The 54942-nt window shown below is 71.7% G+C and carries 58 protein-coding genes and 2 pseudogenes (2 of these 60 running past the window's edge); 24 read left to right on the top strand and 36 right to left on the bottom strand.

What is annotated here, in order from left to right:
• Both ACIRYZ_RS25415 and ACIRYZ_RS25410 read left to right on the top strand, forming a co-directional pair.
• Window positions 1-52: the 3' portion of a nitrous oxide reductase family maturation protein NosD gene (locus ACIRYZ_RS25415; RefSeq protein ID WP_402948020.1), read on the top strand. The gene continues 1310 nt to the left of window position 1, outside the view; 52 of the gene's 1362 nt are visible here — the last part of the coding sequence; its start codon lies beyond the left edge, outside the window; the stop codon is at window positions 50-52.
• Window positions 53-116: 64 nt separating this feature from the next.
• Entirely contained in the window at window positions 117-458 is a 342-nt protein-coding gene (locus ACIRYZ_RS25410; protein WP_402948136.1) for a hypothetical protein, read from the top strand.
• A gap of 55 nt (window positions 459-513) precedes the next feature.
• Here ACIRYZ_RS25410 and ACIRYZ_RS25405 read toward each other — a convergent pair.
• Window positions 514-630 (bottom strand): annotated as a pseudogene (locus ACIRYZ_RS25405) (helix-turn-helix domain-containing protein); the annotation flags it as partial.
• A 271-nt stretch (window positions 631-901) separates the two neighbouring features.
• Here ACIRYZ_RS25405 and ACIRYZ_RS25400 point away from each other — a divergent pair.
• From ACIRYZ_RS25400 to ACIRYZ_RS25370, 7 genes are all read left to right on the top strand, one after another.
• Window positions 902-2134 (top strand): MFS transporter, encoded by a 1233-nt coding sequence (locus ACIRYZ_RS25400; RefSeq protein WP_402948017.1) that lies wholly within the window; start codon window positions 902-904, stop codon window positions 2132-2134.
• A 123-nt stretch (window positions 2135-2257) separates the two neighbouring features.
• Window positions 2258-2905, top strand: a complete 648-nt coding sequence (locus ACIRYZ_RS25395; RefSeq protein WP_402948014.1) for a hypothetical protein — start codon at window positions 2258-2260, stop codon at window positions 2903-2905.
• The gene (locus ACIRYZ_RS25390) at window positions 2902-3255 is read left to right on the top strand and encodes an ArsR/SmtB family transcription factor (RefSeq protein ID WP_380613110.1); all 354 of its coding nucleotides are present in this window, start codon (window positions 2902-2904) and stop codon (window positions 3253-3255) included. The genes ACIRYZ_RS25395 and ACIRYZ_RS25390 overlap by 4 nt, the downstream gene beginning before the upstream one ends.
• A gap of 51 nt (window positions 3256-3306) precedes the next feature.
• Complete coding sequence (locus tag ACIRYZ_RS25385; RefSeq protein ID WP_402948133.1) at window positions 3307-3618, top strand: hypothetical protein; 312 nt, start codon at window positions 3307-3309, stop codon at window positions 3616-3618.
• A 233-nt stretch (window positions 3619-3851) separates the two neighbouring features.
• Window positions 3852-4226, top strand: coding sequence for a hypothetical protein (locus ACIRYZ_RS25380; protein WP_402948011.1), 375 nt, complete (start codon window positions 3852-3854; stop codon window positions 4224-4226).
• 264 nt (window positions 4227-4490) lie between these two features.
• Window positions 4491-5057, top strand: coding sequence for a hypothetical protein (locus ACIRYZ_RS25375; RefSeq protein ID WP_402948009.1), 567 nt, complete (start codon window positions 4491-4493; stop codon window positions 5055-5057).
• Window positions 5054-5704 carry a hypothetical protein gene (locus ACIRYZ_RS25370; protein WP_402948006.1) on the top strand — a complete coding sequence of 217 codons (651 nt, stop codon included), beginning with the start codon at window positions 5054-5056 and terminating at the stop codon, window positions 5702-5704. The genes ACIRYZ_RS25375 and ACIRYZ_RS25370 overlap by 4 nt, the downstream gene beginning before the upstream one ends.
• Before the next feature lie 404 nt (window positions 5705-6108).
• Here the strand turns inward: ACIRYZ_RS25370 and ACIRYZ_RS25365 are convergent.
• Window positions 6109-6433: pseudogene (locus tag ACIRYZ_RS25365) on the bottom strand (heavy metal translocating P-type ATPase); the annotation flags it as partial.
• Window positions 6434-6976: 543 nt separating this feature from the next.
• Between ACIRYZ_RS25365 and ACIRYZ_RS25360 the strand changes: the two are divergent.
• Window positions 6977-7516, top strand: coding sequence for an ArsR/SmtB family transcription factor (locus ACIRYZ_RS25360; protein WP_402948004.1), 540 nt, complete (start codon window positions 6977-6979; stop codon window positions 7514-7516).
• Entirely contained in the window at window positions 7513-8799 is a 1287-nt protein-coding gene (locus tag ACIRYZ_RS25355; protein ID WP_402948001.1) for an MFS transporter, read from the top strand. Before ACIRYZ_RS25360 ends, ACIRYZ_RS25355 begins: the two co-directional genes overlap by 4 nt.
• Window positions 8800-8937: 138 nt before the next feature.
• Here the strand turns inward: ACIRYZ_RS25355 and ACIRYZ_RS25350 are convergent, their stop codons facing one another.
• The 4 genes from ACIRYZ_RS25350 to ACIRYZ_RS25335 form a co-directional block, all read right to left on the bottom strand.
• Window positions 8938-9636 carry a DUF6000 family protein gene (locus ACIRYZ_RS25350; protein WP_402947998.1) on the bottom strand — a complete coding sequence of 233 codons (699 nt, stop codon included), beginning with the start codon at window positions 9634-9636 and terminating at the stop codon, window positions 8938-8940.
• Window positions 9637-9870: 234 nt separating this feature from the next.
• Entirely contained in the window at window positions 9871-10023 is a 153-nt protein-coding gene (locus ACIRYZ_RS25345) for a hypothetical protein (protein WP_402947995.1), read from the bottom strand.
• Window positions 10011-10283: a hypothetical protein gene (locus ACIRYZ_RS25340; protein WP_402947992.1), complete on the bottom strand. Its 273-nt coding sequence runs from the start codon at window positions 10281-10283 to the stop codon at window positions 10011-10013. Before ACIRYZ_RS25340 ends, ACIRYZ_RS25345 begins: the two co-directional genes overlap by 13 nt.
• A complete protein-coding gene (locus ACIRYZ_RS25335; protein WP_402947990.1) occupies window positions 10280-10636 on the bottom strand; it encodes an ATP-binding protein in 357 nt (118 codons plus the stop codon). The genes ACIRYZ_RS25340 and ACIRYZ_RS25335 overlap by 4 nt, the downstream gene beginning before the upstream one ends.
• Before the next feature lie 289 nt (window positions 10637-10925).
• Here ACIRYZ_RS25335 and ACIRYZ_RS25330 point away from each other — a divergent pair, with 289 nt between their 5' ends.
• The 4 genes from ACIRYZ_RS25330 to ACIRYZ_RS25315 all read left to right on the top strand — a co-directional run bounded on the left by ACIRYZ_RS25330 (window position 10926) and on the right by ACIRYZ_RS25315 (window position 14431).
• Window positions 10926-11774, top strand: coding sequence for a DUF5753 domain-containing protein (locus tag ACIRYZ_RS25330; RefSeq protein WP_402947988.1), 849 nt, complete (start codon window positions 10926-10928; stop codon window positions 11772-11774).
• A complete protein-coding gene (locus ACIRYZ_RS25325) occupies window positions 11771-11971 on the top strand; it encodes a DUF397 domain-containing protein (protein ID WP_402947986.1) in 201 nt (66 codons plus the stop codon). Before ACIRYZ_RS25330 ends, ACIRYZ_RS25325 begins: the two co-directional genes overlap by 4 nt.
• A 208-nt stretch (window positions 11972-12179) precedes the next feature.
• Window positions 12180-13367 (top strand): hypothetical protein, encoded by a 1188-nt coding sequence (locus ACIRYZ_RS25320; RefSeq protein WP_402947983.1) that lies wholly within the window; start codon window positions 12180-12182, stop codon window positions 13365-13367.
• Between the two features lie 176 nt (window positions 13368-13543).
• Complete coding sequence (locus tag ACIRYZ_RS25315) at window positions 13544-14431, top strand: LysR family transcriptional regulator (protein ID WP_402947981.1); 888 nt, start codon at window positions 13544-13546, stop codon at window positions 14429-14431.
• Between the two features lie 92 nt (window positions 14432-14523).
• Here the strand turns inward: ACIRYZ_RS25315 and ACIRYZ_RS25310 are convergent, their stop codons facing one another.
• Entirely contained in the window at window positions 14524-15168 is a 645-nt protein-coding gene (locus tag ACIRYZ_RS25310) for a hypothetical protein (protein ID WP_402947978.1), read from the bottom strand.
• 80 nt (window positions 15169-15248) lie between these two features.
• Window positions 15249-15845, bottom strand: coding sequence for a TetR family transcriptional regulator (locus ACIRYZ_RS25305; protein WP_402947975.1), 597 nt, complete (start codon window positions 15843-15845; stop codon window positions 15249-15251).
• Window positions 15846-15968: 123 nt separating this feature from the next.
• Between ACIRYZ_RS25305 and ACIRYZ_RS25300 the strand changes: the two genes are divergently transcribed.
• Entirely contained in the window at window positions 15969-16235 is a 267-nt protein-coding gene (locus ACIRYZ_RS25300; RefSeq protein WP_402947972.1) for a hypothetical protein, read from the top strand.
• Window positions 16236-16369: 134 nt separating this feature from the next.
• On the opposite strand, the gene ACIRYZ_RS25295 is transcribed toward ACIRYZ_RS25300, so the two are convergent.
• Together ACIRYZ_RS25295 and ACIRYZ_RS25290 are read right to left on the bottom strand one after the other, a co-directional pair.
• Window positions 16370-18922 carry an ABC transporter permease gene (locus ACIRYZ_RS25295; RefSeq protein WP_402947969.1) on the bottom strand — a complete coding sequence of 851 codons (2553 nt, stop codon included), beginning with the start codon at window positions 18920-18922 and terminating at the stop codon, window positions 16370-16372.
• A gap of 5 nt (window positions 18923-18927) precedes the next feature.
• A complete protein-coding gene (locus tag ACIRYZ_RS25290; RefSeq protein WP_402947966.1) occupies window positions 18928-19785 on the bottom strand; it encodes an ABC transporter ATP-binding protein in 858 nt (285 codons plus the stop codon).
• A 77-nt stretch (window positions 19786-19862) separates the two neighbouring features.
• Between ACIRYZ_RS25290 and ACIRYZ_RS25285 the strand changes: the two genes are divergently transcribed.
• The 3 genes from ACIRYZ_RS25285 (at window position 19863) to ACIRYZ_RS25275 (ending at window position 22021) form a co-directional block, all read left to right on the top strand.
• The gene (locus ACIRYZ_RS25285) at window positions 19863-20270 is read left to right on the top strand and encodes a BlaI/MecI/CopY family transcriptional regulator (RefSeq protein WP_402947963.1); all 408 of its coding nucleotides are present in this window, start codon (window positions 19863-19865) and stop codon (window positions 20268-20270) included.
• An 8-nt stretch (window positions 20271-20278) separates the two neighbouring features.
• Entirely contained in the window at window positions 20279-21235 is a 957-nt protein-coding gene (locus ACIRYZ_RS25280; RefSeq protein WP_402947960.1) for a M56 family metallopeptidase, read from the top strand.
• A gap of 177 nt (window positions 21236-21412) precedes the next feature.
• On the top strand, window positions 21413-22021 hold the full coding sequence (locus ACIRYZ_RS25275; protein WP_402947957.1) for a DNA-binding response regulator: 609 nt from the start codon (window positions 21413-21415) through the stop codon (window positions 22019-22021).
• Between the two features lie 9 nt (window positions 22022-22030).
• Here ACIRYZ_RS25275 and ACIRYZ_RS25270 read toward each other — a convergent pair whose 3' ends face one another.
• The 4 genes from ACIRYZ_RS25270 to ACIRYZ_RS25255 all read right to left on the bottom strand — a co-directional run bounded on the left by ACIRYZ_RS25270 (window position 22031) and on the right by ACIRYZ_RS25255 (window position 27428).
• Window positions 22031-23098: a sensor histidine kinase gene (locus ACIRYZ_RS25270; protein ID WP_402948127.1), complete on the bottom strand. Its 1068-nt coding sequence runs from the start codon at window positions 23096-23098 to the stop codon at window positions 22031-22033.
• A 166-nt stretch (window positions 23099-23264) separates the two neighbouring features.
• Window positions 23265-24893 (bottom strand): SagB family peptide dehydrogenase, encoded by a 1629-nt coding sequence (locus ACIRYZ_RS25265; RefSeq protein WP_402947954.1) that lies wholly within the window; start codon window positions 24891-24893, stop codon window positions 23265-23267.
• A 59-nt stretch (window positions 24894-24952) separates the two neighbouring features.
• Window positions 24953-27265, bottom strand: a complete 2313-nt coding sequence (locus tag ACIRYZ_RS25260) for a TOMM precursor leader peptide-binding protein (RefSeq protein ID WP_402947951.1) — start codon at window positions 27263-27265, stop codon at window positions 24953-24955.
• Between the two features lie 10 nt (window positions 27266-27275).
• Complete coding sequence (locus tag ACIRYZ_RS25255) at window positions 27276-27428, bottom strand: hypothetical protein (RefSeq protein WP_393035253.1); 153 nt, start codon at window positions 27426-27428, stop codon at window positions 27276-27278.
• 359 nt (window positions 27429-27787) lie between these two features.
• Here ACIRYZ_RS25255 and ACIRYZ_RS25250 point away from each other — a divergent pair, with 359 nt between their 5' ends.
• Complete coding sequence (locus tag ACIRYZ_RS25250; RefSeq protein ID WP_380613130.1) at window positions 27788-28591, top strand: BTAD domain-containing putative transcriptional regulator; 804 nt, start codon at window positions 27788-27790, stop codon at window positions 28589-28591.
• Between the two features lie 62 nt (window positions 28592-28653).
• On the opposite strand, the gene ACIRYZ_RS25245 is transcribed toward ACIRYZ_RS25250, so the two are convergent.
• The 10 genes from ACIRYZ_RS25245 to ACIRYZ_RS25200 all read right to left on the bottom strand — a co-directional run bounded on the left by ACIRYZ_RS25245 (window position 28654) and on the right by ACIRYZ_RS25200 (window position 38675).
• On the bottom strand, window positions 28654-30198 hold the full coding sequence (locus ACIRYZ_RS25245) for an acyl-CoA carboxylase subunit beta (protein ID WP_402948124.1): 1545 nt from the start codon (window positions 30196-30198) through the stop codon (window positions 28654-28656).
• Window positions 30199-30368: 170 nt separating this feature from the next.
• Window positions 30369-31562, bottom strand: a complete 1194-nt coding sequence (metK, locus tag ACIRYZ_RS25240; protein WP_402947947.1) for a methionine adenosyltransferase — start codon at window positions 31560-31562, stop codon at window positions 30369-30371.
• 116 nt (window positions 31563-31678) lie between these two features.
• Window positions 31679-32074, bottom strand: a complete 396-nt coding sequence (locus tag ACIRYZ_RS25235) for a hypothetical protein (protein WP_402947944.1) — start codon at window positions 32072-32074, stop codon at window positions 31679-31681.
• 71 nt (window positions 32075-32145) lie between these two features.
• Window positions 32146-33387: an NAD(P)/FAD-dependent oxidoreductase gene (locus ACIRYZ_RS25230; protein ID WP_402947942.1), complete on the bottom strand. Its 1242-nt coding sequence runs from the start codon at window positions 33385-33387 to the stop codon at window positions 32146-32148.
• The gene (locus ACIRYZ_RS25225) at window positions 33384-33938 is read right to left on the bottom strand and encodes an SRPBCC family protein (protein ID WP_402947939.1); all 555 of its coding nucleotides are present in this window, start codon (window positions 33936-33938) and stop codon (window positions 33384-33386) included. Before ACIRYZ_RS25225 ends, ACIRYZ_RS25230 begins: the two co-directional genes overlap by 4 nt.
• Window positions 33925-34392: an SRPBCC family protein gene (locus ACIRYZ_RS25220; protein ID WP_380613136.1), complete on the bottom strand. Its 468-nt coding sequence runs from the start codon at window positions 34390-34392 to the stop codon at window positions 33925-33927. Before ACIRYZ_RS25220 ends, ACIRYZ_RS25225 begins: the two co-directional genes overlap by 14 nt.
• Before the next feature lie 5 nt (window positions 34393-34397).
• On the bottom strand, window positions 34398-34937 hold the full coding sequence (locus ACIRYZ_RS25215) for an SRPBCC family protein (RefSeq protein WP_402947936.1): 540 nt from the start codon (window positions 34935-34937) through the stop codon (window positions 34398-34400).
• Between the two features lie 41 nt (window positions 34938-34978).
• Window positions 34979-36382 carry a coproporphyrinogen-III oxidase family protein gene (locus ACIRYZ_RS25210; protein ID WP_402947933.1) on the bottom strand — a complete coding sequence of 468 codons (1404 nt, stop codon included), beginning with the start codon at window positions 36380-36382 and terminating at the stop codon, window positions 34979-34981.
• A gap of 68 nt (window positions 36383-36450) precedes the next feature.
• The gene (locus ACIRYZ_RS25205; RefSeq protein WP_402947931.1) at window positions 36451-37860 is read right to left on the bottom strand and encodes a cytochrome P450; all 1410 of its coding nucleotides are present in this window, start codon (window positions 37858-37860) and stop codon (window positions 36451-36453) included.
• The gene (locus tag ACIRYZ_RS25200; protein WP_402947928.1) at window positions 37857-38675 is read right to left on the bottom strand and encodes a hypothetical protein; all 819 of its coding nucleotides are present in this window, start codon (window positions 38673-38675) and stop codon (window positions 37857-37859) included. The genes ACIRYZ_RS25205 and ACIRYZ_RS25200 overlap by 4 nt, the downstream gene beginning before the upstream one ends.
• A 350-nt stretch (window positions 38676-39025) precedes the next feature.
• Between ACIRYZ_RS25200 and ACIRYZ_RS25195 the strand changes: the two genes are divergently transcribed.
• Entirely contained in the window at window positions 39026-39442 is a 417-nt protein-coding gene (locus tag ACIRYZ_RS25195) for an SRPBCC family protein (RefSeq protein WP_380613141.1), read from the top strand.
• A gap of 40 nt (window positions 39443-39482) precedes the next feature.
• Window positions 39483-40952, top strand: coding sequence for an MFS transporter (locus ACIRYZ_RS25190; RefSeq protein WP_402947925.1), 1470 nt, complete (start codon window positions 39483-39485; stop codon window positions 40950-40952).
• Between the two features lie 134 nt (window positions 40953-41086).
• Here the strand turns inward: ACIRYZ_RS25190 and ACIRYZ_RS25185 are convergent, their stop codons facing one another.
• The 3 genes from ACIRYZ_RS25185 to ACIRYZ_RS25175 form a co-directional block, all read right to left on the bottom strand.
• Window positions 41087-42010: a DNA-3-methyladenine glycosylase family protein gene (locus ACIRYZ_RS25185; RefSeq protein ID WP_402947922.1), complete on the bottom strand. Its 924-nt coding sequence runs from the start codon at window positions 42008-42010 to the stop codon at window positions 41087-41089.
• Window positions 42011-42013: 3 nt separating this feature from the next.
• Window positions 42014-42541 carry a MarR family winged helix-turn-helix transcriptional regulator gene (locus ACIRYZ_RS25180; protein ID WP_402947919.1) on the bottom strand — a complete coding sequence of 176 codons (528 nt, stop codon included), beginning with the start codon at window positions 42539-42541 and terminating at the stop codon, window positions 42014-42016.
• Between the two features lie 132 nt (window positions 42542-42673).
• The gene (locus tag ACIRYZ_RS25175; protein ID WP_402947916.1) at window positions 42674-43723 is read right to left on the bottom strand and encodes an alpha/beta fold hydrolase; all 1050 of its coding nucleotides are present in this window, start codon (window positions 43721-43723) and stop codon (window positions 42674-42676) included.
• Between the two features lie 346 nt (window positions 43724-44069).
• Here ACIRYZ_RS25175 and tnpB point away from each other — a divergent pair, with 346 nt between their 5' ends.
• Together tnpB and ACIRYZ_RS25165 are read left to right on the top strand one after the other, a co-directional pair.
• Window positions 44070-45524, top strand: coding sequence for an IS607 family element RNA-guided endonuclease TnpB (gene tnpB, locus ACIRYZ_RS25170; RefSeq protein WP_402947913.1), 1455 nt, complete (start codon window positions 44070-44072; stop codon window positions 45522-45524).
• Window positions 45525-45606: 82 nt separating this feature from the next.
• Window positions 45607-46665, top strand: a complete 1059-nt coding sequence (locus ACIRYZ_RS25165) for a hypothetical protein (protein ID WP_402947910.1) — start codon at window positions 45607-45609, stop codon at window positions 46663-46665.
• Between the two features lie 54 nt (window positions 46666-46719).
• On the opposite strand, the gene ACIRYZ_RS25160 is transcribed toward ACIRYZ_RS25165, so the two are convergent.
• The 9 genes from ACIRYZ_RS25160 to ACIRYZ_RS25120 all read right to left on the bottom strand — a co-directional run.
• Window positions 46720-47160 (bottom strand): MarR family winged helix-turn-helix transcriptional regulator, encoded by a 441-nt coding sequence (locus ACIRYZ_RS25160; protein WP_402947907.1) that lies wholly within the window; start codon window positions 47158-47160, stop codon window positions 46720-46722.
• Window positions 47153-47932 carry a 4'-phosphopantetheinyl transferase superfamily protein gene (locus ACIRYZ_RS25155; protein WP_402947905.1) on the bottom strand — a complete coding sequence of 260 codons (780 nt, stop codon included), beginning with the start codon at window positions 47930-47932 and terminating at the stop codon, window positions 47153-47155. The genes ACIRYZ_RS25160 and ACIRYZ_RS25155 overlap by 8 nt, the downstream gene beginning before the upstream one ends.
• 3 nt (window positions 47933-47935) lie before the next feature.
• A complete protein-coding gene (locus ACIRYZ_RS25150; protein WP_402947902.1) occupies window positions 47936-48793 on the bottom strand; it encodes a cyclase family protein in 858 nt (285 codons plus the stop codon).
• A gap of 61 nt (window positions 48794-48854) precedes the next feature.
• Window positions 48855-49091, bottom strand: a complete 237-nt coding sequence (locus tag ACIRYZ_RS25145; RefSeq protein ID WP_350743348.1) for a phosphopantetheine-binding protein — start codon at window positions 49089-49091, stop codon at window positions 48855-48857.
• A gap of 66 nt (window positions 49092-49157) precedes the next feature.
• Window positions 49158-50387, bottom strand: a complete 1230-nt coding sequence (locus tag ACIRYZ_RS25140; protein ID WP_402947900.1) for a beta-ketoacyl-[acyl-carrier-protein] synthase family protein — start codon at window positions 50385-50387, stop codon at window positions 49158-49160.
• A 28-nt stretch (window positions 50388-50415) separates the two neighbouring features.
• A complete protein-coding gene (locus tag ACIRYZ_RS25135) occupies window positions 50416-51663 on the bottom strand; it encodes a beta-ketoacyl-[acyl-carrier-protein] synthase family protein (RefSeq protein WP_402947897.1) in 1248 nt (415 codons plus the stop codon).
• A 74-nt stretch (window positions 51664-51737) separates the two neighbouring features.
• Window positions 51738-52682, bottom strand: coding sequence for an ACP S-malonyltransferase (locus ACIRYZ_RS25130; protein WP_402947895.1), 945 nt, complete (start codon window positions 52680-52682; stop codon window positions 51738-51740).
• Window positions 52683-52925: 243 nt separating this feature from the next.
• On the bottom strand, window positions 52926-53894 hold the full coding sequence (locus ACIRYZ_RS25125; protein WP_402947892.1) for a Gfo/Idh/MocA family protein: 969 nt from the start codon (window positions 53892-53894) through the stop codon (window positions 52926-52928).
• A 52-nt stretch (window positions 53895-53946) separates the two neighbouring features.
• Window positions 53947-54942, bottom strand: the 3' end of a protein-coding gene (locus tag ACIRYZ_RS25120) for a tetratricopeptide repeat protein (protein WP_402947890.1). It continues 1641 nt past the right edge of the window; 996 of the gene's 2637 nt are visible here — the last part of the coding sequence; its start codon lies beyond the right edge, outside the window; the stop codon is at window positions 53947-53949.

The following is a 54942-nucleotide window of genomic DNA, read 5'->3' as shown; positions in this document are numbered from 1 at the left end:
CCCGGACGCCTACCCGCTCCCGACGAGTTCCGACGCGCTACCGAAGCCTTGACCGGGGGCCCGCGCTCCCCGGGCCGGCGGGCGGGGCATGCCCCCCGGCGACCCGGCCGTGGGGCATGATCGGTGCCGACCGACCGCCGACCAAGGACCGACCGCCGACCGACCGCCGACCGAGGAGCCCGGATGAACCGCCCCGCGCGTACCGCCGCCCTGGCGGCGCCGTCCTCGCCCGCCGCCGACGGCCGGCACTGATGGGCGGCTGGGTCGGCGAACTGGTGCTGGGCCTGGTCGTTTTGGTGGGCGCCTCCGTCCAGCGGCTGGCGGGCATCGGTTTCGCCCTGGTCGCGGCGCCCGTCCTGGTGCTGATGCTCGGCCCGAACGGCGGGGTGACGCTGGCCAACTTCGCCGCCGGGACGGCGCCAGCCACGCCCGCCCAGCGGTCTTCTTCGCCGCCGTGATCACCAGCTTCTGAAGATCAGTGCTCTTCGGGTACGGCAAGCCATCTTTCCGGGCGTCCTTCCTCGCCGCGAGGGCATCGTTGTACACCACCCGAGCACACCCCAACGTCCGGGCCAGCGCAGCCCGCTGACCTGCTGTGGGATAGATGCGGTAGGAGTACCGAAGGTGCACCGGATCAACCTGCCGAAGGCCACTGACAACAGCCCTCGCCCGAACCTCCGAAGATCACTCCGCCGCTTCGCGACTCCGGCCCAAGGCCCCTCCCCCACCCGCCGGGTGGGGGGACCCCCATCTCCCTTTGCTGAAGCCAGGGGCCCCCTGGGAGAAGAAGGTGAAGGGGCGGCCAAATCTGTAGCGGTCATGCCATACTGCGTCGGTGACCTCAGCCAGCCTAGCGGCACCCCCTCAGCGCAGCAGGCCCCAACTGGGCCGGAAATTCGCCATGCTGTGGTCGGCCTCCTCGATCTCAGCGGTGGGCGACGGCATGCGGGACTCATCGCTGCCGCTGCTCGCGCTGACGGTCTCGGACTCGCCGAAGGCCGTCTCCCTGGTCGCGGTGTCCGGTTCGCTGCCCTGGCTGCTGATGGCCCTGTTCGGCGGCGTCATCGCCGACCGCTTCGACCGCCGCCGGCTGATGTGGACGATCGACATCGGACGCGCCGTCATCGTGCTCGGCTTCGCGACCTGGGTCTTCGTCGCCACCCCGCCGCTGGCCGCGCTCGCCTTGCTCGCCTTCGTCCTCGGCTGCGGGGAGACGGTCTTCGTCAACGCCGCCACCTCGGCCATCCCGGACGTGGTCCGGCCCGACCAGCTCGACGCCGCCAACGGCCGGCTGCAGGGCGGTCTGCTGGTCGGCCGGATGGCCGGCCCGCTGGTGGGCACCACCCTCTTCGCCCTCGCCGCCGGGTACCCCTTCACGGTGGACGGCCTGTCCTTCGCGGCCGCCGCCGGCCTGGTCTTCCTCACCGGCCGCTCCACCGCCCCCCGGACGCAGACCGGCCGCCCGATGGTCGCCGACATCCGCGAGGGCGTCCGCTGGCTCTACCAGCACAAGCAACTGCGCCTGGTCGCCACCCTCTCCGCGCTGGCCGGCGGCGCCTCCGCGCTCGGCATCACCATGCTGGCGCTGCTGGTCACCCGCACCCTGTCCGCGCCGACCTGGGCCTACGGCGCCGTCCTCGCCTCCGGCGTGATCGGCGGCACGGCCGCCAGCACCCTGGCCGGCCGGCTCAGCCAGCGGATGGGCCGCCGGGCCCGGATCGCCCTCTCCTTCGTGCTGATGGGCTCCGCGCTGCTGCTGATGGGCCTGAGCCCCTCGGTGATCCTGGTCGCGGCACTGTTCGCGGTCGGCAACTTCGGCGTGGTGACCTGGAACGTCCAGGCGATCTCGCTGCGCCAGCAGATCGTGCCGAAGGAACTGCTCGGCCGGGTCAACAGCTGCTACCTGATGCTCACCCGGATCGGCATGCTGATCGGTGCGGGCCTCAGCGGCTGGATCGGCTCCGCCGTCAACGTCCGCACCCCGCTGGTGATCAGCGGCGCCCTGATCCTCGCCGCGCTGTTCGCCCTCCCCCGGATGGGCAACCTGGAGCCCGCCCCGGCCCCCGTCCCCGCCGCCGCCGCCGAGGAGCGACCCGTCGAGGACGCCCAGTCGACCGAGCAGACAGCGGACTGACGGTCCGACGGACGAGTCGCCTCCCCCGCCGAGGGGAGGCGGCTCCTTCTCCCAGGCGAGGCGCACCGACCGGCCCGGCTGCGACGGTGGAGGCACAGCCCCCGCCGAACCGGAGAACCGAGCGTGACCGCCGTCGCCCAACCGCCACCCACCACCGGCCGCCTGCGGGCCGCCTGGGCCGCCGCCCACACGCCCGTCCCCGGCGTCCCCCGCTGGGCCCGGCTCGCCGCCCAGGCGGTGCCCTTCACCGTCCTGCCGTCCAGCGTCTGGCGGATCGCCACCTGCACCTTCCACGCCCCGCTCGACGGCGGCGCCGTCCAGGACTCCGGCAACCTGCCCTGGTGGCTCCCGCTGGAGCTGTACGTCGTCCTGCTGTCGGCCGTCTCGGAACTGTTGGCCTTCGCCGCCCTGGGCCTGATCGCCCGCTGGGGCGAGGTCTTCCCCCGCCGGCTCCCCGTCCTGCGCGGCCGCCGCGTCCCGGTCGCGGCGGCGGTCGTCCCGGCCGCGCTGGGCGCCACCGCCCTCGTCCTCATCACGACCCTGTTCACCGTGATGGTCTCCACCGGCCGCACGATCCAGGGCCGTCCGCTTCGCGGCGGCATCCCGGTGTTCACCGGCGACTGGCACACCGTCGTCCTGGTCGTCTGCTACGCCCCGCTGCTGCTCTGGGGCCCGCTGCTGGCGGCCGTCACCGTGGCCTACTGGCGCCGCAGGCGTCGGCCGTCAGGTACGCACGCGTGCACGCGGCCAGGGCCTACGATGGCCGGATGAGCACTGGCGCGGATCTGGCAGATGCACACCGCTCGCAGCAGCGGGCCGAGGCGCGGCTGGACGTCGCCGCGTCCGTCCTCGCGCTGCTGGCCGACCGGACCAGGCTCGCGCTGCTGGAGCGGCTCGGGCGGGGCGAGGCGGACGTGACCACGCTGACCGAGGCGACCGGGGCCGCGCGGCCGTCGGTGAGCCAGCACCTGGCGAAGCTGCGGCTGGCCGGTCTGGTCGCCACCCGCAAGGACGGACGGCGGGTCGTCTACTCGCTGCGCCACGGGCACCTGCGGCGACTGGTGGACGAGGCCCTGAACGTCGCCGACCACCAGATCGGGCACCTGCCGCCGCACGACTGAGTCGGGGCGGCTCCCCGGCCGTGGAGCCCTGCAACCAATAGGTGCACACGTATGCACGCATTGACTATGATGGACCCGTCACCCCCCACCGCCGCCCCCGGGACGGGACCCATGCTGAGCGTGCTGCGCAACCGCACCTACCGCCACCTGTTCACCGCCCAGGTCGTCGCCCTGGTCGGCACCGGCCTGGCCACACCGACCTCCCCGCAGGCCACCCCCACCTCGCCGGCGCCCACCCCACCCCCACCGGCGCCTGGCAGCACGGCCACCACTACGTCATCGACCAGCACCACCCCGCCTGGCCCCGCCGACACCGCCCCGCCCTCGGCTGAGCGCGCCGCGCCAGCGGTCGAGTGCCCGTGAACCTCAACACCCGACCGGCGTTGGAATCCCCCGGCATCAGCCGCGGGAGGATGTCAAACCACCACCTACAACGGCTCCTGCTGCGGCGGCCTGGGAGCCTGGCTCCTCGTACGCAACTGATCCCGGCCGCGGCGCGCTACACCTGAGAGGCTGCCGACGCACCCGGCGGATAATGGCCGGTGCTGCAGGCCGACTGCGCCTGCGGCACCGATCGACTGAGAGGCAGAGGGCGGATGACCCTGGAGGAAGGCCGGCGCGTCAGGCTGGCGGAGGACCTCGGGATCGGTGAGGCCGTCGCCCGGGAAACCGGGGCGACCGTCGGGTTCCTCTCGCTGGGAGCCGGGATCGAGGGCACCGTCGAGCGCGTGGACGGGGAGCTCCCGGAGAGCGAGGAGGTCCGCGAGTACCAGCGACTCAAAGCGCTGTTCGACGACTACGGGCACACCATGCCGGCAGCGAGCCGGGAGCGGCTGGAGGGGCAGATCGCCGCGCTGGAACCGGAGTGGGCCGCGCATCAGGAGCGGGGCAGCCGGGTGACCGTCCGGGTCCGGCTGGACAACGGCTTCGTCCTCGACGGGGCGCACCAGGACATCCTCACGCCACTGTGAGGGAGGACGTCCCCCGACCTGGGAACGCCCCAGCGGACGCTGCGGATCGGCTTCGCCTCCCCCTGCGTCCAGCCCGACGGACCCCGTCGGCCCGAGCCGAATCAGTTCGGGGACGCACCTTCCGGAGGTGCGGCCGCTCCCCTGTCCACCTGGTCCCTGTTCGTCAGGATGCGTATTGATGATCCGCTAATATGCTTCGTCAGTTTTTGATCATTACGGACCGACCTGGCAACCGGTCGGTCCGGATCTGACGGGGGACGAAACATGGCAGATCCTGACGCGGACTTGGAGTTCAGGGTCAAACCGGCCGAACTGGACGGCTGCGGACAGAGCGCACAACACATAGGCGGCCTCATACCGGGCGAGACGGCGAAGATCACCGACCCGTGCAACCAGGCCGCCGGAGGCCTCAAGGGCTGGCTCACCGCCGGCGCCATCCAGAACTGCGGCACCAACTGGAAGACCCTGCTGGACAAGCTCGGCACCGACATGGGCGACGGCGGCAAGGCATCGCAGCTCGGGATCGGTGCGGATCACGTGTACGTCGGCACGGCCAAGTACGACCCCGTCGCGATGGCGCCGGCTCCCGGGATGTTCGTTCCCGGTTGGGCCGCGTACGAGGCGATCACGAATCCCGACGGGTTGTGGCACGGCACGGACCCGGCAAGCCAGGGCTTCGGCGCGCAGCGCTTCTCGGTGGCGGACGGGACCATTACCGACTCCCGTGACAACTACTTCGGGAAGGACGACAAGGGCGGCGATTCGCTCCCCAACATCGGGAAGATCGTGAGCGGCCACGGGAACACGATCACCAGGGAGGATCCGAGATGAGGGCCGCGGTATGGCGCATGGCCGTGCCGGGGGTACTGCTGGCACTCCTGGTCGGCTGGTACGCCTGGCCGGAGCCCGAGGAACCCACCGTGCCGGTCGAGCAGGCGCAGCACCGGATCGAGGCCGAACTCGCCGACGTCGCGGGGGCATTCCACCCGGGGCTCCAGTGGGCCGAGGCGAGGTATGAAAGCGCCCCCGACTTGACGGGATTCTGCGGTACGTCCGGGTGCAAGAAGACGGGTCGGGCGGAGATGCTCGGCCGTCAGACGGCCCGAGTCCGGATCGCCTCTAAGCGGGAGGCCGAGCCGCTCGACATCGTTCAGGCACTCTGGGCGGCAAAGGGGTACTCGGTCCGCCGTGAAGGGTGGTCCCTGGAGGTGAAGGGCTCGGGGTTCAAGCTCTGGTTCGTCTCGGATGTGCGCGGTTGCGCCGAGTTGCAGGTCTCCGTGTTCAACGTCACCGACACCACCGATGACAAGTTGGAGGGCGGGTTCGGCCAAGGACCGCTGAACTACGCCGCCACCTGCGCGACGGTCGACGACCCCTACTGGTCGCATGACCCCGCCGAGCCCGCCCGGCCCGAGGGGGTCGGGCCGAGCGGGCTCGGCAGTCTCCCCCCGATTAAGCCGACTCTCCCAGCGCTGTGACCGGCAAGGTTCGCAGGGTCGGCGACGGTGATGCCTGAGCCTGTCGGCCGTGACGACATCCGATTCGGCGCGGGGAGACCTGGTGGCGGAGCCGGTCCGGGTCCCCGGCTGACCGATCAGGAGAGCCGGCGGTTACAGAGGATCGTGCGTCGGGGCGAGGCCCTGACCCCGGGCCTTGGTCCACGCCGCCTCGCGCAGCAGCCGCAGGCCGTTGAGGCCGACGATGACGGTCGAGCCCTCGTGGCCGAGCACGCCCAGCGGCAGCGGGAGGGCGGCGACGAGGTCCCAGACCACCAGGGCGGTGATGAACAGCGAGGCGATCACCAGGTTCTGCACCACGAAGGAGCGGGCCCGCCGGGAGAGGGCCACCACGGCCGGGACGGTGGCGAGTTCGTCGCGCACGATGACGGCGTCGGCGGTACGGGCGGTGGCCAGGGCCTCCAGCGCGCCGGAGGTGGCGAAGATGACGATCAGCAGCGCGCCGTCCATAACCTGGCCGACGGCGGCCGCGCCGAGCGCGGCCACGATCATCAGCAGGTCGACGTCGAGGGTCTTCTCCTTCAGCGCCTGGAGTCCGGCCCAGGCCGGCTCCCAGCCGCCGGTCGCGTACGCGAGGGCGTACAGCGGGCCCCACGCCCAGGCGGGCGCGCCGGTCAGTTGCAGCGGCAGCGCGATCAGGAACAGCACCGTCGCCACGGCGGCCCAGCGGGCCTCGGGCAGCGACAGCACCCGGGTGCGCCGTGGCCGCCCTGCTCGACCAGGCCGTCTACCACATCGAGCACCTGCGCCTCGGCCTCACCGACGAGCCGGACACGCTGGATTAGCGCGCGACGCGGCGGCCCCGCCGCCGGCCGCCGCCCCCCTCTCCACGATGGCGCCCGCGCTGGTCGGCGAGCATGCCAGTGGCCGGGCGGCAAATCGCCCGCCGACCGGCCACTGGTGGGGCGGTCAGTCGATGGTCTTCAGGTAGCCGACCTTGGTGCGGCCGTTGAGGTCGGACCAAGGTCGGTGGCGATGGTCAGCCAGCCCGGACGTGCATGCTTCCGCACGCCCCGCCCCGCCCGGCCCGGATTCGGATCGCGACGAGGCCGGGCGGAGCAGCTCGGCTCGGCTCAGCTCAGCTCGGCGACGAGGAGGTCCGGCCCGTCGGCCGGTTCGAGGGCGGCCATGACTCCGGATCAGGAGCGAAGGCCTCACCTGCTGGACAGCCGATTCCGGATGCCCGAACAAAACCCCTTGCCAAATGGTCAAGAAGTGTTGACCATTGAGGCCATGGCTACCGATGATCTTCCCGAGACGTTCCACGTCACCACCGACGAGCAGCTACGCGCCGTCTCCAACCTCACGCGTCACCGGATCATGGCCGTGCTCCGCTTCGAGCCCGCGACGATCACGCAGATCGCCGAGCGAGTGGGCCTCGCGAAAGGGAGTTCCAGCTACCACGTACGGCTGCTCGAACGGGCCGGCCTGGTGAAGGTGGTGCGAACGCGGAAGGTCCGGGGCGTCACCGAGCGGTACTACGCGATGGCCGCGCGGTCGATCGTGCTGCCGGATCCGGGCGAGGGCGGGCCGGATGTGCTGATGCGGCACGCGGTGGCCGACCTGGAGGCGTCGCCGGCGGATGGCGCGCGGCACGTACGGATGGCGCATCTGCGGCTCACCGAGGAGCAGTTCGCGGAGCTGGGGGCGCGGCTGCATGCGCTGGCGGACGAGTACCGGGAGCTGTCCGATCCGTCGCTGCCGGACGCCTCACTCGTCTTCGCACTGTTCCACCCGGCATCGCCCGCGCAGGCCGAAGGGGACGCCAAGTGACCTCAGACGTTCGGAAGTTGCCGACCGGGTTCGGACGGCTGTGGACCGCGCAGACGGTCTCCTCGCTCGGTGACGGGGTGACTCATGCCGCGCTGCCGCTGCTCGCGTTGACGTTGACGCGCGATCCGATGGCGCTCGCCGTCGTCACGGCCGCCGGAACGCTGCCGTGGCTGCTCTTCGGGGTGCTCGGCGGTGCGCTGGTGGACCGCTGGGACCGTCGGCGCACGATGTGGATCACGGACGCGGCGCGTACGGTGCTGCTCGCGATACCGGCGGCAGCGGCCGCGCTCGACGCGCTGAGCGTGCCACTGCTCGCGGCCGTCGCCTTCCTCCTCGGCCTCGGCGGACTGTTCTTCGACACGGCCGCCACGGCCTATCTGCCGGATCTGCTCGGCCGCGACCCCGCGCTCCTGGAGCGCGCCAACTCCCGCCTGCGCGGCACCCAGACCGCCGCGTCCGGCTTCGCGGGGCCGCCCGCGGGCAGTGCTCTGCTCGCGCTCGGGCGGGCGGTTCCACTGCTCGCCGACGCGGTGTCGTTCGCGCTCTCCGCACTCCTGGTACGGTCGCTGCCCGCCGCGCCCCGGCCCGTGCCGCAGGCCCGTGAGTCGCTACTGCGGCAGGCGCGGGCCGGTGCCTCGTACGCGTTCCGGGATCGGTTGCTGCTCGGGCTCGCGCTGCGTCCGGCGGTCGGGAACATCGCCTTCCTCGCCGTGGAGACCGTACTCGCCCTCTTCGCGCACGACCGGCTCGGCATCGGCACCTTCGGCTTCGGCCTGCTCCTCACGGCGGAGGCCACCGGCGGTCTGCTCGGCGCGGGCATCGCCTCCTTCCTCGGCCGACGACTCGGCACCGGCACCGCGCTGACCTGCACGGCCGCCGTCGAGGGGCTTGCCATCCTGGGCCTTGCCGCCGCCCCGAACCCGTACGTCGCCGGCCTCGCGCTCGCCGCCTGCGGTGCGGGCATGGGCGCCACGATGGTGCTCGGCCCCTCCCTCCGACAGGCGATCGTCCCCGCCCACCTGATGGGCCGGGTCGCCTCCACCTCCCGCATGCTCGGCATGTGCGCCGCCCCGTTCGGCGCCTTCCTCGGCGGCTGGCTGGCCACCGCCTACGACGTACGCACCCCGCTCTACACCGCCGCCGGCCTCCTCCTCACCATGACCGCCGTCACGTCGACCATGACCAGCAACCGCCGGGTCGAGGCGGCGCTGCGTGCCGCCGCCCCGGCCGGTGATCCGGATCGGACGGAATCCCGGGATCTCGTCCAGCAGGGTGCCGTGTAGGGCCCCGCGAGGTCGTCGAGCCAGTGCGAGGCCCAGCTCGGCGTCACTCGCCTCGGCCCGGAGCGTCGGACGCCTGGCCTCCACAGGACGACGGCGTCGAGGACGAGGCCGAGGGCGGCGAGCTGGTCATTCAGCCACCTACTCAGCCCGGGATGCGACGTCAACTCGGAACGCTGACACCGGCGCCGACCGGAACGGTGACCCGCAGGACAGCTCCTGACACGGCGGGCCGGTCATCGCCTGCGTGGCGCTCTGAGCGAAGGCGCAGTGCTGGTCGAGAACACGGCGATAGACCTGCGGGTCGTGCGTTTTGGCTGGCGGGCCGGTACGCCACCGCTGCCACAAGCCGCCCGGCGCGAGGAATCCCTTCGCGTGTTCCCGGCCCGACTCATCGTCCAGGCGGAGAAGCGCCGCCATGGCGAACGCCTGGTCGTAGAACAGGTCGGGCCTGCGCAGGTAGCGCTCCAGATAGGCGTCCAGCAGTTGGGCATCGGCCTCGGTGGCGAAGACGGCAAGGGCCACGCAGTAGGCAGCGCCGGCATAGGGCCCCTCACTGGCGAGCAGAAGTTCGCCGATCCGGGTGCGGAACTCCGTTCTGCGGGAGACGGCGATCAGCCAGGCCGCCGTCTTGCGCTCACGCCATCCGCCCTCAAGGAGGACGGCGAGCTCCCGAGGTGTGACCTCCCCGGCCACTCGGCCGATCTCTTCCGCGCACCGGGCACGCTCGGCGTCGTCCAGACGGAGAAGTGAGCCGCCGAGCCTCATGTACCGCCGCCCGGGCGTGACGTAGCGCTGGATCACGTCCCGCAGTTCGGGGTCATCGTAGGTGCGGCGCATGGACGCATCTTTCCTTTGCGGCCAGGCCGTTCACCAGCGATTTGTCGCTGGAGTACGAGGGCTGACGCCCGCGAACCGGTTCACCGCCTGGTGCCACCCGACCCGAAGGTCCCTCACGGGACACCTCTGAGGTCGGCGACGCCAGGGCTGCACGAGAAGTCAGCGGGTCCGACTTCCTGCGCGCGCTTCGGCCGCCCGGCGGGTCCGGCCGGGCGGCTTGGGCGGGGTGGGGGGTCAGGCCACCGGTTGGCGGTCGCGGTCGGGGGCTGCGGTGGTGCCGCCGTCCGAGCGGTGGGGCATCCGCAGGACGGCGACCGCGCCGAGGCCGACGACGGCGATGGCGAGGAGCAGGAGGAGGAGCAGGGCGAGGCCGATCAGGAGTCGCACGAGTCGGTCCCGGCCTTCTGCTCGTGCTCGCGAAGGAGGGCGAGGAGGTTGAGCACGGTACTCGCCGGGGCATTGCCGAAGCGGACCAGGACGCGGCCGTCCACGACGCTGTCGGTGGTGGCCGAGGGCCAGAGGAGGCCGAACTCGCGCCCACGCTCGTGGAGTTCGGCGAGGAGGTAGGAGACCTCCGGTTCGGTGTAGGTGCGCATCAGCGGGTCGGCCGGCTCGATCGGGCGGCGGGGCTGGTCGGCGGCGGTCACGCGGCGGCGTCCAGCTCGAACCAGACGGACTTGCCGGACTTCCGGGGGTCCGTGCCGAAGCGGTGGGTGAGGGAGCGGACGAGGTGGAGGCCCCGGCCGGAGACGGCGTACGGGTCGGAGCCGTCCCGCTGGATCGGGAGGGCCGGGCTCGCGTCGCTGACGGAGACGCGGAGCACGCCGTCGAGCACCACGATGACGACGATCGGCGCCGGACTGCCGCCGTGGCGCCACGCGTTGACGAAGAGTTCGAGGAGCGCGACCTCGGCGTCGGCGACCAGGTCGGGCTTCCACCCGGCGCGCGAGGTCGCCTCGCGCGCGGAGGACCAGTCAGGGGGGAGTTCGAGGGAGAACACGCAGAGACCTCCGTGAGAGCTTCAGGGATGACCATCGGTCAATCAAACGCGAGATCGAAGCGATGGCATGAGGGAAGAACGCAGCCATATCGCAGCTCTGATCACACAGTGCATGCGACTCGCTACACTCAGCATGACGTGATGAGCGTCTCGCGTGCAAGCAGACTCAACTAATCTGCAAAATCTCATATCGAACCCGAATTCGGTGCCATCCTCTGCCAGTTGTCGGTAGCGCCTACGCAACATGCACAGGCAGACTGGTCCACCGACAGGTCAGGAGGGGCACAGCATGGCGGTATCAACCGTTCGGCGTCGGCGGCTGGGCGAGGAACTGCGAAGGCTTCGGGAACAGAGGAAGATCGCAGCGGACACTGCGGCCGAAGCCGCCGGCATGAGCCTGGCCAAGCTGAATCGGATCGAGAACGCCCGCACTGCGGCCAAGATCGAGGACGTCCACAAGCTCCTCAACCACTACGGCTGCGATGACGAGGAGTTCCGCGCCGGCTTGATCGCCATCACGAAGGACGGCAGCAAGCGCGGATGGTGGCTGAGCTATCGCGACGTGATCGACGCTTACGCGACCGATCTGATCACGCTCGAAACCGAGGCCTCGGCCTTCAAGACCTACGAACCCGCCTTCATTCCAGGCCTCTTCCAGACTGCCGAATACGCTCGTCTGGTCATCGATCGGCTCCGGACCATGAAGGGCGGTACGGTCGACGATCTCGTGCAGGTCCGCATGGCAAGGCAGTCGATCCTCACGCGTCCGAACCCCGTTGAGGTTTGGGCCGTCATCCATGAAGCCGCGATCCATGCCAACGCCAATCGCCCCGACATCATGGGCCCGCAACTCGACAAGCTGCTCACGCTGAGCCGGCTGGCGAACGTCAACCTCCAGATCATGCCTGCCGGTGCGGCAATCCACCCAGGCATGAGCGGCGCGTTCACCCTGCTCGGATTCCCTCAACGGAAGGACCTCGACGTCGTGTTCATCGAAGGGCTACTGAACGCGTTCTGGGTCGAGGACCCGGCCGACGTCGAGTTGTACCGGGCGAGGTTCCAGGAGATCACCGCCGAGGCCCTACCCGTCGACTCCTCGCTCGCCTTTATCACCGCACAGAGAGAACAGATCCAGTGATCCAGCTGACCTTCAAGAAATCGAGCTACAGCGGTGGCAACCAGAACTGCGTCGAGGTTGCCATCCCGGGTGGGCCGGTTTCGTACATCCGCGATTCAAAGGACCCGAACGGGCCGACACTTGCCTTCGACCGCGCGGCGCACGAGGCCTTCATCCGTGCCGTAGCCGCAGGTGAGTTCGACCTCGGTCTCATTTGACTGACGTTCCGTCCGAGGGTGCGCGGCCCCTGCCGCGCGCCTTCGACGCCCAGCTCACCTGGGCGCCTCTGCCTCGAACAGTTGCCCCCAGGGCCTTCCCGGCATGCCCGAAAGGGCGGCGAACGCTGTCCGCACACCATCTGTCCCCGGAACCCACCACCGGGGTATCCAGGGTTCGGAACCAGATACGCAACCGGAAGGCACACCCGTGCCCGTACACGACCATGCCCGTGAAGCCGAGAAGCGACCGACCGCGCAACCGGTCCGTCACACCACTACGGCCTCTCAAGGCCTCCTTGCCCTGCAGGCATCCGTCGGCAACGCCGCCGTCGTGCAGATGATGCGCCGGACCGGCCGACTCCGCGGCCGGCACCCGCACGGCGCCGACTGCGGTCACCAGCAGACAGAGCCCATCCAGCGGCTGGTACCCCACCGGAAGGATGCCGACGACGGTGACCACGACGCGCAACAAGCGTTCGACGCCTGTGTGAAGGACCTGGACGCCGCCGTCCAGAAGGCCTACGAGTACGTGGTCACCTACCCGGCGCTGGGGAGCCTCGGCAAACTCGACGGCCACACCGCACACTGGCTTGAGGTCTGGGAGGAGTTCCTCGCGGGCCGACGCGGCTCGGTCAGCAAGGAGTTCGGCTACGCGGTGGAGTCCCTGGCCACCTACAACATGGCAACGCAGGCATCGACGATCCCCGAGGGCTACTCCATCGGACTCCAGCAGGTGTACGGCGGGACCCGACCCGACGTCGTGCTCTACGGCCCCGGCCAGAAGTGCGTGGCCGCACTGGACATCACCGCGTCCAACAGCGGTGGGCACATCTTCGACAAGGACAACTGGGATACCCGGTTCCGCAGGTTCGCGGAGATCACCTATCCGTCCCTCGACGACAACACCTACATGTTGATGCGCGGCCAGAGCAAGGCCACCGGTCCCGTGTTGGACGAGAAGCTGGCCGACTTCCAGAACGAGGCGGCAGAGCAGAAGAGGCTACTCACAGCCCGGTGCGAAAAGATCAAGCAGGACTTCCTGACCACAGTGAATCCCGTGTTTGAAACGTATCAGGCGTTAATCGGCGTCGAGTCAGAGTACGGCGTGGAGGTGGTCGTGAACTGGCTCCGTAGCGGGCGCTTCGACGTAGCGAACGCGGAAGCAGATCAGCTCAAGAAGACGGCCTCCTGCGTACTGGCGGCGCTCGGAATCAACGGTACTCGGTACGGGTTCGGGCTCGGATACACCGCCAACATCGCCCGAGGCGAGTCCTTCCTCCTCGCGGCCGACCACCAACCCGGCGGCGCCGCGTGGGGCACGGCCGTCCCGGGGCCGGACCTCTCCGCGCTCAACGCTCCTCGTCAGTCCCGTACCCGCGCTCAAGCGTCCCCGTGACTGCCTCGCCCTCTGAGCGCGAGGTCCCGGGCATCAGACCGGGGGCGGACGCCGGTTCCCCTGTGCCCGGCGTTCGCCCCCGATGCCGATGGCCCGTGGCAACCCGTCCACTCTGGATTCGATCACCAGCAGGCACAAGTGAATGTCTGTGGACTGCACCTCGTAGCATCGCTTAGATGTTGAACCTCGAACGCCTGCGCGTCCTCCACGCGGTGGCGATGACCGGATCCGTCGTGGGCGCCGCAAGGCTCCTGCACGTCACGACGTCGGCGGTCTCTCAACAGCTGACGCGACTGGAGCAGGAGACCGGCGCGCATCTCACAGAACGTCAAGGCCGCGGCATCCGCCTGACCGAGGCCGGCACCTTGCTCGCCGACCAGGCCGCCGAGCTGCTCGCGCAGGCGGAGCGCGTCATGGCGGCGATGGCACAGCACCGTGGAGTGGTGAGCGGCAACCTCACGATCGCGGCCTTCCCGACCGCCGCCCGGGGGCTACTCCCCCAGGCGCTGCGGGCCCTGCGCTCGCGGTACCCGGATCTGACGGTGTCGGCGCGGGAGCAGGAACCGTACGAGGCCATCCCGGCGGTGCGGCGCGGGCTGCTCGACCTGGCGGTCGTCGAGGACTGGACCGATGATCCGCTCGCCCTGCCCCAGGGATTGGACCACCGCGCCCTCCTCGACGACACCTACGACATCGCCCTGCCTTCGGACCACCGGCTCGCCGACCGTCCGACGCTGAGCCTGGACGATCTCAGCAACGAGGACTGGATCACCTCAAGCCACGGGCAACTGTGCCACGAACGGCTGGTGCGCAGCACCGAGAAGCCCCGCATCGCCCACACCGCCTCGGAACACCCGACCCAGATCGCGCTGGTCGCGGCCGGATTGGGCATCGCGATCATCCCGCACCTGGGACGGGAGGCGACGTCCGCTCCGGTGCGGTTCGTACCCCTGGCGGACGCGCCGCGACGCCGCGTCTTCGCCGTCTGGCGATCCACCTCGGCCGCGCACCCCTCGATCGGCGCCGTGGTGGATGCGCTGCTCGAAGCCCGTCCGCCCGCCTGACGGGGGATCGGGCCTCCGGCTGCCGCCGCCTTCTCCCGGTAACCGCACTGAGCAGCGGCGGGAGTGGGCTTACGACCCGCGCCGATCTGGTGTCAGTGGAAGACGATGGCCTGGCCGCCGGCCATGCTTGCTCGGCAGGCACGGTAGAGCTGATGCCAGGTGAACTTCTCCGTTTCGAAGGGGGTGTCGGGCTCCATGTCGGCGAGGGCGGACTCCTCTGCGGCGGAGAGCGTGCCGTCGGTGTCGAGGTGGATGCCGAGTGAGGGTGCGAGGCCGGCCAGTTCGGCCATCAGGCGCTGACTGGAGCCGACGATGCCACCGCCGTCGACGCCCGCCTCCGGGTCGAGAAAGAGCGGCTCGCTGAAGTCAACCGGTATGTAGTAGCCCGAGTCGTCCGCGTGGCAGAGCAGATGGGAGGCGAGCATGGCGGTCTCGTCCTGGATCTTCTGGCCGTCACGCTGATACTGCCCGGCGTCGGTTTCCAGCGCGGGGGTGAGGGGTTCGCCGTGCCCGGCGAGCACGAAGACGCGACGCAGGTGGGTCAGATAGCTGTACGGGAAGTGCGCGGAGACAGCGGGAACGGCGGGCGGATTGGCGATCTCCGGCTCATACCAGTCGACGCCGCTGACCGCGAGGGCCTCGGTCAGGCGCGCGAACGCGCGACGGTGGTACGCCAGCCCCTCGGCGTCGTTGTGCGCTTGCCAGTCAAGGAGCCCCACGGTGATATCAAGTCCCATGGCCGCACAGGGTAACGATCACCCCTGACAGCGGCCGACGGGTGAAGCGAAAGCGCGTACTTCTCCGTTCGCGCCGGTTCTCATTCGGCAGCGGGCTTCGTCAGCCGACGGACCAGGGTGACGACGGCCTCCCGGTCCGTTGCGGGGTCCGGCGTGCCGGAGAGGACCAAGCGGACCATCTGCGGCAGCGTGAACCACGCGTTCACCAGGCCGATCACCGCGAACATCAGTCGCGCCGGATCCACGCCCTCGGCCAGCTCGCCGGCCCGCTGCGCGGCCGCGAGAGTGGCGACCTTCTCGCCGTAGTGCGCGGTGCGCTCGGGCCCGGCCGCCAGCTCCTCGGATGCCACGCCGCGCTGCAGGCCCTCCCAGGCCAGCAGGCGGGAGAGGTGCGGGTGGGTCGAGTGGTAGTCGAAGACGCGTCCGGCATAGTCGCCGAGGTCCCGCCCCCGCTCCAGGACGAGCGGGACCGCTTCCGCCAGCTTGCCGAGTTCGGACGTCAGCACTGCGGAGAAGAGCTGCTCCTTGTTGCCGAAGTACTGGTAGATCCGCTCCTTGTTCACCCCCGCCCGGGTGGCCACCCGGGCGATCCGGGCACCGTCCGGGCCGAATTCGGCGAACTCCTCGACCGCGGCGTCGAGGAGGAGTTGCTGCGTGCGTGCGGTGTCCCAGGCCATGACTCAACCATAGCGCGAACCTCCAACCAGATAGTTGGACATCCGCGCAGGCCTCTGGCAGAATCCCCAACCGAAGGGTTGGAGATTCTCGCTCCAGCCGATCGCCAAGGGGAGGAACGCGCCATGAGCGCCATGAGCACCGACAGCATCACCGCACCGGCACCCGCAGCCCCGTCCGCACACCGCCGGGCACTGCTCACCTGGCTCGCCGTCTACCCGACCATCACCGCCGCCTTCGTCCTGCTCGGCCCCTACCTCGGCCATCTGCCGCTGCCGCTGCGGACCCTGGTGATGACCGCCCTCGTCGTCCCGGTCGTCAGCTATGCGCTGATGCCGCTGCTGCTCAAGGCGGAGACGAAGTTCGCCCGACGCCACGGCCGCCGGAGGTAGCGAGCATCGTTCATCAGGGCCTCAGTCATGCGGTCGACCTGGACGGGCGGCGGGTCGGCGCCGTGGTGGAAGCCGCCCACGGGAACGATCACGGCGGTGCCTCGCCCAACCCGGGCGAGGCACCGCCGCTGCCGTCACGAGGCGGCGATGGCTCCGAGCACCCGCATCCGGGCCGCCTTCACCGCGGGCACCACCGCCGCCGCCAGTCCGGCCACGGCCGCGCCGACCAGCACCGCGAGGATGGTCGTCCACGGGACGCTCAGCGCCGTGATCCCGTACAGCTCCAGCACCTGCTGGCCCGCGACGCCCCAGGCCAGTCCCAACCCCAGCCCCAGCAGCGCGCCGTGCACGGCGATCAGCACCGACTCCAGCCGCACCATCCGGCCGACCTGCCCGCGCGAGGTGCCGATCGCGCGCAGCAGGCCGATCTCCCTCGTGCGCTCGATCACCGACAGGGCAAGGGTGTTGACCACTCCCAGCACCGCGATGACGATCGCCAGGGCGAGCAGGGCGTAGACCAGGTACAACACCGTGTCGACCTGGCCGGTGATCGACTTCTTGTAGTCGGCCTGGCTCTGCACCGTCACCTGCGGGTACCCCGCGAGCGCCGCGTCCAGACCGGCCTGGACCTTCGAACGATCAACCCCAGCGCCGATGTTGAGGTAGAGCGCGAAGTCCTGTGCCTCGGGGGCGAACGTGGTGAGGGTGTCGAGGGAGACCTCCCAGCTGCCGCCGTCCTTGCCCGCGCCCGCCGGGGGTTTGCTGATCGCGCCGACCGTCAGCGTGCCCACCCGGCCGTTCAGGAAGTGGAGTTCGACCTGCGAGCCCACTGAGAGGTGGTCGGCGTCGGCGGTGGTCTGGTCGACCATCACCTTGCCCGCCGCCACGTCCGCCGTGGAACCTGCCACGTACTGCGGTTTGACGGCCCGGTCCACGGTGGCGACGTCCACGCCCGACAGCACCAGCTGGAACCCGTTCAGGTGCGCGACGGCATACCGCTGCCGGGTGACGGCCTGCACGCCCGGGATCGCCCTGACCCGATCCGTCACCTCGTGCCCGATCGGCGTGGCGCCGTTCCCCGACAGCACGTAGTCGGCGCCGAAGGTGTTGTCGACGTCCCTGTCCACCGAAGCGGTGAGCGAGGCCGCCAGCACCGCGACCGCGCCGACCAGCGACAGGCTGATCATCAGCGCGCCCGCCGTCGCCCCGGTGCGCCGGGGGTTACGGACGGCGTTCAGCCGGCTCATCCGCCCGACCGTGCCGAACAGCGCCGGGTACGGCGCGCCCAGCCCGTACACGACCACGCGCGACAGCGCCGGGCCGAGCACCACCAGGGCGAGCAGCGAAGCGACGATCCCGCCGCCGAGCAGCGCCCCCGCCGTGACGATCGTGGCGTGGTGCGTGGCGGCCCCGTACAGCAGACCCAGCCCCGCCACCAGCAGCACCGCGCCGAGCGCCGTACGCCGGCCGAGCCTCGGCGCGACGGGTACGGCGGCCTCGCGCAGGGCGGCCATCGGGGAGATCCGGGCGGCGCGCCGGGCCGGGAGGTACGCGGCGACCAGCGTCACCAGCACGCCCACGGCGTACGCCGTCACCGGGGTCACCGGGTCGACGACCAGCGCGGTCGCGGACAGGTCGACGCCGAACTGCGAGATCAGCGACTTCAGGCCGGCCGCCAGGCCGATGCCGACCCCGAGGCCGAGCGTGGAGCCGATGACGCCGAGCAGCAGCGCCTCGGTCAGCACCGAACGCAGCACCTGGCCCCGGCCCGCGCCCAACGCGCGCAGCAGGCCCAACTCGCGCGTCCGCTGGGCGACCAGCATCGCGAAGGTGTTGAGGATCAGGAAGATCCCGACCAGTACCGCCAGTCCGGCGAAGCCGAGCAGGGCGAGCGTCACCACGCTGAGGAAGGAGCTGATCTGCTGGGCGGCGGTCTGCGCCTGCTCCTCCTTGGTAGCCACCGAGTAGCCGTCGCCGAGCGCGACCTTGATCCGCTGCTGAGCAATGGCGTGGCCGACGCCCGGATCGGTGTCGACCGTGACGCCGGTGAACTGGTCGGCCTTGCCGAGCAGTCGGGCCTGGGCGGTGGCGGTGTCGAGGTAGGCCATGGTCACGCCAGGGTTGCCGGTCGTGAAGGTGACGACGCCGACCAGGGTGCCCGGGGTGGAGCCGGACGGGGTGAGGACGTGCAGCGGGTCGCCGAGGTGGATGCCCTTGTGCTGGGCGCTGGCCTGGTCGAGGACGATCTCGCCGCTGTGCGTCGGGGCGTGGCCCTGCACCAGGTGGACCTGCGGGTCGTCGTACCAGTTCTGGCCGAGCGTCGGCGCTCCCGTCGTCGGACCGACCGGCTTGTCGTCCTTGTCGACGACGGTGAGGTTCTGCAGGCTCACCTGGCCGTGCGCGGCCCGCACGCCCGGGACGGCGGCGACCTTGGCCACGACGGCGGCGGGCAGGGTCGGGGTCTCGCCGGACAGGCCGCGGTCCTCGACCTCGGGGGTGAACGCCTGCTTCGGCTTGATCGTCACGTCGGCGGCGGTCGAGCCGGCGATGCCGGTGAACGCCACGTTGATGGTGTCGGAGAAGACGAGCGTGCCGGAGACGAACGCGACACCGAGCAGGACGGCGAGGGTGGACAGCGCCATGCGGCCCTTGTGGGCCAGGAAGTTGCGGAGGCTTGCCTTGAGCACTTACGTCAGCTCCTGCGCCCGGCGCCGTCGAACCGGCGCATCCGGTCCAGTACGGAGTCGGCGGTGGGCTCCGGGAGCTCGTCCACGATCCGGCCGTCGGCGAGGAAGAGGACGCGGTCGGCGTAGGAGGCGGCGACCGGGTCGTGGGTGACCATCACGATGGTCTGGCCCAGGTCGTCGACGGACTGGCGCAGGAAGGAGAGGATCTCGGCGCCGGCCCGGGAGTCGAGGTTGCCGGTGGGCTCGTCGGCGAAGATGATCTCCGGCCGGCTCGCCAGCGCGCGGGCGCACGCGACGCGCTGCTGCTGGCCGCCGGACAGCTCCGCCGGCCGGTGCTTCAGGCGCCCGGACAGGCCGACGGTGTCGATCACCTTGTCCACCCAGGCCTGGTCGGCCCCGCCTTGTTTGCGCTGCCGGCCCGCGATGTCCATCGGCAGCGTGATGTTCTCCAGCGCGGTGAGCGTGGGGAGCAGGTTGAACGCCTGGAAGACGAAGCCGACCTTGTCGCGGCGCAGCTGGGTGAGCTTCTTGTCCTTGAGCCGGGTGATCTCGGTGTCGCCGATGAGGATCTGCCCGGAGGTGGCGGTGTCCAGGCCGGCCAGGCAGTGCATCAGGGTGGACTTGCCGGAGCCGGACGGGCCCATGATCGCCACGAACTCGCCGCGCCGGACGGCGACGTCGACCGCGTCCAGGGCGACCACCCTGGTCTCGCCGGAGCCGTACGCCTTGGTCAGGGCCTCGGCTCGGGCGGCGATCGGCTCGTCGGCCGCGGTGGTTCGGGGTGGGGCTCCGGCCGCCGTTGTTGTCGTCACCGCACGTCCTCCTGGGTACGCTGCCCGCCGCTCACGCGCGGCGCGGGGCATGGCAGACTCTGGGCAGGCAGAAACTTCTACGATCAGACGTAGAACTTCTACGTGGAATGTAGAAGATAGCGCGGGAGGTGACCAAGCCCGTGGGCGTGCACGAACCCACCCCGGCCGAAGGACGGGCCAAAGGCGAGCTGGAAGCCGAGATCCTGGCCGCCCTCCGACACGCCGCCCCCGAGGCGCTCACCCCCGGCGAGGCACTCGAACGGGTCGACGCCCGGCTCGCTTACTCCACCGTCGTCACCGCCCTCACCCGCATGCACGACAAGGGCCTGCTCAGCCGGGCCAAGCGCGGCCGCGCCTACGCCTACACCGTCGTCTCCGACGAGTCCGAACTCGCCGCCCGCAAGATGAGCCGGATGCTCGACGGACGCAGCGACCGCGAGGCCGTCCTCACCCACTTCGTCGACGAACTCTCCGACGACGACGAGGAGTTCCTGCGCCGACTGCTCGGCCCGGGAGCGCTCGGACCCGGAGCATAGGCGGCCCGATGCGCATCGCCGTCTACCTGCCGCTGCTCCTCCCCCTGCTCGCCGCACTCCTCGCCCGGCCGGTCGGCGAACGACTGCCGCCCCGGCCGGCCACCTGGCTGCTCACCGTCGGCTCGCTGGTCCTGGCCGCCGCCAGCACCGCGGCGCTCGGCATGCTCACCGTCACCGGGCTGATCCGGATCCCGCTGCTGGCCCGGCTCGCCCACGACCACTGGTCGGCACCCGCCGCCCAACACCACGACCCGGCCTCCTTCTCGGTGGCCGTACTCGCCGGCGCCCTGCTCACCGCCGCCCTCGCGACAGCGGGACGGATGCTGTGGCGGCGCGCCCGCACCCTGGCCCGGGCGGCCACCGAGGCGGCCTGCCTGCCTGGGCGTCAGCAGCTGGTCGTGGTCGACGACCCGGCCGCCGAGGCGTACGCGATACCCGGGTGGCCGGGTCGGATCGTGGTCTCCACCGGAATGCTCGCGGCGCTCGGCCAGGCCGAGCGGAAGGTCCTGCTCGCCCACGAGCGCGCCCACCTCGCCCACCGCCACTACCTGTTCGTCGCCCTCGCCCAACTCGGCGCCGCCGCCAACCCGTTCCTGCGGCCGCTCGCCGACACGGTCACCTTCACCGTGGAACGCTGGGCCGACGAGAGTGCCGCCGCGGCCGTCGGCGACCGCGAACAGGTCGCCCGCACCATCGGCAAGGCCGCCCTTGCCGCCCGCCGCACCCGGGCCCGCACCCGCATCCCGGCCGCCGCCCTCGCCCTCCTCGGCCGCCTCCGCCCGCACACCCTCGGGCCCGTCCCCCGCCGGGTCACCGCCCTCCTCGCCCCCGCCCCGACCCCCCGCGGCTGGCCCCTCGCCGCCCTCACCGCCCTCGCCCTCACCACCGCCCTCTGCACGGCCGAAGCCGCCCACGACCTGGAGGCCCTGCTCGAACTCGCCAAACACGCCGCCACCCACCGCTGAGCCACCGGACGCCAACGGCGAGGCGACCGCGGCGCGGGGGAGGGAAACGGCGGGCGCGGGGTCGCCCGGGGCCGCCGAACTCGCGGGGCGTGTCGGGCGCCCCCGGGCGCCGGTTCCCCTACCATCGGAGGTCCGTCCGGGCGGCACGCCCGGCCGTGGCTCTGGGGGGACTACCGGGTGATACGGATTCTGCTGGCCGAGGACATGCACATGGTCCGAGGCGCGCTCGTGGCGCTGCTGGACCTGGAGGACGACCTCGAAGTGGTCGCGGAGACCGAGCGCGGCGACCTGGTGGTCCCGAAGGCGCTGGAGACCGGTCCGGACGTGGCGATCATCGACATCGACCTGCCGGGCATGGACGGCCTGACCGCCGCGAGCCTGCTGAAGACCGAACTGCCGCAGTGCCGGACGCTGATCCTGACCAGCCTGGGACGGCCCGGCACGCTGCGCCGGGCGTTGGAGGCGCAGGTGTCCGGCTTCCTGCTGAAGGACGCGCCGCCGAAGCAGCTCGCCGAGGCGGTGCGCGGAGTGGCCGCGGGTCAGCGGGTGATCGACCCCCAGCTGTTGCTGGACGCCTTCGACAGCGGCCAGAACCCGCTGACCCTGCGGGAGACCGAGGTGCTGCGGGCCGCCGCCGGCGGGGCCGAGGCGGCGGAGATCGCGGCGACCCTGCACCTGTCGGTCGGGACGGTCCGGAACTACCTGACGACGATCGTGACGAAGCTCAACGCCCGCAACCGGATCGACGCGATCAGGCTGGCCGAGGAATCCGGCTGGCTGCTCTAGCCGCACCGCTCAAGCCGGGACCTCGGCCACCAGGTGGAACCACCCTCGCCCGTCGGGCCCGGCGCTGAGCCGGCCGCCGACCTTGGCGAGCCGCACCTCCAGGTTGTCCAGCCCGCCGCCGTGCCGGTCCGCGTCCCCGAGCGCTGCCCGCTCGGGGACGCCGTCGTTGGAGAGGGTGAGCCGCAGCCGCCCGCCCTCCACACCGCCCCTGACGACGCAGCACTCCGCCTTGCTGTGCCGCAGCAGGTTGGTGACGCCCTCGCGCAGCACGGTGGCGAGCACGGTGTCGGCCTCCCCGGTGGGCTGGATGCCGCCGAGGTCGAACCGGGCCTCGATGTCGGCGGCCGCGAGCACCGACCGCGCCGAGACGGCCTCGCTCTCCAGCGACATGTCCCGGTAGCCGCGGGCCACCGCGCGCACGTCGGCCAGGGCCTGCCGGGAGATCTCCAGCACCCCGCCGAGCTCGTCCAGCGCCCGCTCCGGGTTGGCCGTGACCAGTCGGCAGGTCAGCTCGCTCTTCAGGGTGATCGCCGAGAGGCTGTAGCCGAGCAGGTCGTGCAGGTCGCGGGCGAACCGCAGCCGTTCCCGGGTGACGGCCAGCCGGGCCAGCTCCTGCTGGGCCTGCTGCACCTCGATGACGAGTTGGGCGAGCCTGGTCAGGCCGAAGACGATCAGGCCGGTCAGCGCCGTCGCCACGGTGAGGTAGACGGCCTCGGCCACGCTGATGCCCAGCAGCGCGCCGCTGACCCCGGACAGCACCACCACCGCCCCGAAGGCCGCCCCGGCCCGCTTGCCGCGCAGCAGGAGCAGCACCGAGGAACCGAGGAAACCCGCCATCCCGCCCCAGGCGAAGCCGAAGAGCACCAGCGGAACGTACGTCAGCACCGCCTGCGCCAGCAGCGTCCGGCGCCCGTAGCGCTCCCGGACGCGCTGCATCCGGGGTGCGCAATGGACGAACTGGAGCGCCGAGGCGGCGGTGAATGTCAGGCTCGCGGCAACGAATTGACGGTCCGTTGGATGACTCGTCGCCATGTTCAGAAAGCCGATCAGCACGAAGCCGAGCTGCACGATCACCACAATGGCCAAGGCCAGCCTGGGCGGGGGCGCATTGAAACCGGTCGGTCTGTTTTCCCTCGTCGGCGGCCCCCCCGCGTCACCGGATCCGTCCGGCTCGTTCCGCACACGCACGGTTCCACTCAAGCTGTACTCCCCCCACGCGACTTGGGGGGAGTATAGGGCGCGACTATCCCCGCGCCGACACCTCGTTCGCACACTCGTCCCAGCCCGTGAAATCGGCCGGATCCGCCCGCCCCTCCCGGGCCGGGCGGCTGCCCTCCGGGAGCGCGCCCAGGACGAAGCCGCCGACCGTGGCCTCGGCCCGCCAGTCGACCCGCAGCGCCCGTTCGGCCAGCTCGATGTCGCCGCTGCGCAGCGCGCAGGTGGCCAGGCCCATGGCCGTCCCGACCAGGTACATGCTCTGGGTCACCACGCCGACGTGTTTGAGCGTCAGCGCGTACGCAAGGCCGCTGAACCTCCAGGAAAGCCGGCGGTACCGGGAGGTGATGGCGACGACCACGGCCGGCGGGGTGGCCAGCCGGGCGCCGAGCGCAGCCTCGGCGAACAGTTCGTCCAGTTCCTCCGGACCTTCATTGACCGCGATCAGACAATGCTCGGAAGGTGCGTAGTAATAGATCCCGTCCGGCAGCCCCGCGCAGCCCCGCACGGCCGGGTAGAACTCCAGCTCGTACGCCCCGTCCCCGCTGGGGTACGGGCGGTCGCTGACCGGTTCGCCGGTCGGGTCGCCGGCGGGCGCCGGCCGCAGCCCGCGCACGCGTACGGTCCGGTGCAGGAACTCGCCGAGCTGCTCGGCGGTGAACGGGGCGGTGCCGAACTCGCGGACCGAGCGGCGGCCCTCGATCACCGCGGTCAGCACCGGGTCCGCGGCCAGCACCTGCTTGAGGTCGGGGCGGGCCAGCGGGTGGCGCCGGCCGGCCGGGAGCGGGCGCAGCGCGGGCTCGGGGTCGGTGCGCCCGCGCAGCGGGTGGGTCGCGCCGTACGGGCCGTCGTGGCGCCCGGTGGTGCTGCGGGTGTGGAAGAACAGGTCGACGCCCGACCAGGCGGCGAGCACCGGGTCGAGGTCCTCGCCGAAGGTGGGGGCGGACAGCCGGATCAGCTCCACCGAGGCCGTCGGCTCCGGCCCGCCGTCCTCGGCCACCGAGAGCAGCCCGGCGCCCGCCAGTTGGGCCAGCAGCGCCAGCACCACCGGTTCGGCCAGGCCCGACTCCGGCACGATCTCGGCCGGCCGCACCGGGCGGCCGAGCATGCCGACCACCCGGGCGCTCTCCGGCCGGTGCAGCTCGACCCGGTGCAGGGCGGTGGGCGCCTCCAGCACGAAGCCGGCGCCCTCGGTGCGCAGGAAGGCGAAGCGGGACAGCCGCACCGGCCGGCCCGGGTCGACCGGCCCGGGCTGGAACCGGGCCTCCCTGGCCAACGGCACCACCGACAGCAGCGGTTGGGCCGCGTCCTCCAGACCGAGCGAGCGCACCACCAGGTGCTGGAGCCGGTGCAGCACCCGCAGCACCTCGGCCTGCCCGGCCTGGTCCCGGACCGGTTCGCCGTCACCGGAGGCGGGCATCGCCCCGGCGAAGACGTTCTCCAGCATGATCGGCCCCAGGCTCATCCGCCGCAGGGTCTCCCCCACCAGCGGGTGCGGACGGTCCAGCCGGAAGTCACCCCAGCGGGCTCTCAGCAGCAGCGAACCGTCCGGCTCCGCCGGCTCGACCAGGACGTCCTCGCGCAGGGACCACAGGGCGCGGGGGCGGGCTCCGCCGGCGGCACGGGCCGCGGCGAGGATTCCGTCGCTGGTCGGCATGGGGGACTCCTCGATACTGAAGGCGGGCGGGGGCACCGCCGGACGGTCCGACCGGTCGGTCAGACGAACAGGGGGATCGGATTGAGCTCCTCGTAGCGGCTGGGCCGGGCCAGCCGTCCGAGGGCGACGGGGACGTCGAACAGGCGGCCCGGGGCGAACCGGGCCCAGAACTGGCGCAGGCCGGGGACGACGACCTTGACCACCGGCAGGCCGATGTCGGGTCGGGTCTGGTCGAGCACCAGCAGGTCGAGGCCGTGGGCGCGGACGGTCTCCACGCAGGCGGCCACCTCCTCGCCCAGGTCACGGCGAGGGCCGGCCGGGAAGTCGGCCGGGCCGCGCGCCGCCCGCCCCGGATCGGGCAGCAGGTAGGGCTGGTTGCGCACGGTCGCCGCGCGCCACCAGGAGAGCAGCTCGGGGTCGTCCAGGTCGTAGCCGGTGCCGTCGGGGGCCGCGCCGAGGGCGGCCGGCAGCAGCTGGCCCATCTCGGTCAGGGCCCGCCGCAGGGCGATCCGGGCGTCGAAGTGCGCGCCGAAGCCGAACATGACGTCCTCGGCGGGCTTGTCGGTGCGGCGGGAGAGCACGGCGAAGACCGGGATGCCGAGGTCGGAGGTGAGGTCCAGGGCCCACACCTCGCGGTTGAGGCCCGCGTAGAGCTCCATCGCGTCCCGGCCCCACACGTCGCCGAACTCCTCCATCCGGACGGCCGGTTGGCGGGTGCGGTTGTACCACCAGAGCGCGACCGCGTCCCGTTCGACGAGTTCGAGGAAGCCGTGCACGATCGCGTCCTCCAGGCTGCTGCCGGCCGCGTTGCCGTTGGAGTCGGCGCGCAGCGCCCGGCTGCCGGCGGGTGGAGCCACCGGGCCGACCGCGCAGCTGTAGTAGAGCATTCCGGTGGGCAGCAGGCGCCGGCGGCCGTCCGCCAGCGACCAGACCGGGGTCCAGTCCACCGGCTCGGTCTCGTCGAAGGGCGCGGGCACGTACTGGAAGACGGAGTGCCGCTCGTTCCAGCGCTCCCGGTCCGCGTACTGGCGCGGGTCGAACAGCTGGCAGTCGTCCGGGTGGACCGCCTCCGCCGCCAACTCCCGGTAGCTGCCGCGGATCCGGGTCTCGTCGCCGTGCAGCGCGCCGCAGTGCCGCTCCAGCGCCTCGCAGAGCGCGCTGACCTTCGCCTCCAGCGGGGTCGCGCCCTTGCCGCCGCTCATCTGCCGCAGCCCGGCGCGCAGTTGGGCGAGGTCGGCGGAGCCGGCCACCGGATTGCGGCCGGAGAGGTAGCAGTTGATCCGGACCGGGGCGCGCGGGTCCCGGCGGATCTCGGCGATCACACCGGTCACCGGGCTCACCAGGTGGCCGTAGCGCTCGTACACCTGCTCCGGCGTCTCGGCGCGGTGGCAGTCGGCGCCGTCCGCCTTCGGCCGGGCCACCGGGACGACCGGGCGGGCCAGTTGGGCGGCCATCAGGCCCGGGTCCCCGCACTCGGGGCACTGCGGGCGGCGGCTCACCCGGTGGCCCTGGACGGCCAGGCCGAGACTGTCCAGCACCCGGATCTCCCGCTGGCCCGGGTGCCGGTAGCCGGCCAGCCACTTGGCCGCCTCCAGGGCGGCGAGCTGAGCGCCGAGCGCCCGGACGGCGGGCACCGAGGTGTCCGGCCGGGCCACCGGGCCGGCCAGGCCCAGCGCCCGCTGCACCGGCACCTCGGAGCGCCGGTGGGCGCGCAGCCGGTGCGCCAGGCAGGTCCAGCACGGGCCGTCGGCCGCACCGAACACCGGGCCCACCCAGGGGCTGGAGCCGCCGGGCTTGACCGCCAGCCAGGCCCGCCCGGCGGCCCGGTGGGCGGCGTCGATCTCCCGCAGGGCCGGGTCGAGGTAGTCGGCGCAGACCACCACCGACAGCTCCCCGGCACCGGCCGCGGCGGTGACCGACAGGCCGTTGTTCCGGCAGGCCTGCTCGACCTCCCCCGCGTCGGCGCCGCCGACCGCCAGCACCGCCGCGCCCGCCTCGACCCGGCCGAGCGCGACGGCGCCGTCCAGGCCGGCCAGTTCCCAGTAGGCCCGCGCCGAGCGACGGGCCGGCTCGGCGGCGCTCTCCCCGTGGTAGCCGATCAGCCCGGCCCGGGCGAGCCGGGCGATCAACTGCCGGGCCCGGCCGTCGGGGAGCCCGGGCGCGGCGTCCCGCAGCACGCCGGCGAGGTCGCGGGTGCCGTCGAGCAGCGGCACCAGCCGTTCGATGCCCTCCCCTTGCAGGGCGGTCACACCCTGGTCGGAAACCAGGTAGGCCGCGTCGCCGGGCACCACTTCGGTGCGCAGATGGCTGCGGAAGCCGATCAGGCGGTGGTCGGCGACGGGTGCGGCGGTCGAGTCGGCTCTGCGGGTCACCGGAGAACCCCTACAGGCCGTCGGTCGAGAAGCAGACGCACAGCTCGGCACGTCCGGCGGCGGGGTGGTCGAGGTCCACGATCGTCAGGTCCAGGTCGTGGTCCCCGGCCGGGGACATCAGGTCGATCAGGTCCAGCGAGTCGAGAAGGGCAGTTCCGAACACGTTCTCCCCCAGGTGTCGAGAAGGGCCGTCAGATCTCGTCGGGCTCCGCTGCGGGCTTCCCGGAGCGGCACGAGGATTCTGGGCTCGCGACGGGAGCGCGGGACAGTGCCGCGCTCATCGATCGACCGTGAAATCCTCATGCCTCGGGCCGTTCTCGAGTCACCCTCGATCGGTGAGGCCGGCACTGGGTTCCGGGCCGTCCCGGGTGCCAAGGTGAAGACGCTGCGAGGCGCATCCCCGCTCCTGGGGTCCACGAGGTCCGAAGGCCTTCGTGAGCAGCGAGTTCGCGACGCAAAGCCTTCGCGACACCAGCGCCTTCGCAACGCAGCACGGAGCACGAGGCACGAAGGGAGACTCCGGTGGAGATCGGCATCCTGGGCCCACTGACCGCCAGGCTCGGACGGACGTCGGTGGTGCCGAGCGCGGGGAAGCCTAGACAGGTTCTCGCCCTGCTCGCCCTCCGATCCGGCACCAAGGTGCCGGTGGAGACGCTCTTCCACGAGCTGTGGTCGTACGACCCGCCGCGCAGCGCGGCCACCACCCTGCAGACCTACATCCTGCAGCTGCGCCGCATGCTGGCCAAGGGACTCGCGCCGGACGGCACCTGCCCCAAGACGCTGCTGCGCACCCAGTACAACGGCTATCTGCTCGACGTCCCGGTCGAGCAGACCGACGCGGCCCGGTTCGACCGGCTGCGGGAGGCCGGCCAGTCGGCGCTGCGGGCCGGCGACTGCGCGACCGCGGCGATCCAGCTGCGCGCCGCGCTCGACCTGTGGCGCGGCCCGGCCATGGCCGACCTGCAGCTCGGCGAGATCCTCTCGATCGAGGCCATCCAGCTGGAGGAGAACCGGCTGAGCACCGTCGACGACCGGATCAGCGCCGACCTGGGGCTGGGCCGGCACGCCAGCCTGATCGGCGAGCTGGCCTCGCTGACGGCCCGCCACCCGATGCACCAGAACCTGCACGCGCACTACATGCTGGCGCTCTACCGCTGCGGACGGGCCTCCAACGCGCTGGACGTCTACCGGCGGCTGCACGGCACGCTGGTCGAGTCGATCGGTCTGGAGCCCTCTCCCAAGCTGCAGCGGCTGCACCACGCGATGCTCAACGCCGATCCCCAACTGGACGTCGTGGAGCGGCAGCCGGACCTCGCCCGGCTGTGACACGGTGACGACCGCTGCCGGGGGGGGCTCCGGCAGCGGTCGTCCGTCTCGGGGGGAGGGGGCTACACCGGCTGGTTGCCGTGCTTGCGGCGGGGCAGCTCGGCGTGCTTGGAGCGGAGCACCGCCAGCGAGCGGATCAGTATCCGGCGGGTCTCGGCCGGGTCGATGACGTCGTCCACCAGGCCGCGTTCGGCCGCGTAGTACGGGTGCATCAGCTCCTCGCGGTACTCCTGGATGAGCAGGTTCCGGGTGGTCACCGGGTCGGTGGAGCCGGCGATCTCCCGGCGGAAGATCACGCTCACCGCGCCCTCCGCGCCCATCACCGCGATCTCGTTGGTGGGCCAGGCGAAGGACAGGTCGGCGCCCACCGAGCGGGAGTCCATCACGATGTAGGCGCCGCCGTAGGCCTTGCGCAGGATCAGCTGGATCCGCGGCACGGTGGCGTTGCAGTACGCGTACAGCAGTTTGGCGCCGTGCCGGATGATGCCGCCGTGCTCCTGGTCGACGCCGGGCAGGAAGCCGGGCACGTCCAGCATGGTGACCAGTGGGATGTTGAAGGCGTCGCACATCTGGACGAAGCGCGCGGCCTTCTCCGACGAGTGGATGTCCAGCACCCCGGCCAGCGACTGGGGCTGGTTGGCGACGATGCCGACCACCGCGCCGTTCAGCCTGGTCAGCGCGCAGATCACGCTGTTCGCCCAGCGTTCCTGGAGCTCCAGGTACTCGCCGTCGTCGGCGATCGCCGCGATCACCTCGCGCATGTCGTACGGCTGGTTGCCGTTGACCGGCACCAGGTCGAGCAGTTCCTCGCAGCGGCGGTCGGCCGGGTCGCCGGTGGGCTCGACCGGAGGCATCTCCATGTTGTTCTGCGGCAGCAGCGAGAGCAGGTAGCGGACCTCCTCCAGGCAGGTCCGCTCGTCGTCGTACGCGAAGTGCGCCACCCCGGAGACCTCGGCGTGCACGTCGGCGCCGCCCAGGCCGTTCTGGCTCACCTTCTCGCCGGTCACCGCCTGGACCACGTCCGGGCCGGTGATGAACATCTGCGAGGTCTCGCGGACCATGAACACGAAGTCGGTCAGCGCCGGGGAGTACGCGGCGCCACCGGCGCACGGGCCCAGCATCACCGAGATCTGCGGGATGACGCCCGAGGCCCTGGTGTTGCGCTGGAAGATGCCGCCGTAGCCGGCCAGGGCGGTGACGCCCTCCTGGATCCGGGCGCCGGCGCCGTCGTTCAGCGACACCAGCGGGGCACCGGCGGCCAGGGCCATGTCCATGATCTTGTGGATCTTCTGCGCGTGGGCCTCGCCCAGCGCGCCGCCGAAGATCCGGAAGTCGTGGGCGTACACGAAGACCGTCCGGCCGTGCACCTCGCCCCAGCCGACCACCACGCCGTCGGTGTACGGCTTGCGGTCCTCCAGGCCGAGGCCCGAGGCGCGGTGGCGGCGCAGCGGTTCCAGCTCGACGAAGGTGTCCTCGTCGAACAGCACGTCCAGCCGCTCCCGGACGGTCAACTTGCCGCGGGTGTGCTGGCGTTCGGTGGCGTCCGCGCTCGGGCCGTCGTAGGCCTCCCGGTGCTTGGCGGCCAACTGCTCGACGGCGGAGCGCAGCTGCGGCCCGACCGCCGCGGTCCGGGCGTGCACCGGGGCCCGGACCGCGGCGGGCGGCGGGGTCGGGCTGCCGACGACGGTGCCGAGACGATCGGCTAGTTCGCTCTGGATGGTGGTCAACGTAACTTCCCCTCTCGTACTTCGGCTCGGCGTCGGTGCGGAGCCGGGCGTCAGAGCCCGGCGGCCGCGCGCAGCTCCGCCGCCCGGTCGGTGCGCTCCCAGGTCAGGTCCTGCGACTCGCGGCCGAAGTGGCCGTAGGCGGCGGTCTGGGCGTAGATGGGCCGCAGCAGGTCCAGGTCGCGGATGATCGCGGCCGGGCGCAGGTCGAAGACCTTGGTGACGGCCTCCTGGATGGTCAGCACCGGGACGGCCTCGGTGCCGAAGGTCTCGACGAACAGGCCGACCGGCTCGGCCTTGCCGATCGCGTACGCGACCTGCACCTCGGCGCGGCGGGCCAGGCCCGCGGCGACGATGTTCTTGGCGACCCAGCGCATCGCGTACGCGGCCGAGCGGTCCACCTTGGACGGGTCCTTGCCGGAGAAGGCGCCGCCGCCGTGGCGGGCCATGCCGCCGTAGGTGTCCACGATGATCTTGCGGCCGGTCAGGCCGGCGTCGCCCATCGGGCCGCCGACCTCGAAGCGGCCGGTCGGGTTGACCAGCAGCCGGTAGCCGCTGGTGTCGATGCCGAGCGCGGCCAGCTCGGGCTCGACCACGTACTCACGGATGTCGGGGGCGAGCAGGCCCTCCAGGCTGATGTCGGCGGCGTGCTGCGAGGAGACCACCACGGTGTCCAGACGCACGGCGCGGTCGCCGTCGTACTCGATGGTGACCTGGGTCTTGCCGTCGGGGCGCAGGTACGGGATGGTCCCGTTCTTGCGGACCTCGGACAGGCGCTTGGACAGCCGGTGCGCCAGGGCGATCGGCAGCGGCATCAGCTCGGGGGTGTCGTCGCAGGCGTAGCCGAACATCAGGCCCTGGTCGCCGGCGCCCTGCTTGTCGAGCTCGTCCTCGGCGCCCTCGACCCGGGCCTCGTACGCGGCGTCGACGCCCTGGGCGATGTCCGGGGACTGCGAGCCGATGGAGACGGAGACGCCGCAGGAGGCGCCGTCGAAGCCCTTCTGCGAGCTGTCGTAGCCGATCTCCAGGACGGTGCGCCGGACGATCGCCGCGATGTCGGCGTAGCCGGAGGTCGCGACCTCCCCGGCGATGTGCACCTGGCCGGTGGTGATCAGCGTCTCGACCGCGACCCGGCTGCCCGGGTCCTGCGTGAGCAGCGCGTCCAGGATGGCGTCGCTGATCTGGTCGGCGATCTTGTCGGGGTGGCCTTCGGTCACGGACTCGGAGGTGAACAGGCGGCGGGCCATGGGTGCTCCGTAAGGGTTGGTAACTGGGACGGACGGGCGGACAGGCGGACGGGCGGAGGCGCGGGGAAGCGGCGGCCGGTCCCCGCCGGTGGGGCGGCGGGGACCGAGCGGGGCGGTCAGCTCGCTTCGAGCAGCCGCTTGAGCTGGACGAGCTCCTCGGCCATCTCGTTGCGCTGCCCGACCACCACGTCCTCGTCGACGTGGGGCGGCAGGTTGACGGTGAAGCGGACGGCCACGTGCCCGCCGTGCTCCTGGAGGTCGAGCTCGGCCTCCTCCTCCTGGCCGCGGATCAGCGAGTGGATGACGTAGCGGCGGGCACCGGCGCTCTCGGTGCCGGTGATCCAGGTCTCGATCGGTCCCATCACGGACTGCACCTGGAACCTGCCGTCCTTCTCGCCGTCGACCGCCTGGAAGAAGGTGGTCCACTCGGTCAGGTTGGGCATGTGCCCGAGGTAGGCGCCGACCGTGGCGAGGTCGCCCCTGATGTCGATGCCTCCGGTCACGGGGATCATTGCGGTGGTCCTCACTCTCGTGCGATTGGGCGCTGCCTCTCGTGCTCTCCCGGGTGCTGCGGGGCCGCCGGTCAGAGCAGGCTGAACTGCTCGCGGACGCCACCGATCAGCTCGCGCGGTGAGCCGGGCGGCTCCTCGGCGCTGCCCCGCAGGGTGCTCTGCAGCAGGGCGGCCAGCGGCAGCACGGTGGGCAGGTGCGGGTCGGCGAGGCCGATCAGCAGCTGCTGGTGGACGCCGTCCGCGAAGGTGGCGTCACCGGCCGCGTCCGCGCCCTTGATCAGCGCGCCGACCTTCTCCTGGTAGCGGGCGACCACCGCGGAGCGCTCCTCGGCGCCCGGGGCGGCCAGGGAGTCGACGGCCGCCTGGCCGGCGAACAGCCCGGCCTGGACGGCGATGTCGATGCCGCTGCAGAAGAACGGGTCCAGGAAGGCGGCGGCATCGCCGGCGATCGCGTACGCCTCCCCCGCCAGCTCGGTGGCGCGGAAGCGCCGGTTGAGCGCGGGCAGCACCGGCAGCAGCTGGTCGGCGCCGGCCAGCAGGGTCTGCAGCGGGGCGGCCTCGTCGACCTCGGCCCAGAACAGCGACTCGATGTCGCCGCCGTAGCGCTGGGCGTGGTCGTCGCCGACCACCACGCCGACGCCGACCCGGCCGCCGCCCATCGGGATCACGAACACGTAGCCGTGGGTGATGCCGATGATGGTCATCGTGCCCTCGACCGCCAGCTCGTGCTCGCGCTCCGGCTTGAAGTGGCTGAACACCGCCTCGCGCGGGTCGAGTTGCTGCTCGGGCTCCTCCCGGGTGCCGAGCGCCCGGGAGACCAGGGCGGACTTGCCGCTGGCGTCGATGACGTACCGGGCGGAGAGCTCGGCGATCCCGGCCGGGGTGGCCGCGGTGAGCTTGACGCCGCTGCCGTCGGCCGCGAACTCGACGTCGGTGACGGTGTGCAGCGGGCGGTAGCTCGCGCCCTGGCGGATCGCGTTGTCCACCAGGATCTTGTCGAACTTGGAGCGGTCCAGCCGGACCACGGCCGGCAGGTCGCAGCCGGCCGCCCGGGACAGCGTCAGCTCCAGGCCGAAGCGGCCGGTGGCGTTGAGGAAGCGCACGCCGGTGGCGGCCCCGAAGGCCTCCTTGACGTCCTCCACGCCGAGCCCGCGCAGCAGCGGCAGGGTCTCGCCCGACCACGACTCGGGCAGGTGGGGGGCGGGCTGCATGGCGCGGTCCAGCAGCAGGACGCTCAGGCCCGCCTTGGCCGCGGCCGCCGCCGCGGTGGAGCCGGCCGGGCCGGCTCCGATCACGATCACATCGGTGGTCACGCGGCGGCTCCCAGGGCGGCGGGCGCAGGCTGCGCGCCCGCCTCGAAGTGGCTGACGAAACTGTCCAGGATCCGGCCGAGGCGGTCCTCGAAGCGGCGCCGGTAGGCGTCCCGGTAGTCCTGGTGGGCGGGGTCGGACGGGCTGCCGCCCGGCTGGGCCGGGAGCAGCTCGTAGTTCCGCTCGGCGGTGACCAGGCAGCCGCCGTCCTGCTCGGTGAAGCGCCAGGCGCCGACGTGGTCGGCCATGCCGGGCGGCGGGGTCGGGCTGAAGAACTCGATGTCGCCGCCGGGGGCCAGGAAGCGGACGGTGCGGACGAACTCGGTCCGGCCGTCGCGCTCCACCTCCAGGTCGAACTCCTGGTGCGCGCCGTCGTCGTAGTGCACCCGGACGGAGGTGATCCGGTCCCAGACGGCGTGCCAGGAGGCGATGTCCCAGAACAGCGCCCGGACCTCGGCCACCGGGGCGGCGATCGACCGGCTGACGCTCAACATGTCGCTGCGGTCGGCGAGTTCGGCTGTCTCACGGGGTTCGGCCCGCTCAGCGGTCGACATCGGCCTCGACCGCCTCGCGGAACAGCTGCAGGTTGTGCTGCAGGTGGCCGGAGAGCCGGCGGCCGAACTCGGCCTCGTCCGGCACCGGGGCGGCGGCCGGGTCGCCGGAGGGCGGCGCCAGCAGCTCGAACTCGCGGGTGGCGGTGACGGTGGTGCGGCCGTCCTGCTCGGCGAAGGTCCAGCGGCCGGTCATCCGCTTCAGCAGCGGCGGCGGCGTGGTCTGCACCAGCTCCAGCTCGTACGGGGCGCGGCAGTAGCGGACGCCGCGGACGGTCTCCTGACCGCCGGGGCGCTCCACCGTCATGGTGAACTCCTGGTTGTAGCCGTCGCAGTAGAGCACCTGGACGTCCAGGGTGTCCGGCAGGATCGCGGGCCAGCGGTCCAGGTCGGCGAAGGCGCCGTAGGCGGCCTCGATCGGGGCGTCGATGACGACGCTCTCGGTGATGGCGGCCACGGCGGTCACTCCCCGCCCTTTCCGGTGAGCACCTTGCGCCAGGAGTCCAGCGCCAGCTTGGAGTGGCCGGCCAGCATGGTCGTCACCTGCTCCTCGGTGCTCGCCTCCTCGGTGGCCGGGTAGACCAGCGGGGCGACCTCCTCGTGGAGGTTCCACACGTGGGTGACCTCGACGTGGGTGTGCTCCGGGTTGCCGGCGGCCTGGGTGAAGCGCCAGATCCCGCCGTGGTGCCTGAGGAACTCCGGCGGCTCGGGCTGGAAGAACTCGATCTCCCCGGGGCGGCAGTTGCGGATCGAGCGGACCCGCAGCTGGGAGCCGTCGGTCTCCGAGGCGACCGTCATGAAGAACTCCTGGTAGCGCCCGTCGTCGTAGCGGACGTCGATCTCCTGGACGTGCGGCAGGTACTGGGGCCACGCGCGGACCTCGAACAGCGCCCCGTAGACGGCGTCCAGCGGCGCCTCGATCACGAGGGTCTGCACGGTGCGGTGGGCGAACCCGGGGTGGGTGTCGATGGTGAGGCCCGCCGTGGGGCTGACGGTGGTCATCTCTGTTTCGCTCCTTGGCTGTTGCGGTGGTACGTCGGGTCTCAGGCGCCGAGCCAGTCCTCGCGGCGGCCGGCGAACAGGTCGACCATCGGGGTGTTCATGGCCCAGTGCGGGTGCTCCAGCGCGGTGGTCTCACCCCAGAAGTCCGGGTTGGTGAATTCGAGCATCACGTTCATGTGCCACTCGCGGCCCAGCTGGGTGAGGGTGAGCTTGTCGTCGGCGAGCTCGGCCAGGCCGCGGCCGAGGATCCGCTCGACCTCGGGCTTGAAGTCCTCCAGGAAGCTGGAGCCGAACTGGAACTCGTACTCCTTCAGGTCGACCGCGAAGGCCTGCAGGATGTTCATCACGTACCGCTCCTTGCGGACCCGCGGGCTCAGCTGGGAGGAGACGGCCGAGATGAAGTGCTCGCCGCGGTTGACGGCGGCGATGTAGCCCTCGACGTCCTTGCGGCCGCCGACCCGGTAGTCGTTGATGAAGCTGTAGGCGCTGGGGCCGACGCCGAGGATCTCGACGTTGTTCCGCAGGAAGGTCCACTCGTTGTAGACGTTCTCCCAGCCCGGCCGGCAGAAGTGGTCGAACATGTAGTTGTGGAAGCCCATGTTCTCGGTGGCCTCGACCAGGTCGCGGTACATGTTGCGGACGTACTCCGACTCCTTGTCCACCAGCGGGGCGACCTTGCCCATCTTGATGAACTTGTCCTGCGGGGTGCCGGGGTGGATCCGGTACAGGTAGGTGGTCAGGTGCTTGACGTCGAGGTCGCGCAGCACCTCCAGGTCGCGCTGCCAGGTCTCCCGCCGGTGGCCGGGCAGGTTGTACATCATGTCCATCTGGATGTTGCTGAAGCCGCGCGAGGACAGCTCGTTGATGGCCTTGATGGACTCCTGGGCGGCGTGCGGGGAGCCGATGATCCGCAGGATGCTCTCGTCGAAGGACTGCACGCCGAGGCTGACCCGGTTGATGTGCGAGTCGGCGACGTAGTCCAGCTTGTCCGGGGTGTAGTCGCGGGCGTTGCCCTCGAGGGTGAGCTCGTAGTCCTTGGCCACCGGGTAGTTGGCGAAGATGGTGTCCAGGATCCGCTTCAGGTACGCGGTCTTGAGCAGCGAGCCGGTGCCGCCGCCGATGTAGATGGCGCGCAGGCTGCCGGTCTGGAAGCGCTTGTAGGACGCCCAGCGCTCCAGGTCGGCGACGATCGCGTCGACGAAGCGCGCCTCCTTGTTGCGCGGGTCGTGCGGGGAGAGCTGGTCGACGAAGTACGGGCAGGAGTAGCAGCGCACCCGGCAGAACGGGATCGACAGGTACATCACGTAGTCCTGGCCGGTCTGGTCGAGCGCCAGCTGCGGCAGGAACTCCTGGCCGGAGCGGTTCTCCCAGAGCGCCGGCGGATACAGGATGAACGGGGTGGTGTACTTCTGCGGGTACGGCTGGGTGGTGACGGGCGCGGTCATGCTCGGGTCTCCAATCGGACGTTCACAGGCTGGGGAGCTGCGGCGCTCCGGATTCGACTGACGCTTCGTCAGGATGCGCTGCGCGGCTCGGCGTACATCGGCAGGCCGCCCTCGGGGCGGAGGGTCATCACCGGGCCGGCGACCACCCGATGGCCCGGCACGGAGCGCAGCCGGAACTGCTGGACCACGGTGGTGAGCAGCAGTTGCGCCTCCATCAGCGCGAAGTGCACGCCCAGGCACTGGCGTTGGCCGCCGCTGAAGGGAACGTAGGCGTAGTGGTGCTGCTTGGCCAGGTTCTCCGGGGTGAACCGCTCCGGGTCGAAGCGCTCGGCGTCGCTCCAGTAGTCGGGGTGGCGGTGCACGACCCAGGGGCAGATGGTGATGCTGGCGTCCTTCGGCAGCGGCAGGCCGCCCACCTCGTCGGGGCCGTTGCCCCAGCGGGCCAGCAGGTAGATCGGCGGGTAGAGCCGCATCGCCTCCTGGACCACCTGCTTGGTGTACGGCAGGCTCGGCAGGTCGGCTACGGTGGCGGTGCGGCCGGCCAGCTGGGTGTCGACCTCGTGCTCCAGCCGCTCCAGCACCTCGGGGTGCTCGGCGAGCAGATGGAAGGTCCAGGTCAGCGCGTCGGCGGTGGTCTCGTGGCCGGACAGCAGCAGGGTCATGACCTCGTCGCGCAGCTGCTGGTCGCTCATCCCGCGGCCGCCGTCCTCGTCGGTGACGGCCATCAGCAGGGAGAGCAGGTCGCCGGTGTCGACGGGGTTGTCGCGGCGGCTGGCGATGATGTCGTGGATGACCTCGTCCAGCGCGGCGACGTTGGCGTTGAACCGCTTGACCAGCGGCAGGAACGGCATGTTGACCATCAGCGGGCCGAACGGGTTGCCGAGCAGCTTGGCGAACTGCTCGCTGACCTCGCTGAACGCGGAGCCGACCTTGCCGGCCTCGTTGATGATGTCCATGTTGAACAGCGTCTGGCCGACGATGTCCAGGGTGAGCTGCATCATCTCGGCGTCGACGTTGACCGGGCCGCCGTCGCCGCGGGCGCCGCGCTCGCGCCAGCGGTCCAGCATCCGCAGCGTCGCGCCGGTCATCATGTCGCCGTAGGTGGCGACCCGCTGCTTGGTGAACCCGGGCTGGATCAGCCGGCGCTGACGGCTCCACAGGTCGCCGTCGCTGGTCACCAGGCCCTTGCCCATGACCCGGCCGAGCAGCAGGAAAGCCGGGTGCGGGGCCTTGCTGTAGTTGGCCGAGTTGGTGGCCAGCACGTGCCGGATGTGGTCCGGGTCGGAGAGGAAGTAGAAGTACTGGTTGGCCAGGAAGCGCACCTTGACGGCGTCGCCGTGCTGCTGGAACACGTCGGCGAGCAGGGCGATCGGGTTCTTCGAGAAGCCGCGCATCACACCGAGCGGGGAGCCTCCGGTGGCGACCGCCCAGGTCTTCGCGGGGCCGGCGGCGGCCCGCCGCTCCGGGGCGATGGTCATCGGGCCGCCCCCTTCCCGCCCTCGATGCCGACGGGCCGGCCGATCAGGTAGGTGACCGGCGGTCCGCCACGGCCCTCGGGCAACAGGGCGCCGGCCTCCCAGGAGTAGTCCGACGCGTCGAGGTCGTGCACCATCTCTCGAAGCTCCTCAGTGGTGTAGGTGCGCAGGTTGGAGGCGATGCCGTCCCACATGAAGGCGAGCGGCACCAGCGGCACGAGGTAGCTGAAGAACAGCCGGCTGTAGCTGACCGGCCGCAGCCGGGCCGCCCAGCCCCAGACCAGCAGCGGGCCGAGCGGGACGGTGAGCAGGATCGGCGCCCAGCGACGCTCGGTGAACTCGAACACGGCGACGGCCTCGCGCCGGCGGTAGGCGTCCTTCAGCACCTGGCGGGCGGTGTGCGGCCGCAGGTGGTGGAAGCCGGTGAACAGGGTGCGCAGTCCGGACAGCCGCTCGGGCACGGCCGTCGCGTCGACGGACTGCGCCTCGAAGCGGGTGCGGCCGTCGCCGATCGTGCGGACCGCCGCGGCCAGCGCCTCCCGGTTGGGGTACTTGTCGGTGAGGACCAGCTCGACGTCGGCGTCCTCCTCGGCCAGCCGGCCCTTCAGCACCGTCCAGGGGCCGGAGCCGCCGGAGCACAGGTCGACGATCCGGGAGATGTCGTGCTCGCGGACCAGCTTGGCCAGCAACGGCACCACCGGCGCGTAGACGTCGCCGCGCAGCACGATGGCCTCGCGCAGCAGGTCGGTGATCGGGTTCCGCAGCACCGCGGGGAACCAGGACAGATCCTCGAACTCGAACAGGTGACGCCGTTTCATCGCAACTGACCTCGCTCCACTGGATGGCGCCGTTCGGATTTCTCGGCGGTCGACGCCGAACAACCCCCATACTCCGCACTGGAATTCGAGCGAGCCATCCCCAAAACCATGCAGCGCTCCGGTCAAGCCCTAGCGGGCCGCTGCATACCGACGGCGGGTCGGCGCGCTTACCGCCTCTGAGCAGTCGATATGCCCGCATACCGAAGCCGCCGGCAAAGGCGCTCAAGTGGCGCTCAAGCGGAATTCGAGGGGTTGCCGCAAAAGCCGGTGAAGAATTGCCGGGCAACAATTGCCGGATCGATGCGAATCATCGATGCGAATCCCTTATCACCGACGAAAGGACTTCCCCCATGTGGGAGTACGAGCACAGCGTGATCGCCGACACCACCCCTGAGGCGGTCTGGGCCCTCTACAGCGACACCACCAAGTGGGAGAGCTGGGACCAGGGCCTGGACGCGATCGAGCTGCACGGCCCGTTCGAGGTGGGCACCAAGGGCCACCTGAAGCCCAAGGGCCAGGACGGCTTCCCGTTCACCCTGATCGAGGCCGAGCCCAACAAGCGCTTCACCGACGAGACCGTGGTCAACGGCCTGGTCCTGCACTTCATCCACATCCTGGAGGCGCAGGAGGACGGCCGCACCAAGATCACCCACCGGGTCGAGATCACCGGCCCGGCCGCCGCCGAGGCCGCCCCGCACGTCGGCCCCGCGGTCACCGCCGACATCCCGGCCACCGTCGCCCGTCTCGCGGAGATCGCCGCGGCCTGACGGCCTGAGCCGACGACCCCTTCAACCCCAGGAGGCGCACGTGTCCATCATCGAGTCCAGGACTTCCACGGAGACGGCGCCTCCCGGGGCGCCGTCGCCCGCCGCGGCGGCCGGCCCGGGCCACCGGGCGGCCAACGGGATAGTCCTGCTCCTGCTCTGCCTCAGCGAATTCATGATGTCGCTGGACTTCTCCATCGTGAACGTCTCACTGCCCGCGATCCAGGGCGACCTCGGCTTCCGCGCCGGGGACCTGGTCTGGGTGGTCACCGCGTACGTCCTCGCCTTCGGCGGCTTCCTGATCGTCGGCGGGCGCCTCGCCGACCTCTACGGGCGCCGGCGTCTGCTGGTGTTCGGCCTCACCGGTTTCACCGCCGCCTCGGTACTGGCCGGACTCGCCGGCTCGCCGGGGCAGTTGGTCGCCCTGCGGGCCGTCCAGGGCCTGTGCGCGGCCGCCGTCACCCCGGCCGCGCTGGCCACCCTGACCACCACCTTCACCGGTGAGAAGGAGCGCCAGCAGGCCATGGGCGCCTGGGGCGCGGTGCTCGGCGCCGGCTTCGTCTCCGGCGTGGTCGGCGGCGGCGTCATCACCCAGTACCTCAACTGGTCCTGGGTGTTCTGGATGAACGTGCCGATCGGCGCCGTCCTCGCCGTGCTCACCGCCCGGCTGCTCGGCCCCGGCCGGGACGGCCGCCGGCCGCGCCGGATGGACCTGCCCGGCGCCGTCCTGATCACCGGTTCGGTGGTGTCCCTGGTCTTCGCGCTCTCCGAGAGCAGCGTGACGGGCTGGACCTCCACCCGGGTGCTGGGCGCGCTGGCGCTGGCCGCGGTCGCCGCACTGGCCTTCGCCGCGGTCGAAGTGCGCAGCGCCGAACCGGTGCTGCCGATCGCCCTGCTGAAGCTTCGCCGGCTGGTGGTGGCCAACCTGGCCAATGTGCTGATGATGGGCTCGTTCTTCGGGCTGGTCTACACCGTCACCCTGTTCCTGCAGGACGTGATGGCCTTCTCCCCGCTGCGCGCCGGCCTGACCTTCGCGGCCGCCGGGGTGGCGGGGCTGGCGGCGGGCGCCGCCTCCGAGCCGCTGGCGCGGAAGTTCGGCGCCACCCGGGTGCTGATCATCGGCGCGCTGTTCCAGGCCGCCGCCACCGGGGTGCTGGCCACCCTGCCGACCAGCGGCACCCAGCCGTTCGTGTCGGCCTGCACCGTGGTGGTGAACTTCAGCGGCGTGGTGGCGATCGTGATGATCAACCTGGCCGCCACCGAGGGCGTCGCCGACCAGGACCAGGGCGCCGCCGGCGGCCTGCTGAGCACCTGTGAGCAGATCGGCGGGGCGATCGGCCTGGCCGTGATCTCCACCGTGGCCACCTCCCGGGCACACCACCTGGCCGGTTCGCACCCGGACACCCACGCGCTGCTTTCCGGGGACCGCTGGGGCATGGCCACCGCGGCCGGCCTGGCAGTGGCCGGCGCACTGATCGCCCTGGTCGGACTGCGCAAGCCCGCGAAGAACTGACATATCTGACGGAACGTCAAACCCAGAGCGCCCCACCGCGGTCGGACCGCGGTGGGGCGCTCTGCTGGGGTGGTCGACGCGAGGTGGTCGACGCGGGATGCTCGACGCCGGGTGCGCGACGCCGTGCGCTCCGGTCAGCCGCCGACGCGCAGGTAGTGCCCCCAGTAGCCCTGCCAGGCACCGTAGTGCTCGGCCAGCCTCTGGAACTCCGCCTCGTCGACGGGCCGGCCGTAGACCCGCTGGACCGCCCGGCCCATCTCCTTGTCGAGCACGATCCGCTCCATCCGGCCGAGCCCGCGGATCAGCAGGAAGGACGCCGACCACTCGCCGATCCCGGGCAGCTTCAGCAGCCGCTCGCGGACCTCCTGGTACGGGCCGGTGCGCAGGAAGTGCTCGTCCAGCTCGGCCCAGAGCCGCACCGAGCGGTGCAGGTAGCTCGCCTTGCGCTGGTTGCCGATCAGGGCGACCAGCTCGGCCTCCTCGAAGCGGGCCAGCTGGTCGACGTCCGGGAAGGCCCAGAGCCGCTCACCGCCCACGTCGATCCGGTTGCCGACCGCCTCGACCAGGGCCCGCTTCATCTGGCGGGCCACCGGCATCGGCACCCGCTGGCACAGGATCGCCCAGCAGAGCAGCTCGAACGGCGAGGGGAACTTGACCTGGTGGTAGCCGTGCAGCCGCTCCACCACCCGCGCGAAGGGCTCGTCCTGCCGGGCCAGCCGGTAGAACCCGGCCAGGTCGTCGGAGAGCCCCAGATAGAAGTCGATCCGGTCGGTGACCGCCGCCACCGCCTCGGCGGTAATCGGCTGCTCCGCGGCGAGCCGGGCGTCCAGACCGGACGCCCCGGACGCCCCGGGCGCCCCGGGCGCCGCCGTGAGGCGCACGCCCAGGGTCGCCCCGGCCTCCCGGACGGCCAGCGTGAGCGCCGCCTGCGCGGTGCCCTGCTGGCCGGCCATCGCCGGGAAGGAGCCGATGAAGCCGAGGGAGGCCCGGAAGTCGAACGGCTCCCGGGCAGGCAGCCGAACGTCCGTCAGGTGCAGGGCCGTCGCTTCCGTGGCCATGGCTCAGTCCTCCTTGCGGTTGCTGGGCAGTCCGGACGCGAGCGGCTGGCCCCACTCGTCGGAGAGCGCGTACAGCACAGCGAGCGCCGCGTTGCGCGGGACGGGCGCGAAGAACTCGGAGTCGGCCTTCTCCACCGCGTACATCGCCTTCTCCAGCAGCGTGGCCCCGGCCTCGGTGACCTGCACCCGCTTGGCGCGGGTGTCGACCAGGTCCGGGATCCGCTCGACCAGACCCTTGCTCTCCAGGGTGCGCAGCACCTGGCTGGTCATCATCGGGTCGGTACCGGAGTGGTCGGCCAGGTGGCGCTGGGTGGGCGGGCCCTCCTGGGCGCCGAGCCAGCCGGCGCCGGCCAGCAGCACGAACTGCACGTGCGTCAGGTCGTGCGGCTTGAGGGCCGCGGCGATGGACCGCTGCCAGGAGAGGGTGACGCGCCAGAGCAGGAAGCCCGGGCTCTCGGCCGGCTTGGCGGGCCGCTCGAAGTCGGCCTCCGGCTGGTTCTGCACTGCGGACTGGTTCATGGCGGTGCTCACTTTCCCTCCGTGACAGGGGTCTGCTCGGTGGTCTGCATGTACTGGATCCCCCACATGGGTGGGCCCCTCCTCCGCTTACTATGCGCGTTTACTATATCGGATACGAGTATCCGGGGCGACCCGGCGGACGGGTCAGATCAGGGCCAGCTCCATCGCCCTGGCCACCGCCATGCCCCGGCTGTTCACCCCCAACTTGACGTTGATGTTGGCCAGATGGCGGGCCGCGGTGTGCTCCGAGATCCCCAGGATCCGGGCGATCGCCCGGTTGGAGAGCCCGTCCCGGGCCCGGCCGATCACCGCCAGCTCACGGTCGGTCAACAGCCCCCGGCCGGGGTTGGCGAACGCCACGAGCTCGGCCAGCACCGTCTCCGGATCGGTGAAGTACGGCAGCGAGGCCCCGCCCGGCAGGGTCCGGCTCACCGCCTCCGGAAGCGCCTCCACCATCCGGCGGGCGACCGCCGCCGGACACAGGTAGCTGTCCTCCCGGCGCAGCAGCAGCGTGGGAACGGCCACCTCGGCCAGCTCCGACCACGCGTTCAGCGCGCAGGAGTCCAGGAACAGCGCGGCGGCGGCCTCCGGCTGGGCGCACATCCGCTGGTAGTCGGCGTACCAGCGGACCTCCTCCGGCCTGGTCCCCGGCAGCAGCAGCTCGGCCACCAGCCGGGAACCGAGGTGCCAGTCCGCCCGGACCAGCCGCTCCACCGCGCCGGGCAGGTCGTCCGCCAGCCCGTCCGGGTGGTCGCGGTCCGCGGTGAAGGACGGCGCGGTACCGAACAGCACCAGCCGGCTCACCCGGTCCGTGTACCGGGCGGCGAACAGCATGGCCAGCGGACCGGCCAGGCCGCTCGCCAGCACGATCACCCGCTCCTCCGCGCACGCGTCCACCACCGCCGCCAGATCGGCGAGCTGACGCTCCCGGGAGAAGTCCGGATCCTCCTCCGCGGACATCCCCACCCCGGGCGGGTCGTAACGGATCACCCGGAAGGACTCGGCCAGCGAGCGGTGGAAGTCGCCCACCGGCCCGACCGACCAGTCCACCGACAGGTGCGAGACCCAGCCGGGCAGCACCAGCAGCGCCGGGCCCTCGCCGCCGGCCGTCCACGAGATGTGCCGCCCGCCCTCGACCAGGCGGCGGCGGACCAGCGGTGCTTCCCCGCCTCTTGCTCCGGTCGGCCTGCTCATCCCTCGCTCGTCCCCCTTGCTCCAGCAGCCACTTGCCGTTGCTGTGCTGTTCGCAGCGTAAGGAAGCCCAGGGCCTGGGAGCTTGAGCCGAACTAGACGCCGACAGGACCAAAAGTCCGTTCCGGCGAAGTACGCAGGTCGGGGCGGAACGCCCCGACCGCCCTGCACAGTTCTGGGGATGGAGCACCCGTCGGCAGCCCCGCACACTGAGGTCCGGAAGGCGGGGGTTGGCCACTGTTGCTGTTCCTCTAGGCAAGTCTCAATGATTCGGATATTTCGACTGATTGTCAGTGCTGCCCGGTATGGTCCGGGAAGCTGCTGATCTGACTCTGGTTGGGAGGGTTTCATGCAGAAGTTCGAGGAGCGTCCTGGGTTCGTGGTCCAGGCGTACCGTTTCGCGCTGGACCCGAACGCCGAGCAGGACAGGCGGCTCCGGTCACACTGCGGCGCGGCTCGGGCCGCGTACAACTGGGCGGTGTCGTGGGTCGAGGCGTCGTGGTGGCAGCGGAAAGCGGAGGAGTCCTATGGCATCCCCGAATCTGAGCTGACCGAGTGGCGGCCGTGGTCGCTGCCCGCGCTGCGGAAGGTGTTCAACGAGGCGAAGAGGACCGACCCGAGGTTCGCCGGCTGGTGGGAGGAGAACTCGAAGGAGGCGTACTCGACCGGTCTGGCGAACGCCGCCGCCGCATTCGACAACTACGCCAAGTCCAAGCGCGGCCGCCGCAAGGGCAAACAGATGGGGATGCCGCGTCGGAAGTCGAAGCACAAGGCCCGCCTGTCGTGTCGGTTCACCACCGGCACCATCCGCGTCGAGCCCGACCGCAGGCATGTGACGCTTCCCCGCCTCGGAACGATCCGCACCCACGAATCCACGCGCAAGCTCGAACGACGGATCGGCAACGGCACAGCTCGCATTCTGTCGGCGACGGTGCGATATGAGCGCGGCCGCTGGTTCGTCTCGTTCCAAGTCGAGGTCAAAGAGACCGAACGCACTGCCGCACGCCCGAACACGGTGGTAGGCGTGGACCTCGGCGTGAAGTGCCTGGCGGTGATGGCCGACAGCGATGGCGAGGTCCGGCACGTGCCGAACCCGGCGCACTACGACACCGCGCTCAAGAAGCTCAAGCGCCTCTCGCGGAGAGTCTCACGCCGCCAAGGCCCAGACCGACCAACCGGTCGGCACCCGTCCAAGCGGTGGCTGATCGCCAACGCCGAACGCAACCGGGTGCACCACCGGGTGGCGAACCTGCGCACCGATGCCTTGCACAAGCTCACCACCGGCATCGCCGCCGAGTACGGCACCGTCGTGGTCGAAGACCTCAATGTGGCCGGCATGCTCAGGAACCACCGCCTGGCCCGCAGGATCCAGGACGCCGGGTTCGGCGAGATCCGCCGCCAAATCACCTACAAGACCGGCTGGGCCGGAGGCCGCACAGTAGTGGCGGACCGCTGGTACCCATCCTCCAAAACCTGCTCGAACTGCAAGACAGTGAAAGCCAAGCTGCCGCTGCACGTCCGAGTGTTCACCTGCGATGCCTGCGGTCTGGTCATCGACCGGGACGAGAACGCGGCCCGCAACCTCGCCGACCTCGCGTCGGCCCGCATCACGGGTACCGGAGTGGCCGGAGACCCGGACGCGCAAGCGTCGAAACCGCGTGGAGCCGACCGGAAGACCCGCGCCACCACCCGCAGCCGCGAGGCCTCGGGTGGGCGGGCAGGTGGCGCAACCCTGCCGCACCAGCGGCAGGAGGAAGCGCGAGACCGTCATCAGGACACCACAACGCAACTCGCGCTGTGGTGACACCGTTACGGACCTTCCCGGCCGAAAGGCCGGGATTGCTGATATTCGGACTACGGAATCAGGAACGGAAGGAAGGCCGAGGATGACGACGACCGTCGAGGAGACCATCTGGACGTCCGTGGTGCACGGCGCCGTGCACGGCGCGACCGTGACCGACCTCGGCGGCCGCCACCCCATGTCCGTCTCCGCCTGCGGCTTCACCGCGGCGGACGCCCGGCGCGGCGCGCTCGCCCGCTACCACGCGGCGCGCGCCCTGCAGGAGGCCGCCAACGGCCCGACGGCCGTCGGGCCGGGCCCGGTCCGGGCGCTGCGGCCCGCGGACTTCGTCCCCGGCGCCGCGGAGCCCGTCGCCGCCCCGCCGCTGCCCGCGCTCTCCGGTGTCGGCGCGGTCAGCGGGCTGCGCTACCTGGTGCCGGCCCGGATCTTCTTCTCCGCCCCCGTCCCCGCCGCCGTGCGCGAGCCCGTCCTGGACGGCGCCGCCGCACCCGGCGCGGCGCTCGCCGAGGTGCTCGCGCTGGACGTCGCCGCCCGCTGGTGGCGCCACCCGCACACCCGGCTGGCCGACGCCACCGTGCTGCTGGCCGACCGGCTGCCGGAGGAGGTGCGCCGGGCGCTGCCCGCGCAGGGGCTGACGGCGGAGGCGTTCCTGTGGACCTCGGCCGGCTTCGCGCTCGGCATGGTCGTGATGCACCGCGGCGGCGGCGAGGCGGCGAGCTTCGGGGTGAGCGGCCGGGCGACTCCCGGCGCCGCCCTGGAGGACGCCTTCCTCAAGGCGATGGCCGCCCGGCTGGGCCGCCCGCCGGGGCCCGGCTCCGGCGGCCGGACGGCACGGCCCGGTGCGCACCGCGCCCGGCGCACCCGCTTCGCGCCGCCGACCGGCCCGAGCGGCACCCGGGCGCTGACGGCCTGGCACCAGGGCTCCGAGCAGCTCGCGCTGCTGCGCCGCCACGCCGTCGGGCGGCTGCCCGTCGGGCCCTGGCCCCGCGTCGACTGGGTGGAGCTGGCGCACCGGCGGTTCGGCCACGAGCCGGTGCTGGTCACCCTGCCGACCGCGGACGGCGGGCACACCGTCCAGGCCGCGTGTCCCGGGGCCGAGGTCTACCGCGCCTCGGCCGTCTCGGTGCCGAGCTTCCCGTTCTGAGCCTTCGGTGCTCGTGCGTTCCACGTGCCCCGGCGTCCGTGCGCCGGGCCTTCGTCATGCCGCCAGCAGGTCGAGCAGCCGCCCCAGCGCACCGCGGTCCGCGGCGGCCAGGCCGGCCAGCAGGTCCTCGTCCACCTGCCGTTCCAGCGCGGCGAGTTCGGCGGCGAGCCGGACGCCCGGCTCGGTCAGTTCGATCCGGTAGGCGCGCCGATCGGCCGGGTTGCGCCGGCGGACCACCCAACCCTGCTCCTCCAGCTGGTCGATCAGCCCGACCATGCTGGTCCGGTCGATCCCGAGCTGTTCACCGAGGGCCTGCTGGGCGCTGGGGCCCTGGGCCACCAGGGTGGCCAGCACGGCGTGGTCCTTGGGCCGCACGCCGCGGTCCGCGAGCGCCCCGGCCAGCCGGTCGGAGAACCGGTCGGCCGCCAGGCGCAGCAGCCGGCCGGTGCCGGGCTCGGGCAGCCGGGCCGTGGCGGTGTCCGCGGTCTCAGGCATGGACCGTCACCTCCTTGAGCAGATTGTCATGCGCGATGATAGTCAGCTCTAGAGATGATTTTCCAGACCCCCGGCCCGAATCGCCGGGCCGGTTGTCCCCGGCCCCGTCGTCCCCGGCCTCGTACGGCACCCGGGCAACGGGCAGCGCCACCAGCGCGGCCGCCAGCCCGGCGCCGTGGGCCAGTGCCACCGGGACGCGCAGCCCGTCCACCGTGCGCAGCACCGGCGCGCCCGCCTCGGTACGGCCCCAGCAGGTCCCTGCGGCCGTCCGGCCTACGCCCGCGCACAGTGCCTCCCAGGCCCGCCGTCCGGCCAGCCGGGCGGCCGCCGAGTGGGCCCGCTGCCGCTCCCGGCGCGGCAGGCCGCCCGGGACGGCCACCAGGGCGGCGCGCAGCCGCGGCGGTGGGCGGTGGCCGAGGCCCGGGGCGGCGACCACCGCCGCCAGCACCGAACCCCCGACCTCCCGCACCGCGCCGCGCAACACCCGGGGAAAGCCCGGCGGGTGGCGGCCGCCCGCGATCCGGACCACCCGGACCCCGCCACCGGGCGGCGCCACCTCGATCCCGCGCCAGCCGATCCCGTCGAAGCCCGTCCCGAGCGCCTTGAGCACGGCCTCCTTGAGCGCCCACACCTCGGTGAGCGCACGCGGGTCGGCCGCGGTGGCGGCGAGCTCGCGCTCGGTGAACGCCACCGCGGCCACCTGCGGGGTGCGCCGCAGCCGTACCGCCCAGTCCGCGACGTCCGAGACGTCGACCCCCAAGCGGACCACCACGGCTCAGTCCGCCTCTCGCCCGTCCGGCTCTGCGGCGCGCCGGGCGGGACCGGCGGGCTGCGCGGGGGCCTGCCCGGTCGGGCCGACCATCGCGACCACCCTGGTCCAGCCGGCGCCCGCGCCCGCCACGGCGACCGGGAAGCAGGTCACCATGAAGCCGGTGGGCCCGGGCAGTTCCTCCAGCCGGTTGAGCTTCTCCAGCTGCAGGTACTCACTGATCCGCCCGTAGATGTGGGCGGGCCACAGGACCTCGCGGTCACCGGTGCGGTGGTACTCCTCGACCATCGCGGCCATCGGGCGGTCGAGCCCCCAGGCGTCGATGCCGATCACCTTGACCCCGCGCTCCACCAGGAAGGCGGTGCCCTTCCCGGAGAGGCCGGCGTACTCGGTGAGGTACTCCGCGGTGCCCCAGTGCTTCGAGGCGCCGGTCCAGAGCAACACGATGTCGCCCGGGGCCAGTTCGTGCTCGGCCTCGTCCAGCGCGGCGATCAGCTGATCCACCGTGATCGCGCTGCCGATCGGCACATGGCGGACGTCCAGGCGCACGCCCGGCCCGTAGCACCACTCCAGCGGGACCTGGTCGATGCTCTTCGCGGGCGCGCCGCCGGACTGCGGCCCGTAGTGCAGGGGCGCGTCCATGTGCGTCCCGGTGTGGGTGGTCAGCGTGACGGTCTCGCTGGAGACCGCCATGCCGTCCGGGAACGCGTCCGGACCGAGTCCGAGCACGACGGCGCCGGTCTCGTGGTCGAGGACCTCGACCTCGACCGGGGTCGCCTCGCTCGGGGTGTCCTGGACGATGACGCTCAGGTCGATCAGCCGGAGCCCGGGCACCGCGGGCGGTGGGCCCTCGTGCTCTGACATCACGCCTCCTCTCTTCGCCTGTCGAAGGTCTCGCCCACCGCGCGGGCAGGCGAGCCGCGGTTCAGATCCGGCCGTCCAGGAACTCGACCAGCTGGGCGACCGTACGGACGTTCTTCAGCGCCTTGCCGTCGGGGGCCTGGCCGCCCACCAACGAGGCGACGGTCTCGACCAGTTCGGCGGAGTCGATGTCCAGATCGGCGCGCAGCTGCGCCTCCGGGACGATCTCCTCGGCCTCGATGCCGAGTTCGACCAGCACGGCCTTGAGCCGGTCGAAGGTGGACAGGGTCTGGGTGCTCATCTCAGGTTCTCCCTCGACTGGTTGTGATCGCTTTTCTGACGATGGTCAGTTCGTTGATTTTGTAAGTCAGTTCTTCTCGGCGGCGGGCCCGCGCAGCACCAGGGCCGCCACGGTGCCGTCCGCGCCGCGCGCGTTGACCAGCGCGGTGCGCACCGGCCGCACCCGGGGGGCGTCGACGATCAGGTCCAGCTCGGTCGCCTCCCGCTCCCCCGCGGTGATCCCGGCCACCGGCGGCACCGCTCCGTTGCGGATCGCCAGCAGCGCGGCCAGCAGGTCCACGGCCGGGGCCGCGCCGAGCAGGTGGCCGGTGACCGGCTTGACGGTGGTGCACGGCACCTGGTCGACCGCGCCCGCCCCGAGCAGGTCCGCCACCGCCCGGACCTCGCCGGCGTCGGCGTAGACGGTGCCCTGCGCGTCCAGGGCGATCAGGTCGAGGTCCTGCGGGGCGACCTCGGCCTCCTTCAGCGCGGTCTGCGCCACGTGGGTCAGCACGTCGGTGCCGGTGCGGCCGAAGACCTGGTCCGAGCCGGCGTGCCCGGCGGCGAACCCGGCGACCTCGGCGAGGATCTCGGCGCCGCGCGCCCTGGCGCTCTCCTCGGACTCCAGGGTGAAGACCACCGCGCCCTCGCCCACCAGGTAGCCGTCCGCCCCGGCGCCGAACGGCCGGTAGTCGCCCGGGGTGAGCCGCCCGCTGGTCTCGCAGAAGGTGTAGGTGTACGGCGTGACCGGCGCCTCGGCGCCGCCGGCCAGCATCGCCTCCGCGCGGCCCTCGGCGATCGCCCGCACCGCGTAGCCGATCGCCACGGCGGCGCTGGCGGTGTCCGCCGCGACGGTCTTGGAGAAGCCCTTGATCCCCCACTTGATGCTGATCTGGCCCTGCGGCGCGGTGGGGAACCAGGCCGAGGCGATGTACGGGCTGACGCCGGTGTAGCCGACCTGGCAGAGCCGGCGCATGCTCTCCTCGGTGATCTCCCAGCCGCCGTACATGTTGCCCAGGTAGACGCCGACCCCCTCGGGGGCCTCGGCCGGGTCCAGGCCGGCGGCGGCCAGCGCGTCCTGCGCGGCGACCAGGGCCAGTTGGCAGAAGCGGTCCATCCGCTTGCGCAGCCGCAGCGGGATCGAGGCGACCGCCTCGTCCCCGGCGACGCCCGCGCGGTGCGCGGTGTACGGCTCGGTCGGGAAGCGGTCGATCTCGGCGACCGCCGGGCGGGCCGCGCCGACCAGGTCCCAGAACTGCTCGGTGGTGCGGGCGCCCGGGAGAGCCAGCCCCACCCCGGTGATGACGACCTTGCGCATCTCGTGTCCTCTCTTTCCGTCGGGTGGCTCAGGCGCGGCCGAGGACGACCGTCGAGTGGATGCCGCCGAAGCCGCTGGAGAGGCTGGCGATGGCGTCCACGGTCGCCTCGCGGGCGGTGTTCGGGATGTAGTCGAGGTCGCAGTGCTCGCCGGGCTCGACGTGGTTGACGGTGGGCGGCAGCCGGTGCTCGTTCAGCGCGAGCACGCAGGCCACGAACTCCAGGGCGTTGGCGGCGGCCAGCGCGTGGCCGACCATCGACTTGATCGAGCTGACCGGCGTCCGGTACGCCTGCTCGCCGAGCACCAGCTTGACGGCGTTGGTCTCGCAGACGTCGTTCTGCGGCGTCGAGGAGCCGTGGGCGTTCACGTAGCCGATCCGCTCGGCGGGCAACTTCGCGTCATCCAGAGCGAGTTGGAAGGAGCGGGCGAGGTCGGTGCCGTGCTCGGCCAGGTCGGTCATGTGGAAGGCGTTGGCACTGCTGCCGAAACCGAGCACCTCGCCGAGGATCACGGCGCCGCGCTCGCGGGCGTGCTCCCACTCCTCCAGCACCGCGATGCCCGCGCCCTCAGCCAGCACGAAGCCGTCCCGGAACCGGTCGAACGGGCGGGAGGCGTGCTCCGGGTCGTCGTTGCGCACCGACAGCGCGCCGATCACGTCGAAGCAGGCGACCACGAACGGGGTGATCGGGGCCTCGGCGGCGCCGGCCACCATCACGTCGGCGTCGCCGCGCCGGATGGCATCGAAGGCGAAGCCGACCGCGTCGTTGCCGCCGGTGCAGCCGGTGGTCAGGGTGACCGCCGGGCCGTACAGGCCGAAGGCGTCGGCGACCGCGGCGGTCGGGGTGTTGAAGGTCGCGGACAGGTGCAGCCGGCGATGCGCGGCGGCCACGTCGATCGGGCCGGTGCCGCCCGCCGTCAGGCCCGGGAAGTGCTCGGTCATGAACTTGGTGCCGCCGATCGCGTTGGCGATCACCACACCGGTGCGGAACGGGTCGACGTCGCCCGGTCCGTCCAGTCCGGCGTCGGCCATCGCCTCGTACGCGGCGGCCAGGGCGATCCGGACCACCCGGTCGTCGCCGTCCGGCTCCTCGGCCGGGCTGCCGGGCAGGACCACCGGCGGCAACTGGCCGGCGATCTGCGAGTTGAATCCCGCGGCATCGAAGGAGCCGATGCGGGAGACGCCGTTGCGGCCCTCCCAGAGGCCTTCGGCGAAGTTCTTCTTTCCGATGCCATTGGGGGCCAGGACCCCCAGGCCCGTGATCGCGACTCGACGCATCGCGCTCTCCTTGTCCCTCTCGGTCGGTGCAGTGGTCGGTGCTCGGTGCTCTTTACGGCCGGTCGGGCCAGGTCCTAGGCGACCAACAGGTGCTCGTCGCCCACGGTGAGTGCCATCGCGTCGCCCCAGCCGGCGCAGGACGCGGAGACCGCCTTGCGGTCGAACTGCCGCAGCAGGCCGCGCAGTACGGTGCCGGGGCCGACCTCGATGCAGGTGTCCACGGCCTCCGCGCGCAAGGTCTCCATCACGCCGACCCACTCCACGGGGGCGGCGATCTGACGGGCCAGCAGCCGGCGGTAGGAAGCGAGGTCGGTGACCAACTGGCCGGTCATGCTGCTGATCAGCGGGGTGTGGCCGGCGTGCAGCGGCAGGTCGGCGATCAGCGGGGCCAGCCGGTCCTCCGCCTGCGCCATCAGCGGCGAGTGGAAGGCTCCGTGCACCTCCAACGGGATCACCGTCTTGGCGCCCCGCTCCAGCAGCACCGCGGACAGCAGCCGGACGGCCTCGCTCTCCCCGGAAACCACCGACTGGCGCGGGCTGTTGGCGTTGGCGACCACCACCGTGCCGGACATCTCGGCGGCGGCCATCCGCACCGTCGCCGGGTCCATCCCCAGCACGGCGGCCATCGCCCCCGGCGTGGCGACACAGCAGTCCGCCATCTCGGCCGCCCGGTTGGCGACCACCACCAACGTGTCGTCCAGGTCGAGCCAGCCGCCCGCCACCAGCGCCGAGTACTCCCCCAGGCTGTGCCCGGCCACCACGGCCGGCGCCAGCCCGAGCAGGTCCAACTCGGCCGTCAGCGCGCAGGACAGCGCCAGCACGGACAACTGGGTCGGCACCGTCTCGGTCAGCCGTTCGGCCGGACCGACCAGCACCGCCTCCTCGATGTCCTGCCCGACCATCGCCCCGGCCCGTCGCAGCACTTGTCCGAAGAAGGGCGACCGCTCGTACAGGTCGGCCCCCATGCCCACGTGCTGGCTGCCCTGCCCGGGGAAGAGGAACGCGTACCGGTGCCCCATGAGCTGCCACCCTCTCTGTGCATCACCATTCTTGAAAGTCAGCATGACTGATGGTTTTGCAGACTGTCAATCAGCTCATCCGACCATCAGTTCGCCCCACTCAACCTTCAGCCCACGCCGGCACACTCGCAAAAGGCCCGGTCCGGACATTCGTCCGAACCGGGCCTTTCCACCCGCCTGCCGCTGTCTTCCCAGGTCAGGGATCGTTCACTGAGGCTCCTGAACGAGCCGCCAGCCCGGTGCCTACCGAGCCTCCGGCACCGCGTGATGGATCGCCGTGATCGTCGCCGCGGCGTCGAACCCGAGAACCGGATCGGGCCGGCCGGAGAGCAGGCTGGCGTAGAGCGGGCGGTAGTGGGCAACCTTTCGCGCGGTCCGGCCGTCGTTGCCGAAGGCTGCCAGCAACTCACCGCCCCTGGCGGCGAATCCGGTCATAGCGGTGTGGTCGATCCAGACCTCCACACCGGAGCGGCCGAGCACCAAGCTGCTCTCCTTGCTGCTGGAGCCGGTCAGCCAGCTGCTTCGCAGCCGGGCGGTGCCGGCCTCGCCCCGGGAGCGGAATCCCACCGTGCACCACGCGCTCGCGCCACCGTCCACCTGCTGGAAGGAGGTGAGTCCGGTGAGGTCCACGAAGCGGGTGAGCATGCTGAGTTGGTTCACCCCGGAGTCCATCCAGCTGGAGACGTACGAAGCGAAGGCTTCTGTGCCGCGGAGGACGTAGGGGTCGTAGAAGGCCGAGGTGACGGCCGTGATCGGCCCCCAGTCCGGGTTCGCGGCGAGCAACTCCGCCGCCCAGTCGACCTCGGGGGAGAAAGCGAAGTGATGCGCGGTGAACACGCGGTTCTGCACGTCGGCCTTCCCATCCAGCTCGCGCAGCCCCGTGAGGGAGTCGAGGTCATGGACGAGAGGCTTCTCCACGAGCACTCTGGCTGTTGAATGAAGGAGGGCCAGGATCGCCAGCTCGGCGTGTGTCTCCGTGGGGGTGGCGAGGACCACCAGGTCCGGCTGGTGTGCGTCGAGCGCCCGGGTGAGGCTGCCGTAGTGAGGCGGCGTGGTGCCCCGGAACTCCACCGGCTCAACCGGGCGTGAGTCGACCGTGAACTCCAGGGCCACATCGTCTCGTTCGGCCAGGACGGCAAGGTGGGTCTCGGCGATGATGCCGACTCCGACCAGGCCGACACGTACCGGCTCGACGCACACCGGATCGGTCATGAGATCTCTTCCCCTTGTCCGACGGCTGTCCCGAGCCCCGGGCCTTCGTGTCTCATCGTTGCGCGGCCACCTCGGCCCACCGGCCCAGCGACACGGCCGGACCGTCGACCCATTCGACCCGCGGGTCGTGCTCCACGGCTTGCGGAACACCGTCGATCCAGCTGGTCACGATCGGGACCCAGTAGGTGTTGCCGCCCGACCTGCGGGTTCGCGCATCGAGTTCGGCGCGCGTGCGGCGGGCGCCGTTGTGGTCGCCGTCGAGGACCCTGAGCAGGATCTGGGCCACATCGGCCAGGTTGTGGCCGCCGCGATAGCTGATGTCGTCCGCCAGCCGCCGGGTGCCCCCGACCGCGTTCACCGCCGCTCCGACGTCACCCGCCACCGCGTGTGCGACCGCCTCGGCGGAGCGGATCTTGACCAGTTCGACCGGATTGGGCACCAGGTCCAGCAGGTCCCGTGCGCGGGCCGCCGCGTCCGACACCACAGCCGTGTCGCCGGACCAGCAGGCGGTCTGCGCCAGGTTGGCCAATGCCTTCGCTTCTGCGGCGGCCAGTCCCTCGCGTCGGGCCAGGTCGATCGCCTCGGCGTATACGGCGGTCGCCTCGTCGAAGCGGGCGTTCACCCGCCAGATGTGCCCGATCAGCCGCAGCCGTTCGCCCTCGTCCTCCGGCCCGCGGCTGCGCTGCTCCCGCAGCGAACCCAGCGCCGTGCAGAAACGCCCGTTGAGGTAGTCGAAGTCGCAGAGCCAGTACCGGGCCACGGAGTCGAACTCGCCGCCCACCAGGGCACGGTAGATCTCCGCCGCCCTGGTGTAGTCGCCGTGGTTACGCAGCGCGTGGGCGAGGTGGACCTGCACCAGCTGCGCCGTCGGACTGCCCTGCCGCACGCCCTCCGCCGCGCTGCCGAGCAGCTCGACCGCCCGCGTGGCGTGGCCCGTGCGGCGCAGTTGGACACCCCGTATGGCGGCGAGAACGGCCCGGTACTCCGGCGTCCCGGCCCGTTCGGCGGGAAGGCCGGCACCCAGCTCCGACCACTGCCCTGCTTCGAC

Origin of the sequence: Kitasatospora sp. NPDC101155, from assembly GCF_044768305.1 — a bacterium.
GTDB lineage: Bacteria > Actinomycetota > Actinomycetes > Streptomycetales > Streptomycetaceae > Kitasatospora.
The sequence above is the reverse complement of the archived record's forward strand: the minus strand, read 5'-3'. Positions and strand labels throughout refer to the sequence as shown.

Coding starts and splice junctions, on each gene's coding strand:
- ACIRYZ_RS25235 (WP_402947944.1), bottom strand. CDS start 32,074: ATGATCCCCGTGACCGGAGGCATCGACATCAGGGGCGACCTCGCCACG.
- ACIRYZ_RS25125 (WP_402947892.1), bottom strand. CDS start 53,894: ATGACCGATCCGGTGTGCGTCGAGCCGGTACGTGTCGGCCTGGTCGGA.
- ACIRYZ_RS25380 (WP_402948011.1), top strand. CDS start 3,852: ATGACCCTGGAGGAAGGCCGGCGCGTCAGGCTGGCGGAGGACCTCGGG.
- ACIRYZ_RS25205 (WP_402947931.1), bottom strand. CDS start 37,860: ATGACCATCGCCCCGGAGCGGCGGGCCGCCGCCGGCCCCGCGAAGACC.
- ACIRYZ_RS25225 (WP_402947939.1), bottom strand. CDS start 33,938: ATGTCGACCGCTGAGCGGGCCGAACCCCGTGAGACAGCCGAACTCGCC.
- ACIRYZ_RS25410 (WP_402948136.1), top strand. CDS start 117: ATGATCGGTGCCGACCGACCGCCGACCAAGGACCGACCGCCGACCGAC.
- ACIRYZ_RS25135 (WP_402947897.1), bottom strand. CDS start 51,663: ATGCGTCGAGTCGCGATCACGGGCCTGGGGGTCCTGGCCCCCAATGGC.
- ACIRYZ_RS25390 (WP_380613110.1), top strand. CDS start 2,902: ATGAGCACTGGCGCGGATCTGGCAGATGCACACCGCTCGCAGCAGCGG.
- ACIRYZ_RS25360 (WP_402948004.1), top strand. CDS start 6,977: ATGGCTACCGATGATCTTCCCGAGACGTTCCACGTCACCACCGACGAG.
- ACIRYZ_RS25195 (WP_380613141.1), top strand. CDS start 39,026: ATGTGGGAGTACGAGCACAGCGTGATCGCCGACACCACCCCTGAGGCG.
- ACIRYZ_RS25210 (WP_402947933.1), bottom strand. CDS start 36,382: ATGACCGCGCCCGTCACCACCCAGCCGTACCCGCAGAAGTACACCACC.
- ACIRYZ_RS25130 (WP_402947895.1), bottom strand. CDS start 52,682: ATGGGGCACCGGTACGCGTTCCTCTTCCCCGGGCAGGGCAGCCAGCAC.
- ACIRYZ_RS25370 (WP_402948006.1), top strand. CDS start 5,054: ATGAGGGCCGCGGTATGGCGCATGGCCGTGCCGGGGGTACTGCTGGCA.
- ACIRYZ_RS25400 (WP_402948017.1), top strand. CDS start 902: ATGCTGTGGTCGGCCTCCTCGATCTCAGCGGTGGGCGACGGCATGCGG.
- ACIRYZ_RS25330 (WP_402947988.1), top strand. CDS start 10,926: ATGGCGGTATCAACCGTTCGGCGTCGGCGGCTGGGCGAGGAACTGCGA.
- ACIRYZ_RS25160 (WP_402947907.1), bottom strand. CDS start 47,160: ATGCCTGAGACCGCGGACACCGCCACGGCCCGGCTGCCCGAGCCCGGC.
- ACIRYZ_RS25150 (WP_402947902.1), bottom strand. CDS start 48,793: ATGTCAGAGCACGAGGGCCCACCGCCCGCGGTGCCCGGGCTCCGGCTG.
- ACIRYZ_RS25375 (WP_402948009.1), top strand. CDS start 4,491: ATGGCAGATCCTGACGCGGACTTGGAGTTCAGGGTCAAACCGGCCGAA.
- ACIRYZ_RS25280 (WP_402947960.1), top strand. CDS start 20,279: ATGCGCATCGCCGTCTACCTGCCGCTGCTCCTCCCCCTGCTCGCCGCA.
- ACIRYZ_RS25200 (WP_402947928.1), bottom strand. CDS start 38,675: ATGAAACGGCGTCACCTGTTCGAGTTCGAGGATCTGTCCTGGTTCCCC.
- ACIRYZ_RS25215 (WP_402947936.1), bottom strand. CDS start 34,937: ATGACCACCGTCAGCCCCACGGCGGGCCTCACCATCGACACCCACCCC.
- ACIRYZ_RS25290 (WP_402947966.1), bottom strand. CDS start 19,785: ATGCCCCGCGCCGCGCGTGAGCGGCGGGCAGCGTACCCAGGAGGACGT.
- ACIRYZ_RS25185 (WP_402947922.1), bottom strand. CDS start 42,010: ATGGCCACGGAAGCGACGGCCCTGCACCTGACGGACGTTCGGCTGCCT.
- ACIRYZ_RS25310 (WP_402947978.1), bottom strand. CDS start 15,168: ATGGGACTTGATATCACCGTGGGGCTCCTTGACTGGCAAGCGCACAAC.
- ACIRYZ_RS25315 (WP_402947981.1), top strand. CDS start 13,544: ATGTTGAACCTCGAACGCCTGCGCGTCCTCCACGCGGTGGCGATGACC.
- ACIRYZ_RS25305 (WP_402947975.1), bottom strand. CDS start 15,845: ATGGCCTGGGACACCGCACGCACGCAGCAACTCCTCCTCGACGCCGCG.
- ACIRYZ_RS25265 (WP_402947954.1), bottom strand. CDS start 24,893: ATGCCGACCAGCGACGGAATCCTCGCCGCGGCCCGTGCCGCCGGCGGA.
- ACIRYZ_RS25350 (WP_402947998.1), bottom strand. CDS start 9,636: ATGCGCCGCACCTACGATGACCCCGAACTGCGGGACGTGATCCAGCGC.
- ACIRYZ_RS25165 (WP_402947910.1), top strand. CDS start 45,607: ATGACGACGACCGTCGAGGAGACCATCTGGACGTCCGTGGTGCACGGC.
- ACIRYZ_RS25140 (WP_402947900.1), bottom strand. CDS start 50,387: ATGCGCAAGGTCGTCATCACCGGGGTGGGGCTGGCTCTCCCGGGCGCC.
- tnpB (WP_402947913.1), top strand. CDS start 44,070: ATGCAGAAGTTCGAGGAGCGTCCTGGGTTCGTGGTCCAGGCGTACCGT.
- metK (WP_402947947.1), bottom strand. CDS start 31,562: ATGGCCCGCCGCCTGTTCACCTCCGAGTCCGTGACCGAAGGCCACCCC.
- ACIRYZ_RS25175 (WP_402947916.1), bottom strand. CDS start 43,723: ATGAGCAGGCCGACCGGAGCAAGAGGCGGGGAAGCACCGCTGGTCCGC.
- ACIRYZ_RS25300 (WP_402947972.1), top strand. CDS start 15,969: ATGAGCGCCATGAGCACCGACAGCATCACCGCACCGGCACCCGCAGCC.
- ACIRYZ_RS25385 (WP_402948133.1), top strand. CDS start 3,307: ATGCACGCATTGACTATGATGGACCCGTCACCCCCCACCGCCGCCCCC.
- ACIRYZ_RS25145 (WP_350743348.1), bottom strand. CDS start 49,091: ATGAGCACCCAGACCCTGTCCACCTTCGACCGGCTCAAGGCCGTGCTG.